General features: G+C 47.0%; 50 protein-coding genes and 3 rRNA genes (1 of these 53 only partly in view). 44 read left to right on the forward strand and 9 right to left on the reverse strand.

Annotated elements, in window-relative coordinates; genetic code table 11:
- Window positions 1–193 precede the first annotated feature (193 nt).
- The 5 genes from MHH25_RS03225 to MHH25_RS03245 all read left to right on the forward strand — a co-directional run bounded on the left by MHH25_RS03225 (window position 194) and on the right by MHH25_RS03245 (window position 7,562).
- Entirely contained in the window at window positions 194–1,414 is a 1,221-nt protein-coding gene (locus tag MHH25_RS03225; protein ID WP_340019147.1) for a TraB/GumN family protein, read from the forward strand.
- Window positions 1,415–1,952: 538 nt separating this feature from the next.
- A 16S ribosomal RNA gene (locus MHH25_RS03230) occupies window positions 1,953–3,505 on the forward strand.
- 307 nt (window positions 3,506–3,812) lie between these two features.
- A 23S ribosomal RNA gene (locus MHH25_RS03235) occupies window positions 3,813–6,738 on the forward strand.
- A gap of 78 nt (window positions 6,739–6,816) precedes the next feature.
- Window positions 6,817–6,933 (forward strand): 5S ribosomal RNA (rrf, locus tag MHH25_RS03240).
- Together the 16S, 23S and 5S rRNA genes form the textbook arrangement of a ribosomal RNA operon.
- A gap of 275 nt (window positions 6,934–7,208) precedes the next feature.
- Window positions 7,209–7,562 carry a FlxA-like family protein gene (locus tag MHH25_RS03245; RefSeq protein WP_340019148.1) on the forward strand — a complete coding sequence of 118 codons (354 nt, stop codon included), beginning with the start codon at window positions 7,209–7,211 and terminating at the stop codon, window positions 7,560–7,562.
- 155 nt (window positions 7,563–7,717) lie between these two features.
- On the opposite strand, the gene MHH25_RS03250 is transcribed toward MHH25_RS03245, so the two are convergent.
- Window positions 7,718–9,073: an MATE family efflux transporter gene (locus MHH25_RS03250; RefSeq protein ID WP_340019149.1), complete on the reverse strand. Its 1,356-nt coding sequence runs from the start codon at window positions 9,071–9,073 to the stop codon at window positions 7,718–7,720.
- A gap of 162 nt (window positions 9,074–9,235) precedes the next feature.
- Here MHH25_RS03250 and MHH25_RS03255 point away from each other — a divergent pair, with 162 nt between their 5' ends.
- From MHH25_RS03255 to MHH25_RS03305, 11 genes are all read left to right on the forward strand, one after another.
- Window positions 9,236–9,970: a class I SAM-dependent methyltransferase gene (locus MHH25_RS03255; RefSeq protein WP_340019150.1), complete on the forward strand. Its 735-nt coding sequence runs from the start codon at window positions 9,236–9,238 to the stop codon at window positions 9,968–9,970.
- A 230-nt stretch (window positions 9,971–10,200) separates the two neighbouring features.
- On the forward strand, window positions 10,201–10,779 hold the full coding sequence (locus tag MHH25_RS03260) for an RNA polymerase sigma factor (protein ID WP_340019151.1): 579 nt from the start codon (window positions 10,201–10,203) through the stop codon (window positions 10,777–10,779).
- The gene (locus MHH25_RS03265; protein ID WP_340019152.1) at window positions 10,776–12,050 is read left to right on the forward strand and encodes a hypothetical protein; all 1,275 of its coding nucleotides are present in this window, start codon (window positions 10,776–10,778) and stop codon (window positions 12,048–12,050) included. The genes MHH25_RS03260 and MHH25_RS03265 overlap by 4 nt, the downstream gene beginning before the upstream one ends.
- Window positions 12,051–12,109: 59 nt before the next feature.
- Window positions 12,110–12,568 (forward strand): DUF523 domain-containing protein, encoded by a 459-nt coding sequence (locus tag MHH25_RS03270; protein WP_036672736.1) that lies wholly within the window; start codon window positions 12,110–12,112, stop codon window positions 12,566–12,568.
- Between the two features lie 196 nt (window positions 12,569–12,764).
- Window positions 12,765–14,510, forward strand: coding sequence for a methyl-accepting chemotaxis protein (locus tag MHH25_RS03275; protein WP_340019153.1), 1,746 nt, complete (start codon window positions 12,765–12,767; stop codon window positions 14,508–14,510).
- Window positions 14,511–14,721: 211 nt separating this feature from the next.
- Complete coding sequence (locus tag MHH25_RS03280; RefSeq protein WP_036614223.1) at window positions 14,722–15,399, forward strand: NAD(P)H-dependent oxidoreductase; 678 nt, start codon at window positions 14,722–14,724, stop codon at window positions 15,397–15,399.
- A gap of 185 nt (window positions 15,400–15,584) precedes the next feature.
- Window positions 15,585–16,007: a MarR family transcriptional regulator gene (locus MHH25_RS03285; RefSeq protein WP_091018819.1), complete on the forward strand. Its 423-nt coding sequence runs from the start codon at window positions 15,585–15,587 to the stop codon at window positions 16,005–16,007.
- 166 nt (window positions 16,008–16,173) lie between these two features.
- The gene (locus MHH25_RS03290) at window positions 16,174–16,755 is read left to right on the forward strand and encodes an NAD(P)H-dependent oxidoreductase (protein WP_338707693.1); all 582 of its coding nucleotides are present in this window, start codon (window positions 16,174–16,176) and stop codon (window positions 16,753–16,755) included.
- Between the two features lie 113 nt (window positions 16,756–16,868).
- A complete protein-coding gene (locus tag MHH25_RS03295) occupies window positions 16,869–17,180 on the forward strand; it encodes a metalloregulator ArsR/SmtB family transcription factor (protein ID WP_036668255.1) in 312 nt (103 codons plus the stop codon).
- 159 nt (window positions 17,181–17,339) lie between these two features.
- Window positions 17,340–18,374, forward strand: a complete 1,035-nt coding sequence (locus tag MHH25_RS03300) for an LLM class flavin-dependent oxidoreductase (RefSeq protein ID WP_051449565.1) — start codon at window positions 17,340–17,342, stop codon at window positions 18,372–18,374.
- Between the two features lie 263 nt (window positions 18,375–18,637).
- Window positions 18,638–19,798, forward strand: a complete 1,161-nt coding sequence (locus MHH25_RS03305; RefSeq protein ID WP_338707694.1) for an AI-2E family transporter — start codon at window positions 18,638–18,640, stop codon at window positions 19,796–19,798.
- Between the two features lie 155 nt (window positions 19,799–19,953).
- On the opposite strand, the gene MHH25_RS03310 is transcribed toward MHH25_RS03305, so the two are convergent.
- On the reverse strand, window positions 19,954–20,325 hold the full coding sequence (locus MHH25_RS03310; RefSeq protein ID WP_036614212.1) for a metalloregulator ArsR/SmtB family transcription factor: 372 nt from the start codon (window positions 20,323–20,325) through the stop codon (window positions 19,954–19,956).
- A 345-nt stretch (window positions 20,326–20,670) separates the two neighbouring features.
- Between MHH25_RS03310 and MHH25_RS03315 the strand changes: the two genes are divergently transcribed.
- From MHH25_RS03315 to MHH25_RS03345, 7 genes are all read left to right on the forward strand, one after another.
- A complete protein-coding gene (locus MHH25_RS03315; RefSeq protein ID WP_340019154.1) occupies window positions 20,671–23,004 on the forward strand; it encodes a heavy metal translocating P-type ATPase in 2,334 nt (777 codons plus the stop codon).
- A 205-nt stretch (window positions 23,005–23,209) separates the two neighbouring features.
- The gene (locus MHH25_RS03320) at window positions 23,210–23,566 is read left to right on the forward strand and encodes an SdpI family protein (protein ID WP_339181680.1); all 357 of its coding nucleotides are present in this window, start codon (window positions 23,210–23,212) and stop codon (window positions 23,564–23,566) included.
- Window positions 23,567–23,755: 189 nt separating this feature from the next.
- Window positions 23,756–24,208, forward strand: coding sequence for a MerR family transcriptional regulator (locus MHH25_RS03325; RefSeq protein ID WP_101315043.1), 453 nt, complete (start codon window positions 23,756–23,758; stop codon window positions 24,206–24,208).
- Window positions 24,209–24,438: 230 nt separating this feature from the next.
- Window positions 24,439–25,659, forward strand: coding sequence for an MFS transporter (locus tag MHH25_RS03330; protein ID WP_340019155.1), 1,221 nt, complete (start codon window positions 24,439–24,441; stop codon window positions 25,657–25,659).
- A gap of 18 nt (window positions 25,660–25,677) precedes the next feature.
- Window positions 25,678–26,100: a universal stress protein gene (locus MHH25_RS03335; RefSeq protein ID WP_340019156.1), complete on the forward strand. Its 423-nt coding sequence runs from the start codon at window positions 25,678–25,680 to the stop codon at window positions 26,098–26,100.
- A gap of 162 nt (window positions 26,101–26,262) precedes the next feature.
- On the forward strand, window positions 26,263–27,687 hold the full coding sequence (locus tag MHH25_RS03340; protein WP_340019157.1) for an aldehyde dehydrogenase family protein: 1,425 nt from the start codon (window positions 26,263–26,265) through the stop codon (window positions 27,685–27,687).
- Between the two features lie 369 nt (window positions 27,688–28,056).
- Window positions 28,057–28,869 (forward strand): TipAS antibiotic-recognition domain-containing protein, encoded by an 813-nt coding sequence (locus MHH25_RS03345; protein WP_340019158.1) that lies wholly within the window; start codon window positions 28,057–28,059, stop codon window positions 28,867–28,869.
- A gap of 151 nt (window positions 28,870–29,020) precedes the next feature.
- Here the strand turns inward: MHH25_RS03345 and MHH25_RS03350 are convergent, their stop codons facing one another.
- The gene (locus MHH25_RS03350) at window positions 29,021–29,518 is read right to left on the reverse strand and encodes a GAF domain-containing protein (RefSeq protein WP_076320214.1); all 498 of its coding nucleotides are present in this window, start codon (window positions 29,516–29,518) and stop codon (window positions 29,021–29,023) included.
- A 185-nt stretch (window positions 29,519–29,703) separates the two neighbouring features.
- On the opposite strand from MHH25_RS03350, the gene MHH25_RS03355 reads away from it, so the two are divergent.
- The 3 genes from MHH25_RS03355 (at window position 29,704) to MHH25_RS03365 (ending at window position 32,549) form a co-directional block, all read left to right on the forward strand.
- Window positions 29,704–30,000, forward strand: coding sequence for a hypothetical protein (locus MHH25_RS03355; protein WP_076254765.1), 297 nt, complete (start codon window positions 29,704–29,706; stop codon window positions 29,998–30,000).
- A 199-nt stretch (window positions 30,001–30,199) separates the two neighbouring features.
- Complete coding sequence (locus MHH25_RS03360) at window positions 30,200–30,772, forward strand: GNAT family protein (RefSeq protein WP_076254763.1); 573 nt, start codon at window positions 30,200–30,202, stop codon at window positions 30,770–30,772.
- Between the two features lie 271 nt (window positions 30,773–31,043).
- Window positions 31,044–32,549, forward strand: coding sequence for an MDR family MFS transporter (locus tag MHH25_RS03365; RefSeq protein ID WP_340020440.1), 1,506 nt, complete (start codon window positions 31,044–31,046; stop codon window positions 32,547–32,549).
- A 466-nt stretch (window positions 32,550–33,015) separates the two neighbouring features.
- On the opposite strand, the gene MHH25_RS03370 is transcribed toward MHH25_RS03365, so the two are convergent.
- Complete coding sequence (locus MHH25_RS03370) at window positions 33,016–33,477, reverse strand: MarR family transcriptional regulator (protein ID WP_017690799.1); 462 nt, start codon at window positions 33,475–33,477, stop codon at window positions 33,016–33,018.
- Window positions 33,478–33,983: 506 nt separating this feature from the next.
- Between MHH25_RS03370 and MHH25_RS03375 the strand changes: the two genes are divergently transcribed.
- The 4 genes from MHH25_RS03375 (at window position 33,984) to MHH25_RS03390 (ending at window position 38,989) form a co-directional block, all read left to right on the forward strand.
- Complete coding sequence (locus MHH25_RS03375) at window positions 33,984–35,315, forward strand: MFS transporter (protein ID WP_340019159.1); 1,332 nt, start codon at window positions 33,984–33,986, stop codon at window positions 35,313–35,315.
- 207 nt (window positions 35,316–35,522) lie between these two features.
- Entirely contained in the window at window positions 35,523–36,872 is a 1,350-nt protein-coding gene (locus MHH25_RS03380) for a hypothetical protein (RefSeq protein ID WP_340019160.1), read from the forward strand.
- A 47-nt stretch (window positions 36,873–36,919) separates the two neighbouring features.
- Window positions 36,920–37,195 carry a hypothetical protein gene (locus tag MHH25_RS03385; protein ID WP_340019161.1) on the forward strand — a complete coding sequence of 92 codons (276 nt, stop codon included), beginning with the start codon at window positions 36,920–36,922 and terminating at the stop codon, window positions 37,193–37,195.
- A 108-nt stretch (window positions 37,196–37,303) separates the two neighbouring features.
- Window positions 37,304–38,989: a hypothetical protein gene (locus MHH25_RS03390; RefSeq protein ID WP_340019162.1), complete on the forward strand. Its 1,686-nt coding sequence runs from the start codon at window positions 37,304–37,306 to the stop codon at window positions 38,987–38,989.
- 80 nt (window positions 38,990–39,069) lie between these two features.
- Here the strand turns inward: MHH25_RS03390 and MHH25_RS03395 are convergent, their stop codons facing one another.
- Together MHH25_RS03395 and MHH25_RS03400 are read right to left on the reverse strand one after the other, a co-directional pair.
- Window positions 39,070–39,462 (reverse strand): type II toxin-antitoxin system death-on-curing family toxin, encoded by a 393-nt coding sequence (locus tag MHH25_RS03395; protein ID WP_076329864.1) that lies wholly within the window; start codon window positions 39,460–39,462, stop codon window positions 39,070–39,072.
- 1 nt (window position 39,463) lies between these two features.
- The gene (locus MHH25_RS03400) at window positions 39,464–39,757 is read right to left on the reverse strand and encodes an AbrB/MazE/SpoVT family DNA-binding domain-containing protein (protein ID WP_340019163.1); all 294 of its coding nucleotides are present in this window, start codon (window positions 39,755–39,757) and stop codon (window positions 39,464–39,466) included.
- A 186-nt stretch (window positions 39,758–39,943) separates the two neighbouring features.
- On the opposite strand from MHH25_RS03400, the gene MHH25_RS03405 reads away from it, so the two are divergent.
- The 3 genes from MHH25_RS03405 to MHH25_RS03415 all read left to right on the forward strand — a co-directional run bounded on the left by MHH25_RS03405 (window position 39,944) and on the right by MHH25_RS03415 (window position 42,440).
- Window positions 39,944–40,675 carry an ABC transporter ATP-binding protein gene (locus MHH25_RS03405; RefSeq protein ID WP_340019164.1) on the forward strand — a complete coding sequence of 244 codons (732 nt, stop codon included), beginning with the start codon at window positions 39,944–39,946 and terminating at the stop codon, window positions 40,673–40,675.
- Window positions 40,676–40,696: 21 nt separating this feature from the next.
- A complete protein-coding gene (locus tag MHH25_RS03410; protein WP_340019165.1) occupies window positions 40,697–41,944 on the forward strand; it encodes an ABC transporter permease in 1,248 nt (415 codons plus the stop codon).
- A 112-nt stretch (window positions 41,945–42,056) separates the two neighbouring features.
- Complete coding sequence (locus tag MHH25_RS03415; protein ID WP_127550857.1) at window positions 42,057–42,440, forward strand: hypothetical protein; 384 nt, start codon at window positions 42,057–42,059, stop codon at window positions 42,438–42,440.
- Window positions 42,441–42,583: 143 nt separating this feature from the next.
- Here MHH25_RS03415 and MHH25_RS03420 read toward each other — a convergent pair whose 3' ends face one another.
- The gene (locus tag MHH25_RS03420) at window positions 42,584–43,852 is read right to left on the reverse strand and encodes an NAD(P)/FAD-dependent oxidoreductase (protein ID WP_036668236.1); all 1,269 of its coding nucleotides are present in this window, start codon (window positions 43,850–43,852) and stop codon (window positions 42,584–42,586) included.
- Between the two features lie 195 nt (window positions 43,853–44,047).
- Here MHH25_RS03420 and MHH25_RS03425 point away from each other — a divergent pair, with 195 nt between their 5' ends.
- From MHH25_RS03425 to nadE, 3 genes are all read left to right on the forward strand, one after another.
- On the forward strand, window positions 44,048–45,742 hold the full coding sequence (locus MHH25_RS03425) for an ATP-binding protein (protein ID WP_340019166.1): 1,695 nt from the start codon (window positions 44,048–44,050) through the stop codon (window positions 45,740–45,742).
- A gap of 222 nt (window positions 45,743–45,964) precedes the next feature.
- Entirely contained in the window at window positions 45,965–46,399 is a 435-nt protein-coding gene (locus MHH25_RS03430; RefSeq protein ID WP_017690788.1) for a BrxA/BrxB family bacilliredoxin, read from the forward strand.
- A 139-nt stretch (window positions 46,400–46,538) separates the two neighbouring features.
- A complete protein-coding gene (gene nadE / locus MHH25_RS03435; RefSeq protein ID WP_340019167.1) occupies window positions 46,539–47,348 on the forward strand; it encodes an ammonia-dependent NAD(+) synthetase in 810 nt (269 codons plus the stop codon).
- Window positions 47,349–47,509: 161 nt separating this feature from the next.
- Here nadE and MHH25_RS03440 read toward each other — a convergent pair whose 3' ends face one another.
- Window positions 47,510–48,325, reverse strand: a complete 816-nt coding sequence (locus MHH25_RS03440) for an alpha/beta fold hydrolase (RefSeq protein WP_340019168.1) — start codon at window positions 48,323–48,325, stop codon at window positions 47,510–47,512.
- Window positions 48,326–48,575: 250 nt separating this feature from the next.
- Here MHH25_RS03440 and acpS point away from each other — a divergent pair, with 250 nt between their 5' ends.
- From acpS to MHH25_RS03470, 6 genes are all read left to right on the forward strand, one after another.
- The gene (gene acpS, locus MHH25_RS03445) at window positions 48,576–48,974 is read left to right on the forward strand and encodes a holo-ACP synthase (RefSeq protein ID WP_036614140.1); all 399 of its coding nucleotides are present in this window, start codon (window positions 48,576–48,578) and stop codon (window positions 48,972–48,974) included.
- Between the two features lie 29 nt (window positions 48,975–49,003).
- A complete protein-coding gene (mutY, locus tag MHH25_RS03450; RefSeq protein ID WP_338707708.1) occupies window positions 49,004–50,368 on the forward strand; it encodes an A/G-specific adenine glycosylase in 1,365 nt (454 codons plus the stop codon).
- Between the two features lie 211 nt (window positions 50,369–50,579).
- On the forward strand, window positions 50,580–51,260 hold the full coding sequence (locus tag MHH25_RS03455) for a TetR/AcrR family transcriptional regulator (RefSeq protein WP_338707709.1): 681 nt from the start codon (window positions 50,580–50,582) through the stop codon (window positions 51,258–51,260).
- A gap of 157 nt (window positions 51,261–51,417) precedes the next feature.
- Window positions 51,418–52,203 carry a tyrosine-protein phosphatase gene (locus MHH25_RS03460; protein ID WP_338707710.1) on the forward strand — a complete coding sequence of 262 codons (786 nt, stop codon included), beginning with the start codon at window positions 51,418–51,420 and terminating at the stop codon, window positions 52,201–52,203.
- 3 nt (window positions 52,204–52,206) lie between these two features.
- The gene (locus tag MHH25_RS03465) at window positions 52,207–53,568 is read left to right on the forward strand and encodes a glycoside-pentoside-hexuronide (GPH):cation symporter (protein WP_340019169.1); all 1,362 of its coding nucleotides are present in this window, start codon (window positions 52,207–52,209) and stop codon (window positions 53,566–53,568) included.
- Entirely contained in the window at window positions 53,561–55,282 is a 1,722-nt protein-coding gene (locus MHH25_RS03470; RefSeq protein ID WP_340019170.1) for a glycoside hydrolase family 3 N-terminal domain-containing protein, read from the forward strand. The genes MHH25_RS03465 and MHH25_RS03470 overlap by 8 nt, the downstream gene beginning before the upstream one ends.
- Window positions 55,283–55,418: 136 nt before the next feature.
- On the opposite strand, the gene MHH25_RS03475 is transcribed toward MHH25_RS03470, so the two are convergent.
- Window positions 55,419–56,030 carry a superoxide dismutase gene (locus MHH25_RS03475; RefSeq protein WP_036614138.1) on the reverse strand — a complete coding sequence of 204 codons (612 nt, stop codon included), beginning with the start codon at window positions 56,028–56,030 and terminating at the stop codon, window positions 55,419–55,421.
- Between the two features lie 420 nt (window positions 56,031–56,450).
- On the opposite strand from MHH25_RS03475, the gene MHH25_RS03480 reads away from it, so the two are divergent.
- Together MHH25_RS03480 and lepB are read left to right on the forward strand one after the other, a co-directional pair.
- Window positions 56,451–56,876, forward strand: coding sequence for a GNAT family N-acetyltransferase (locus MHH25_RS03480; protein ID WP_017690782.1), 426 nt, complete (start codon window positions 56,451–56,453; stop codon window positions 56,874–56,876).
- A gap of 326 nt (window positions 56,877–57,202) precedes the next feature.
- On the forward strand, window positions 57,203–57,671 hold the 5' portion of the coding sequence (gene lepB / locus MHH25_RS03485) for a signal peptidase I (protein ID WP_340019171.1). 137 nt of this gene lie beyond the right edge of the window; only the first 469 of its 606 coding nucleotides appear in the window; the start codon lies at window positions 57,203–57,205; its stop codon lies off the right edge, out of view.

The following is a 57,671-nucleotide window of genomic DNA, read 5'->3' on the forward strand; positions in this document are numbered from 1 at the left end:
GCGAATATCTAGCATTAAACCTATACGACGGTTTCGTTTTTATTGTTTCTTATCTAATGAGAGTAATGAAGGGAGAAAGTGCTGCTCCGTTTTGGAGTGGCACCAATTCCCACCTTTATCCGTAGTATCTAAGTATGTCCATTCTATTAAAAATTGGATTGGCAACTATATTCAATAAAGGAGGATACATAATATGAAGAATTGGAAACGCATGCTCTTATCTCTTACCATCTCAGTAGGTTTGCTTGCATCTGCAGTGCCAGCTATGGCTGCTCCACAAGGAACTTCCGTAAAGGTTAATGATCAAGCTGTGGAATATGCTACAGGAGCACCAATCCTGGAGAAAGGTACAACATTGGTTCCACTGCGGACTACGCTGGATGCTATGGATGTGAAGCTAACAACTGCGACAGATGATACGATCACGGCTGTAGTAGATGGCAAAACGATTACACTCAAAAGCAAGCTTACACGTATCAACGGTGTAACGTATGCGCCAATCCGCATCGTCGGTGATGCAGCGGGTTATGAAGTTCGCTGGGATGCTGCAACGCGCACCGTGCTGTTGGTATCCAAAGGTGGAGCAACCGAAACTGCTCAAACCGGTGGACGTGGATTCATGTGGGAAGTTGAAAGCAATGGCAACACGGTCTATCTGGTAGGGTCCATGCATATTGCGGATGAGAGCTTCTATCCATTGCGTCCGGAGTTTGAAGAAGCCTTTGCGGAAGCTGACTATCTCGGGGTAGAGATTGATATTAGCAAAGCCGCTGATGAAGAGCAGCAAAAGCTGGTTCTAAGTCTGGGTTCGTATCAAGATGGAACAACACTGAAAGACCACATTTCCAGTGAAACGTATACTAAGCTGGGTGATGTATTGAAGAAAAATGGTCTGGAGTCTAACGCCTTGGATGCATTTAAGCCTTGGGTAGTAGAGAGCACACTTGCAAGTTTGAAGTCCACAACGGCAGGATACGAAGCGTCAGCAGGAGTGGATCTGTATTTCATCCAGAAAGCGATCGAGCGCAAACTTCCAGTTATTGAGTTGGAGAGTTATCAATCTCAACTTGGCATGTTTAACGACTTTTCCAAAGAAACACAAGAGGAAACACTGAAAGCGACAATCGAAAACTTCGACGTGTTGGATAACAGTGTGAAAGAAATGGCTGAGATGTGGAAAACGGGTAATGACGAGCAACTGCTTGAACTGACAAACAGCTTCTCCACTAACGAGGAATATAACAAAGCAATGCTGGTTGATCGTAACATTGGTATGGCGGACAAAATCGATGGTTACTTGAAAAACGGCAAAGGTGAGGAGTATTTCATTGTTGTTGGAGCGGCACACTACTTGGGCGATCACGGCATCGTGAAACTGCTTGAGGATAAAGGATATAAAGTAGAACGGAAATAAATGTAGATTACTATAGAAGGAACCCTTTCGTCTCGAATATGAGAGTTGAAAGGGTTACCTTCTTATATATAGAAGAAAGACAGGTTTTAAATAAAGAAGATTAAGCTGCAGGATAATACAATTGAACTTAAGAGTTCATGGTAGATTGAAGGTCCTTAATATGGTTAGATCGTGGATTTGATATGTTTTGAAATTAACTCTTTACAAGTGTGTGTTCTACATGGTATATTCTATTTCCGGCCAAAAAAACACGAGATACACGGTGCGGCAAGCAATTGAAATAAGCTTCGAAAGAAAATTAAAAAAAGAGCTTGCAAAGTTGGTTCGGACATGATATTATATAAGAGTTGCTGAAGAGAACAACATTCGGTAACGAAACAAGTTTGATCTTTGAAAACTGAACAACGAGTGAGTAAACATTCTGCTTGCAGAATGAACGCAAAAGTTTGAGACAAGCCTTGGCTTGAATCGACTGGAGCACAAATGAGATTTTTAATCTCGTCAGATTCAAAATGAGCTTATCGCTCTTTTCAATACTTTATTGGAGAGTTTGATCCTGGCTCAGGACGAACGCTGGCGGCATGCCTAATACATGCAAGTCGAGCGGACTTGAAGAGAAGCTTGCTTCTCTGATGGTTAGCGGCGGACGGGTGAGTAACACGTAGGCAACCTGCCCTCAAGTTTGGGACAACTACCGGAAACGGTAGCTAATACCGAATAATTGTTTTCTTCGCCTGAAGGAAACTGGAAAGACGGAGCAATCTGTCACTTGGGGATGGGCCTGCGGCGCATTAGCTAGTTGGTGAGGTAACGGCTCACCAAGGCGACGATGCGTAGCCGACCTGAGAGGGTGATCGGCCACACTGGGACTGAGACACGGCCCAGACTCCTACGGGAGGCAGCAGTAGGGAATCTTCCGCAATGGGCGAAAGCCTGACGGAGCAATGCCGCGTGAGTGATGAAGGTTTTCGGATCGTAAAGCTCTGTTGCCAGGGAAGAACGCTTGGGAGAGTAACTGCTCTCAAGGTGACGGTACCTGAGAAGAAAGCCCCGGCTAACTACGTGCCAGCAGCCGCGGTAATACGTAGGGGGCAAGCGTTGTCCGGAATTATTGGGCGTAAAGCGCGCGCAGGCGGTCATTTAAGTCTGGTGTTTAATCCCGGGGCTCAACCCCGGATCGCACTGGAAACTGGGTGACTTGAGTGCAGAAGAGGAGAGTGGAATTCCACGTGTAGCGGTGAAATGCGTAGATATGTGGAGGAACACCAGTGGCGAAGGCGACTCTCTGGGCTGTAACTGACGCTGAGGCGCGAAAGCGTGGGGAGCAAACAGGATTAGATACCCTGGTAGTCCACGCCGTAAACGATGAGTGCTAGGTGTTAGGGGTTTCGATACCCTTGGTGCCGAAGTTAACACATTAAGCACTCCGCCTGGGGAGTACGGTCGCAAGACTGAAACTCAAAGGAATTGACGGGGACCCGCACAAGCAGTGGAGTATGTGGTTTAATTCGAAGCAACGCGAAGAACCTTACCAGGTCTTGACATCCCTCTGATCGATGCAGAGATGTATCTTTCCTTCGGGACAGAGGAGACAGGTGGTGCATGGTTGTCGTCAGCTCGTGTCGTGAGATGTTGGGTTAAGTCCCGCAACGAGCGCAACCCTTATATTTAGTTGCCAGCACTTCGGGTGGGCACTCTAGATAGACTGCCGGTGACAAACCGGAGGAAGGTGGGGATGACGTCAAATCATCATGCCCCTTATGACCTGGGCTACACACGTACTACAATGGCCGGTACAACGGGCTGCGAAATCGCGAGATGGAGCCAATCCCAACAAAGCCGGTCTCAGTTCGGATTGCAGGCTGCAACTCGCCTGCATGAAGTCGGAATTGCTAGTAATCGCGGATCAGCATGCCGCGGTGAATACGTTCCCGGGTCTTGTACACACCGCCCGTCACACCACGAGAGTTTATAACACCCGAAGTCGGTGGGGTAACCGCAAGGAGCCAGCCGCCGAAGGTGGGATAGATGATTGGGGTGAAGTCGTAACAAGGTAGCCGTATCGGAAGGTGCGGCTGGATCACCTCCTTTCTATGGAGAATCGTTTCCCGAGTGGAAACATTCAAATACGCAGCTTAGCTGCAAAACACTCACTCGTTGTTCGGTTTTGAGAGCTCAAACTCTCAAAACAGCTTGCTTTTGCATGGAGCTTGTTCTTTGAAAACTAGATATCGAAACGAAACAAACGCGAATTAGAACATTCCTTTTTAGCTGAACTTGTGTTAAAACAAGTTTCAATAAAAACGGTAGATTGCACGTACGATGGTATCGAATGGGAGCGACTTTTGGCTTTGCGCAAGCAAACCAAGGGAAGCGAGCAGTCGAAACCGGAGCACGAGGTTAAGCTACTAAGAGCACACGGAGGATGCCTAGGCGCTAGGAGCCGATGAAGGACGTGGCGAACAACGAAACTGCCTCGGGGAGCTGTAAGCAAGCTTTGATCCGGGGGTGTCCGAATGGGGAAACCCAGCTGGGGTAATTTCCAGTTACTCACAACTGAATACATAGGTTGTGTAGAGGCATACCAGGGGAACTGAAACATCTAAGTACCCTGAGGAAGAGAAAACAATAGTGATTCCGTCAGTAGCGGCGAGCGAACGCGGAGAAGCCCAAACCAGAGAGCTTGCTCTTTGGGGTTGTGGGACGTCTCACATGGAGTTACAAAGGAACCGGTTAAGCGAAGAGGTCTGGAAAGGCCCGCCAAAGAAGGTAAAAGCCCTGTAGTTGAAAGTTGGTTCCCTCCGAGACGGATCCCGAGTAGTGCGGGGCACGTGAAACCCCGTATGAATCCGGCAGGACCATCTGCCAAGGCTAAATACTTCCTAGCGACCGATAGTGAAGCAGTACCGTGAGGGAAAGGTGAAAAGCACCCCGGAAGGGGAGTGAAATAGAACCTGAAACCGTGTGCTTACAAAAAGTCAGAGCCCGTTTTAGGGGTGATGGCGTGCCTTTTGTAGAATGAACCGGCGAGTTACGTTCCCGTGCAAGGTTAAGGTGAAGAGCCGGAGCCGCAGCGAAAGCGAGTCTGAATAGGGCGACATAGTACGTGGACGTAGACCCGAAACCGGGTGATCTACCCCTGTCCAGGGTGAAGGTGCGGTAACACGCACTGGAGGCCCGAACCCACGCATGTTGAAAAATGCGGGGATGAGGTGGGGGTAGCGGAGAAATTCCAATCGAACTCGGAGATAGCTGGTTCTCCCCGAAATAGCTTTAGGGCTAGCCTCGGAAAACAGAGTCGTGGAGGTAGAGCACTGATTGGGTGCGGGGCCCGCAAGGGTTACCAAGCTCAGTCAAACTCCGAATGCCATAGACTTACTTCCGGGAGTCAGACAGTGAGTGCTAAGATCCATTGTCAAAAGGGAAACAGCCCAGACCATCAGCTAAGGTCCCCAAGTGTGTGTTAAGTGGGAAAGGATGTGGAGTTGCACAGACAACCAGGATGTTGGCTTAGAAGCAGCCACCATTGAAAGAGTGCGTAATAGCTCACTGGTCGAGTGACTCTGCGCCGAAAATGTAACGGGGCTAAACACACCACCGAAGCTATGGCTTGATGCTTTGCATCAGGGGTAGGGGAGCGTTGTATAAGGGTTGAAGGTGTACCGTAAGGAGCGCTGGACATTATACAAGTGAGAATGCCGGTATGAGTAACGAAAAGATCAGTGAGAATCTGATCCGCCGAAAGCCTAAGGGTTCCTGAGGAAGGCTCGTCCGCTCAGGGTAAGTCGGGACCTAAGGCGAGGCCGAAAGGCGTAGTCGAAGGACAACAGGTCGAAATTCCTGTACCACCGTAAGCCGTTATGAGCAATGGGGGGACGCAGTAGGGTAGTGACGCGGACTGATGGATGTCCGTCTAAGCAGTAAGGCTGATGTGTAGGCAAATCCGCACATTGTAAGGCTGAGCTGTGATGGGGAGCGAAAATTATAGTAGCGAAGGTCATGATCTCACACTGCCAAGAAAAGCCTCTAGCCAGGTGATGGTGCCCGTACCGCAAACCGACACAGGTAGGCGAGAAGAGTATTCTAAGGCGCGCGGAAGAACTCTCGTTAAGGAACTCGGCAAAATGACCCCGTAACTTCGGGAGAAGGGGTGCCCCGGTAGTGTGAATAGCACGAGGGGGCCGCAGTGAAAAGGCCCAAGCGACTGTTTAGCAAAAACACAGGTCTGTGCGAAGCCGTAAGGCGAAGTATACGGGCTGACGCCTGCCCGGTGCTGGAAGGTTAAGGGGAGTGGTTAGGAGCAATCCGAAGCTGTGAACCGAAGCCCCAGTAAACGGCGGCCGTAACTATAACGGTCCTAAGGTAGCGAAATTCCTTGTCAGGTAAATTCTGACCCGCACGAATGGCGTAACGACTTGGGCGCTGTCTCAACGAGAGATCCGGTGAAATTTTAATACCTGTGAAGATGCAGGTTACCCGCGACAAGACGGAAAGACCCCATGGAGCTTTACTGCAGCTTGATATTGAATTTGGGTACGATCTGTACAGGATAGGTGGGAGCCTTTGAAGTGTGAGCGCCAGCTTGCATGGAGGCAACGTTGGGATACCACCCTGATCGTATCTAGGTTCTAACCTGGTACCGTAATCCGGTGCGGGGACAGTGTCAGGTGGGCAGTTTGACTGGGGCGGTCGCCTCCTAAAGAGTAACGGAGGCGCCCAAAGGTTCCCTCAGAATGGTTGGAAATCATTCGAAGAGTGCAAAGGCATAAGGGAGCTTGACTGCGAGACCTACAAGTCGAGCAGGGACGAAAGTCGGGCTTAGTGATCCGGTGGTACCGCATGGAAGGGCCATCGCTCAACGGATAAAAGCTACCCTGGGGATAACAGGCTTATCTCCCCCAAGAGTCCACATCGACGGGGAGGTTTGGCACCTCGATGTCGGCTCATCGCATCCTGGGGCTGAAGTAGGTCCCAAGGGTTGGGCTGTTCGCCCATTAAAGCGGTACGCGAGCTGGGTTCAGAACGTCGTGAGACAGTTCGGTCCCTATCTGTCGTGGGCGTAGGAAATTTGAGAGGAGCTGTCCTTAGTACGAGAGGACCGGGATGGACGTACCGCTGGTGTACCAGTTGTTCCGCCAGGAGCACCGCTGGGTAGCTATGTACGGACGGGATAAACGCTGAAAGCATCTAAGCGTGAAGCCCCCCTCAAGATGAGATTTCCCAGTATGTAAGACCCCTTGAAGACGACGAGGTAGATAGGCTGGGGGTGGAAGTGCAGCAATGCATGGAGCTGACCAGTACTAATCGGTCGAGGGCTTATCCAATAGCAAGTTGTCATTCGCGTGTTTCGTTTCGAATCTAGTTTTCAGAGAACGATCTCTGAATGTAAGCTAAGCTATGCGTTTGGTGGCGATGGCGGAGGGGTTCCACACGTACCCATCCCGAACACGACCGTTAAGCCCTCTAGCGCCGATGGTACTTGGACCGCAGGGTCCTGGGAGAGTAGGACGCCGCCAAGCAATCTAAAGACACACTTGATGATATCGAGTGTGTCTTTTTGTTTTACTATTTTTCAGCGGAAAACAACTAACTTTATAGATGAGACGAAAATAAGATCCTTCACTTATATGAAGACTTTCAATATTATTGATCAGACTATTAATGCTGGTATGTATACTTCCCTCTGTTCGACTTCTGATTCTTAGCTCCTTCAGCAACCTTTCAGTTGAATTTAACGTACGTTTCAGTGGGATAGGGTATAGTGAAGCCAAGTAAAGAGGGGGGGGAAATCATAATGAATATATCTTCTACAGCCAGCTCCACTACATCATACATATCGACATCTTCGAGTTCGGACAATTCAAGTAGCTTGGATAAACAAAAGACGAAGCTTGAGGCTCAACTGGAGAAAGTGCAATCCAGCAAGGACGATGAACAGACTAAGGAGACAAAGACCAAACAGCTTCAACAGCAGATCAAACAGATTGAGACACAGATTGCACAGCAAAGCTCTCAAGGAGCCGGTACAACTGCTACGAAGGAGGCTCCACCTGCCCAACCACCATCCAATGGAATGGGAGTAGCTACCCCTAAGGAGATTGCAAACGCAACGACAGACAGCAATGGTCGATTTGATATACGTATCTAATTCCATCTAAATTTAGGAAAAAACACTGCCCTGACCGATCTATATTGATCGTGCAGGGCTTTGTATATTAGTTTTTTAGATTATTTATGAGGTCTACCTACATTTTATCTACGTTCCATTGATCTTCTATCTGTTGCTGTTATTACCTGTTAACGTTATTCAGACTGCAGCGCGTGTATTCGCTCCGTAAGGGATCGTTTTCTATAGTACAGGGCTATGGTTGCGAGAACCAGCATTTCGGACAGCGGTACGGCAAGCCACACACCCGTGACACCAAAGAATGAAGGCAGGACTGCAATCAACGCAATCATGATGATCATTTCACGCGCAGCTGTAATCCAGATGGCCATTTTGGCATTGCCTACAGATTGGAAATAGGTGCTCATGACAAAGTTAACACCCATAAACACATAGGCAAATGTAAATATACGTAATCCGTAAACGGCATTATCCGTTACACCACTACTGAAGTTTCCAAAGATTTGCACGAAATAAGGTGCACCGATCTGAACAACAACCAGTAACAATAGACCGCATGCCAGAGCTGTTTTAGTGGCTAAACGTATCGTTTGTTGTACCCGTTTTATCTGATTGGCACCGTGATAATAGCTGATCAGAGGTTGGGCAGCAGACGCCAGACCCAGGAACGCTAACAATACCACACCATGAATATAGTTCAACACGGTAAAGGATGCTACACCATCCGTGCCTGCAATGCGGTCCATGGAGATATTGTGAGAGACAGAGAAGACCGACATGCCAAGTTCAGCCAGAAAGCTGGGGAAACCAATGAGTAGAAGGGAAGCCAGCAGTTTGTTTTTCCATTTGAACCGGGTGAACGTGAGATTATTTGTTTTTTTGAAAAAGTGAGTGAACAGAACAAGTAACGCAAGAGACGCCGATACAATTGTACCGAGGGCCACACCGCGTACACCCCATTCGAGTACATATAATGTTATATAATTGATGATAATATTGGCAACAGCAAACGTAATCTGAGCGTACATGGAAGTGTTGGGATTCCCATCGTTTCGTACAAAGATAGAGAGTGCATTCTCAATGGTGAAAACAAACCCGAACAATAACATGATATTCATATAGTCCGAAGCAAACGGGAAAGTCTCGGCATTAGCACCGAGGGAGTATACCAGTTTGTCTTTGAATGTAAATGCAACATATCCAATGGCTACCGTAACTAACATAATGAGCATAATGGATTTGGTGAAAATTTGTTTGGCTGAAGTGATATCTTTTCTACCCATAGCGTTGGAGTACAACGTTGCCCCGCCCATACCAATCCACAGCGACATGGCAACAAAGAGCGTGTAGACAGGTGAGGCAATGCCGATCCCGGCCATTGCGGTAGAACCCAGTTTGTGTCCAACCATAATGCCGTCGATAATAAAATTAAAAGCAACTACCAGCATCCCCAATACAGAAGGCACGAGGTAACTTATAAAAGCTTTACCTACAGATTGCCCTTCCAATGGATGCGTCCAATTCGTATTCATAATGACCTCCGTTAGTAAACTGAATGTTCATTCTGTATTTAATAATACTGAACGTTCGTTCTGTATGATAACACGCCATGAATTCTCTTGGCAACTTTTGCGTTTAAATATTGTTTATGTGATAGAGTAGGTGGATATTTATAAGGCGGGAGGAATCTCTTGATGAAACAAAATAAATACGATGAAGCAGAGTTTTTCAATAACTACAGTAAGATGGCTCGTTCCGTTCAAGGGCTGGATGCAGCGGGGGAGTGGCATGAACTACAGACTCTTTTGCCTGAATTGAAGGACAAGCGTGTGCTGGATTTGGGATGTGGTTTTGGGTGGCACTGCCGGTATGCGCGAGAGCAACAAGCGAGTTCAGTGATCGGTGTAGATCTGTCCGAAAATATGCTTCAGCGTGCTCGTGAAATGACGGACGACCCACAGATCCAGTACAAGCAGCTGGCGATTGAAGATATTGAATTTGCACCGGGACAATTCGATGTTGTGATCAGTTCGCTGGCTTTTCATTATATTGAACGGTTAGACACGGTGTATGCTAAGATCAATGATTGTCTCGTAGAAGGGGGCACGTTTGTCCTTTCATCTGAACATCCCATTTTTACCGCTCGTGCTGCGCAGGATTGGCATTATGGACCCGAAGGTGAGATCTTACACTGGCCCGTGGATGATTACCACGATGAAGGGAAGCGTGTGGCGGACTTTCTGAATCAGGATGTGGTCAAATATCATCGCACTCTGGCAACACATCTCAATGAACTGATTAAGGCAGGGTTTGCTATTCAAAAGGTGGCTGAATCCAAACCATCACCAGAGATGATCGAACAGGTTCCAGGCATGCGAGACGAAAATCGAAGACCGATGTTTCTGATGATTGCTGCTGTGAAAGTATAACGATGAAAATGATATGATAGACCAGAGGGCAGAAAGAAACTGAGGAAGTGGAGCGTTCGCTTAAAAGCTTTCTGATAGAGATTTCTAACTAAGCAAACTTGAAGGAATCAGCGTGTTCAGCGATGTTGAACATGCTGTTTTTTTATTTTGCTACAATAATAAGAAATAATGTCCAAAACAGGGAACCAAATCACATTAGACTCAGTCATATTAAGTGAGGTGAACAACAGTTGGATGATCAATTACTGGCACAGGCTCAGACCATAGACAATTACACACTTAGTAGCATAATGGATGACTACGGAAATGACGTCTGGAATTACGCTTATTTTCTGACCAAAAGTGCCGAACAGGCAGATGAATTGTCACAGGAGGTATTTATTCGGGCGTACTCGGGGATCGCTCATTATCGTGGAGATTGCTCATTGAAAACCTGGCTGTTGACGATTACTAGAAACACGACTTTTACATATCGAAAATCCAGATTTTTTCGTAGCAGTCTGTGGGGAGAGACGTTACCCATTGAGACAGAGCGTGGGGGTTCGAGCCAAAGAGTCATGATTGCAGAGCAGTCTGCACATCCTTCGGCCGAAATGGAAGTGATGCGTAAGGAGCATATCCATGAAATCTGGGATATTGTTCTGGCGTTGCCAAAGAAGTTCCGGGAGATTCTTTTGCTGAATCTGAAATATGAGCTTACGACGAGTGAGATTGCTGAGATGTTGAAAATCAGCTTAGGCACAGTAAAATCCAGACTATCCCGAGGTAAGGATAAGGTACGGAAACAATGGGAGGAGCGAAGCAAATGACACACAAGGATGAGCAATGGGAGAAGGAAATCCGGAAGGGACCGTTTGCTTTGTCTCCTTTTACAGAGGATCACAAGCGAAAGGTGCTTCAACAGGTGGAGTGGATGAAGAAGTCGGAAGAGGGAAGCAAGGGAGATAGGCCAGAGAGCAAGTCTAATTTGTCCAGGCCGCAAGTAGGTAACGTATCACATAAGCGTCGCCTTAGAAGAGGGCCTCTTGTTGCCGGCACGGGTGCGTTGGTTATTGCTGCTGGATTGTTCCTATGGATCTGGGATGATGGACAGCTGGTGAAACCCGTGATCGAGCAGGTCTATCCGACAGCAGCGTTACAGTTATCCGATGGTTTGAACACAAATCTGCTAACCGACAAAATGAAAAGAAATGTTGCGACTACGATGCGAGATGATCTGGGTAAACAGCTGAAGATTACGAAAGTGGAAGATTTGCCTGTGTCCGGCAGAATATATGTAGAGGCTGGAAATGAAAGTGAGAAGGAGTATGCACAGATATGGCTCGATGCGACAACAGGGAATCTGCGTGAAGTACAGATGAGACGAGAGATGCAGCCAAGTGAGCTGGAACACCGTTATCTGCGTCAAGTTCCATCCCTTTTGCAAAGTATAGGCAGCACTCCAACGCTTAAACCTGCATCAGTCCAACGTTTTGTGAGTATGAAGCAAGGGGAATTGGAGCCGATATCACATACGACATTAGCGTTAGAGAATGAGACTGGCGATGGTTATGGGGAGATTGTATGGCAACAGGACAAGGCTGTCTCGATCACAGGCGACCTTAGACCTGATCAAGTATCCCAGGCAGCGCTGACGGATGCCAGAAACGCGATTGAGGCTCTGTCTGGTAAAGCCAATCTTGATCTGGTAAGAGCAAGCCGAAGCAAAGATGATGAACTCGGCAAGGATACAGTCTCCTTTTCCTTTAAAGATAACTACTTTGTCCAGATAACCGAAGGAAAAGCGGGCTTGGGTTATACGGTTGGGGATGCTAATCATTATGAGCAAGACTTTGCAGACTGGGAAGAAATAGAGGCTTATTATCAGGAACTATATAACATACAGGAGTCTCTTCTTAGAGGAGAAGTAGAACCTATAATTAAAAAAATATTTAAAATGGATCTTCAAGCGTATAAACTTCACCGTAATCCTGACCATCCAGGCATGGTCACATTTGAACTGGAGTCGAGCACGGATGTTTTTCAGGTTGAATACAGGGAAGATGGACGGATCAAGATGATTACCAGAGGCGAGTTATAGAGCTTGATCTTATATGTTACAATTTACTTCATAGATGGAATGTGTATAAGGAGATAACGATGAAATATTTGGTGAGTTCATGTCTGGCAGGGGTAGCTTGCCGTTACAATGGAACAGCGAGCCTGGATGAGAAAATTCAGGAGCTGGTGGAGCAGGAGCAGGCTAAGATGGTATGTCCGGAGCTGCTTGGCGGATTCTCCACTCCACGGGAACCGGCTGAAATTATCGGTGGCACGGGTAAAGATGTACTGGCAGGCACTGCAAAAGTGATCGAGAAAAGCGGCAAGGATGTCACAGAGCTGTATATTAAGGGAGCCTATCAGACGCTCGAATGGGCGCGAGAATTGAATGTATCGTGTGTGGTACTGAAGGAGTTTAGTCCGTCCTGTGGTACAAAGATGATCTATGATGGGAATTTTGCCAATCACAAGGTAACTGGAGAAGGTGTCACCTCAGCATTGTTGAGACAAGAAGGATATACCGTCATTTCTGAAAATGAATGGATGCAGCAACTATAGGTCGCACAGATTATCGTTTCATATTCACAGAAAAGCCGCTGGATTATATCCTGGCGGCTTTTCTGTTGTCTCCCATTACTTTTCTCATCAAATGAATAAAGTCAATTTTCCTGAAATGCTAACAAACAATATGGATACATACGATATAGATATAAGATATATAAGGCTATCTACTATTTAAAGTGGGGGAATAATCATGTCAATTCAGTCTAAGCCAAAAAATAAGAAAGGAAATAAACTCAAAAATATGAAATTAACAACAACGATGGTCATCATGACTGTAATTAGTCTAATCGGCTTGTTTACTGTTTTTCTGATTGGGATTTTCGGAATGAACGAAGCAAAAACGGGACAAGGCATCCTCTATAATGACCGCTTCCAGCATCAAACCAATGTTCTGGAACTGAAAAGTAATTTCTATAATATGCGCGCCAATTATACAAAGGTTCTTGATAATGCAGAGTATACCGACAAACAGTACGATCAGGTTCAGAAAGGTAAGAAGAGTATCACGGATGGCTTGAATGAATTTTCAGCAAGAACATTGGATACCAAAGAAAAAGAGATATTTGCAGATTTGGTAGCAAAGATGGATACATATTATCAGGATATTGAGCAAATCATGGATACCAAAAAGATGTCGGGCACCTACGATAGTGAAGAGAGAGGAAGAATTAACAAAAGCAGTACAGCGATTGTGGAGACGATCACCCTGTTGAGTGCGCATAACGAAGAAGAGTCAGCCAAGCTCTATGCGGATACACAGGAAGTAATTCAGCAGCGAGCATTGGTGCTCGGTTCGGTTCTTTTGTTTTCACTTGCAGCACTCATTCTTATTTCATTTGTAGTGATTCGCAGTATACGTCAACGAATGAAAGCGATCACCCGTTATTGTGAAGAAATAACGCAAGGCAACTTAACGGCATCCTTAGATCCGCATCTAACACAGGGAAATAATGAGATAAGTGTTATCGCACGAGCTATTCGTACAATGACCGATTCCACAACCAATGTCATTCGTGGTGTAATTCAGGAATCTCATCATATCAACCAGGTTAGCGATCTTACCAACCAGAACATGGCTGGTCTGAATGAACGGATTCGTGAAGTATCAGCTACAGTTGAAGAGCTTTCGGCTGCAATGGAAGAGGCTTCAGCCCATACGGAAAATATGAATCATTCGGCTGCGGAGATGCAACAGGGAGCTGAATATATATCGGAACAGACATCTAAACAAGCAGAGTCCGCCTATGTGACCAGCACGAAGGCTGAAAAGTTGAAGCAGGAAGCCCGCGAATCGAGCCGAGCAGCCATAGACATGTACGATCATACGAGTAAGAAGATGTCAGAAGCGCTGGAACGTGCAACTGCTGTAGATCAGATTGGTATATTATCTCAATCTATTTTGGATGTTACAGCGCAGACTAATCTGCTTGCACTCAATGCATCCATTGAAGCTGCAAGAGCTGGAGAAGCAGGCAGGGGTTTTGCGGTTGTTGCAAGCGAGATTAGAAAGTTGGCTGATGATTCCAGACAGGCTGCCGATCAAATTCAGCAGGTCACGGAAGAAGTTATGCAGTCTGTAACCAATCTGTCCTCGAATGCCAAAGAATTGCTATCCTTTATGTTCAATCAGGTTGGCAAAGATTATAAATTATTGGAGGATACAGCTGAACAGTATTATGTCGATTCCCTTGATCATGCCAATGCAGTTAAAGATCTCAATGCAACCTCACAACAAGTGACTGCAAATATCAAAATACTAGTGGGCTCCATTCACGAGATTGCATCAGCCAGTGAACAATCCGCCGCATCCAGTCAGGAAATCGCAGGACATATGGTCGCTTCTGCTGCGCAATCTGTGGAAGTAGTTAAACAATCTGATCAAGTCAAGGATAGTGCATTAAATCTGAATAAGCTGGTTCAAGATTTCAAGATTTAAAAGAAAAGAGTCATAGATAATCCACTAGGGCCATGTATGTGCCCAGTGGATTATTGCTGTCTTTCATCCAATACTTACTTTTATAAACCAAGAAACAATAATGTGCGTACTTTTAATTTATACACATAGGTCCTAAACTAATACTTGAGATGAAACCACTTTAACATTATTGTTCAACATAAAAAAAATATATAAAAGGACGTGGAGCTCCATGGAAGTTACAGCAAAGTCAAAGACAAAGGAAGACATCTTAAAGGCGTATCATTTCCGGCATGCAACAAAGATATTTGATGATACCCGCAAAATCTCGGATGAGGATTTCCAATTTATATTGGAAACAGGCAGATTATCTCCAAGTTCCATTGGTCTTGAACCGTGGAAGTTTCTGATTGTACAAAATCCAAACCTGCGTAAGCGTCTGTCCGAAGTCTCTTCCGGCGCGCAAAAGCAATTGGCTACAGCAAGCCATTTTGTTGTTATTTTGGCCCGATCAGATGCCAGTTATAATTCTCCTTATGCGGAGTACATGTTGAAGGAAACAAAGGGAATGCCAAATAACGTATTTGAGCTAACAAGTGAGGCTTATGGAAAGTTTCAAAATAACCAGAAGATTCTGGATAATCCACGATCATTATTCGACTGGGCATCTAAACAAACTTATATTGCTCTCGGCAACATGATGACGGCGGCAGCTCAGATCGAGATTGATTCTTGTCCAATCGAAGGTTTCAGCCGTGAGGGCGTCCACCGTATTATGGAAGAAGAGGGCTTGCTGGAAAATGGCGCATGGGGCGTCTCTATGATGGCAGCCTTCGGTTATCGGGCAGAGGAGCCCCAGCGTGAGAAGTCCCGACAATCCGTTGAGAAAATCACGCAATGGATTAACTGAATTCAGCATGAATCCAACATGAATTCAAAAAACGATTAGCTAAGATCTAACATTATAGATCAGGATCAAAGTAGAATCGAAACAGCCCGATATTTTCCACATGTTAGAAGGGTGGAGAGGGCTGTTTTTCTTTTCATAAAAAAAAAAAACTTGAAAATACATAGATGTCTATGTATAATGAGGTCATGCCTAAATACAACGCAATTGCACTGATTGCAAGAATCAGAGACCATGTCAATAAACGGATTGTACACGAATTGGAACAGCATGAGGTAACAGGGATTGTTCCTTCTCATGGAGATGTATTGATGTTCTTGTACCGGGAAGAGACGCTGTCAATCAAGATGTTGGCTGAACGTGTTCAACGCACGCAACCAACGGTAACGGTACTGGTCAACAAGCTGGAGAAGCTCGGATATGTTGAACGCAGCAAGAGTGCAGAAGATAGCCGGGTGACGATGATTCGCCTAACCGAACAGGGGAAGCGACTCGAACCGATCTTTCATCAGGTATCAGAGCAGATTAATGACATCATCTATAGTGGCTTGTCCGATGAACAGTCGGAGCAATTGGAGAGCTTGTTATCCATTATTGTCCGAAAGTTATAATGAATGAACTCTTCTGTCTGCAACCCTTCCAGATTTGAATGGGTGGAGGCAGAGGAGCCCCAATATTTTTTTACCCATATACATAGATATCTATGTATGCGGAAGCGTATCAATGTAACCCCATTTTCGCAACCTAACTCAAACCAAACCTGGAGGGATTCACACCATGAAACATCTTATCGTATATGCTCACCCACACACAGACAGCTTGAATAACGCAATCCTCAATACTGCTGTAGAAGCTCTCGAAGCTCAAGGCCATGAAGTGGTTGTCCGTGACTTGTACAAACTTGGATTCCAACCCGTACTGACTGAAGCTGACACAGCTTCCATGCGTGCAGGACAGACACCACAGGATATCGCAACAGAGCAACAGTTTGTTACGGATGCAGAAGTTATCACATTCATCTATCCGATCTGGTGGACAGGTCTTCCTGCCATTATGAAAGGATATGTTGACCGTGTATTCGCTTATGGTTTTGCATATGCAGCAGGTGAAGCGGGAATCGAGAAATTGCTGACAGGCAAAAAAGGACTCATCATCAACACGCATGGTACACCAAATGAAATTTACGATCAGATTGGCATGACTGCTGGACTGAAATTAACTTCAGACGTAGGTATCTTCGATTTTGTAGGTATTGAAGCCGTAGATCATCTGCTCTTCGGTAGTATTGGATACCTGGATGCACCCGCATATCAAGCCATGTTGGATCAGGTTAAACAGACGATTACAATCAATTTCTAATATGGATGTTGAATCCAGATACGGATTCCATATGATACCAGACCGACTCGATCATGAGTCGGTTTGTTTGTTCATGTGTTTGCAAAATGCATGAAAGGGGGTATAATTTACCCATGGAACCTATACTTATATTTAAAGCATTATCGAACGAGACACGTAGACAAATCCTGTTGTGGCTCAAAAACCCGGAGCAACACTTCCCACCGCTGGAACTATCTCAGCATCCGGATGGTGGCAAGAACGGAATCTGTGTTGGCACGATTCAAGTGAAGGCTGGACTGGCTCAGTCGGTTATATCCAGTTATCTGCTGACTATGCTCAAGGCAGGGTTGCTGCTCTCCGAGCGCAGAGGACAATGGACGTATTATCGGCGCAACGAAGAGACGATACGTCAGTTTGCCGAATACGTACAGAACGAGTTATAAGCCGGATGCCGGAACGGAAGCTAGGATGCATATGCACGCAGGGATTCCGTCCGGATGTAAACGGCTAGTTTATCATCACATCATCATATCCAGTTGCGATTTAATTAATCTATATATCTGGATATACAAAAATATAATCATCGAGGAGATTAAACGATAATGACTACTGAAAATACGGCTTCATCCCATAAAGAACACATCAATGACGTTAAGCTTTCCATCCTGGATCTGGCCCCCGTCGTTGTGGGTGCAACACCTGCTGATGCTTTGCGCAACAGTCTCGATCTGGCACAGCATGCTGAGCGTTGGGGGTATCACCGTTACTGGGTAGCTGAACATCACAACATGCCGGGTATTGCTTCATCCGCAACTTCGGTTGTTATTGGATATCTGGCTGGTGGAACCAAAACGATTCGTCTGGGTTCAGGAGGCATCATGTTGCCCAACCATGCACCGCTTGTCATCGCTGAGCAGTTCGGCACACTGGAATCCTTGTATCCTGGCAGAATTGACCTGGGACTGGGTCGCGCACCAGGGAGTGACCGCCGTACATCGCTTGCACTACGCAAAGATCTGAACAGTGGGGAAGATTTCCCTGAGCTGTTGGCAGAACTTAGAGCATACTTTGATGCTTCGGCGACATCTTATCATGCGCCTGTTCGCGCAGTTCCTGGAGAAGGATTAAATATTCCAATTTACCTCTTGGGGTCCAGTGATTTCAGTGCACGTCTGGCAGGTCAGCTGGGATTGCCGTTTGCTTTTGCCAGCCACTTCTCGCCCGATTACACCCGGATTGCACTGGAAACGTATCGAAACAACTTCCAACCATCTGATAGCTTGAAGGAGCCACATGTGATTGTTGGTGTTAACGCCGTTGTTGCGGATACAGACGAGGAAGCAGCATGGCTGGGTACAACGATGCAACAGCAGTTCCTGAACATTATTCGTGGCACAACGGGATTGGTACAGCCTCCGGCAGAGATGGAAGGCAAATGGACGGATCGTGAGAAAGCTGGTGTGGAGCAGACGCTGAAGGCAGCTGTTAATGGTTCACCAGAAACCGTACGTGGACAGTTGGAGTCTTTCATTCGGCAGACGCAGGCAGATGAGCTGATTATTACGTCGATGATCTATGATCATAAGGCACGTCTGCATTCCTATGAGTTAATCGCACAATTAGCGGGAAAAGCTTAATCTTCATTTTTCAGCATAAAAGCTGGCTTATTGGTAGGGTATAGCTATAAATTTACGGTTCGTCTCCCAGTGAGGCGAGCCGTTTTTGAATAGGGAGAATTTGCAAATGATTCGTGTGGGGCAGAAGACTCATTTTGGGGTAAAATGACTTTACCGGTTTAATTTGAAACGGTTAAACAGCACCATACGTATAAATCCAGAGTGTTATACATATGTTGGCTTGTACAAGGTATTTTAGATACATAAGAGAGGACGACACGCCTATGGAGCAACCTGAGCAACCCCGCGTTTGGCCGGAGCGGTTCAAGCGATTTTTTCTTAACAACAAGTTTGTTCTATTTCTGCTGATTCTGCTGTTGGTGGGACTGAACGTGATGGTTCTGACCAAAGTATCCTTTGTTCTTCATCCGCTCGCAGTACTCATCAAAACCATTGTGTTACCTATTATTCTGTCAGGCATACTCTATTATCTGCTGAATCCGATTGTGGATGTGATGGAGCGGTGGAAAATTAAGCGTGGCTGGTCCATTCTGATCCTGTATCTTGCGATTGGAGGCATTCTGACCGTCGTAGTGCTGGCGGTCATTCCGGTTGTACGGAACCAGATTATGGGGCTGATCGAAAATTTCCCAACATACAGCGAGACGGTAAAACAGCAGTTTGAGGAGCTTACGGGCAGTAAATTGTTCGGTCAGTTCCAGGAGACGGTGAATCTGAATTCGCAGGACTGGTGGGGAACAATCTCGCAAAAGGCTACTGAAATTCTAAACTCGACCTGGACCAAATTGGGCGGATTCCTCGGAGCTTTCACTGAGACTGTACTGTCTATCGTAACGGTTCCGTTCATTCTGTTCTATCTGCTGAAAGACGGCAAGAAGCTGCCAGCTAAAATTCTGTCTTTCCTGCCGATCAAGAGCCGTACGGGCGCAATGCATGTGCTGGAAGACATCAATCACCAGATCAGTTCATTCATTCGTGGACAGATTATCGTCAGCTTCTGCATCGGTATTCTGCTCTACATCGGTTATATGGTCATTGGTCTGGATTATGCACTGATTCTTGCAATTATCGCATCGTTCACAAGTGTTGTTCCGTATCTGGGACCAGCAATTGCGATTACACCTGCGTTGATTGTGGCCCTGGTTACTTCGCCGGTGATGCTGTTGAAGATGGTTGCCGTATGGACAATCGTGCAGTTAATCGAGGGTAAATTCATCTCACCACAGATCATGGGCAAAACGCTGAAGATTCATCCCATCACGATTATCTTTGTCATTCTGACTTCGGGTAATCTGTTTGGAGTCGTGGGCATTCTGCTCGCTGTTCCAGGATACGCGGTGCTGAAAGTATGTGTATCACATATCTTCAACTGGTTCAAGGACAGATCGGGCCTGTACGACCCGAACAAGAACAATCTTTTATAACCGAAGTGGCAAGCTCCAATGGATAGTTAATCAGAAGATATAGTCACTTTGTATCCATCCTGTATAAAACGGTACCCTTACCAAGAAGAACCCCCAACCATCGGCATATAGCCGAGAGGCGGGGGTTCTTCTGCATGAACAAGCTTGGCTGCTGCCTAGCTGTGTTTAATATGCTGGAGCGTTTGCAGGAAAATCTGCTCAATATGAGCATCATCCAGAGAGTAGTACACGGTCTTACCTTCCTTGCGCCGCTTGACGATCCGCATGTTGCGGAGTGAACGCAGCTGGTGTGAAATGGCCGACTGTCCCATGTCGAGCAGAACCGTCAGGTCATGAACACATAATTCCTTCTGTAACAGCGCATCAATAATACGTAGACGTGTGGGGTCGCTGAATGCCTTGAACCAATCTGCCATCTCGGAAGATGTCTCCCGATCTATGAGTGAAGTGCGAATCGTCTGCACGTCGGCTTCAGTACCTGAGCAGGCTGCATCACATTCGCTTGGTGCTTTAACCGGTTGTTCCATTTCCTATCACCGCCTATGTTAACTCAACATTTGCATAATTCGATTTAACCATTTGGTAAGTACAACAGCTAGACGAATAAAACCATTTCGATCTAATTGTTGTTGATTGGAATTCACTGGTTCGGATTTATGCAAAAGTTTAACTATAGCTCTATTATATCCAAAACCCGCCTAAAGCGAAATGATTACTATTAGCATAATCTGTATGAAAAATCAACAACGATTGTTGACACTCATGTTTAGGCGTGCATATAATAGGGGTAACCAAACATATGAATGAGTGCTCATATATTGAATACAATTGAAATATAACATCGTTTTTGTACTGCAAAGGGGAGAATTCACATGGGAACCGGACAGGAACAGGTGAAAAGGGAACTGCTACTTGATGGATTGGATTGTGCGAACTGCGCATTAAAGATCGAGAATGGCGTCAAAAAAATTAAGGGCATTAACGAATGCTCTGTCAATTTTGTTACCAAAACATTATCGCTGCACACCACTTCCGATATGGATGAACAGGTAGTGGAAGAAGCAAAGCGCAAAGTGCTTCGGCTGGAGCCGCATATTCGCATTTCGGAAAAAGGAAAACACGTGAACGGACATGTGCACACCCATACAGGGAGTGCAGGTGGTTCGCATAACCACAGTCATGACCATGCCGGACATAATCATGGACATTCACATTCACATGGCAAACACTCGCATACTCATGATCAACATCAACATGGTCATACACATGAGCACGGGAGTCATGCTGGGCATGATCACAGCCATACCCATGATGATGCCCATGCAGGCCACTCACATGAACATGGTGCAGGACAGACAAAAGTGTTGCTTGCTCGTCTTGCTGCAGGTTCTGTGCTGCTCGCAGCTGCAATCTGGTCGCCACTGGAGGGCTGGGCACAGTTTACTCTATATGCGCTCGCTTATCTGATTGCCGGGGGAGATATCGTGCTCCAGGCGTCCAAAAACATCATCCGCGGTCAGGTATTCGATGAATACTTCCTGATGTCCGTCGCTACCTTGGGTGCCTTTGCTATTGCAGAGTATCCGGAAGGGGTAGCGGTCATGCTCTTTTATCAGCTCGGGGAGCTGTTTCAGGGCATGGCGGTTAATCGGTCACGCAAGTCGATTCAAGCGCTCATGGACATTCGCCCGGACTACGCGAATATCCTGACGGGTTCGGGTGACGAGACCCGTCGTGTATCTCCAGAAGACGTACGAATTGGTGATCGTATTGTCGTGAAAGCAGGAGAGCGAGTACCGCTGGATGGTATCGTTAGAGCTGGGCGTTCCATGGTGGACACTTCTGCTCTGACAGGGGAATCCGTACCTCGTGAGCTGGAGTCCGGAAGTGATGTACTGAGTGGATTTGTGAACAAAAATGGTATGTTGACGATTGAAGTCACCAAAACGTTTGGTGAATCAACGGTATCCAAGATTTTGGACCTGGTGCAGAACGCGAGCAGTCGGAAAGCGAAAACAGAACATTTTATTAGTAAATTCGCTCGTTATTACACACCGGTTGTTGTTATCCTTGCAGCCTTGATTGCATTTGTTCCCCCATTGATACTTAGTGGTGCAACATTTGCTGACTGGATCTATCGTGCATTGGTCTTCCTAGTTATCTCATGCCCTTGTGCGCTCGTGGTCTCTATTCCACTTGGTTTCTTTGGTGGTATCGGAGCAGCTTCACGTAACGGGATTCTTGTCAAAGGCAGTAACTACCTTGAAGCGTTGAACGATGTGAAAGTTGTTGTTTTTGATAAAACGGGTACACTAACCAAAGGTGTATTCAAAGTAACAGCCATTCATCCCGAAGGTGGACGCACGGAAGAAGAACTGATGGAGCTTGCAGCCATTGCCGAAGCCAATTCCAATCATCCAATTGCTGAATCCATTCGCGCAGCTTGGGCCAAGGCCATTCCCACGCAAGGTGTGGAAGGTTATGACGAAGTTGCCGGACATGGGATTAAGGTGAGTGTGAATGGTCGGGAAGTGTTGGCAGGCAACGCCAAATTAATGAAGCAGGCGGGTATATCCTATACCACACCAGAGACAGCCGGAACGATAGTCCACGTGGCTGAAGCTGGCACGTATGTTGGTCATCTGATCATTGCCGATGAAGTGAAGGATGACGCAGCCGCGGCCATTCAGGCGCTGAAGAAACTCGGCATTCGCAAAACGGTCATGCTGACAGGTGATGCCAAAGCCGTAGGTGAAGCGGTAGGACGTGAGCTGGGTGTGGATGAGGTCTACGCTGAATTGTTGCCACAGGATAAAGTCGAGCGTCTGGAGCAACTGGAAGCTGCCAAATCTCCGAAGGAGAAAATGGTGTTTGTCGGTGACGGTATCAACGATACACCTGTGCTGGCACGCGCCGATGTGGGTGTGGCCATGGGTGGACTTGGTTCAGATGCCGCGATTGAAGCGGCAGATGTGGTCATCATGACCGATGAACCGTCGAAACTAGCGAGTGCAATCCGCATTGCGAAGCGCACACGAATGATTGTATGGCAAAATATCGCGTTTGCTCTGGGGGTTAAAGCGATCTTCCTGTTACTCGGTGTGTTTGGCATAGCTACCATGTGGGAAGCGGTATTCTCTGATGTCGGTGTCACGGTGCTGGCTGTCCTGAACGCCATGCGTGTACTTCGTGTGAAGAATATCTAAGTTTACGAAACGATCCAGGCGGCTCTTCGTATATACGTAGAGCCGTTTTTATATTTTTATGTAGATAAGTCTAACCAGACATTGACACTAGAACGGAGAGGACAGAAATAACCTGAAGAAGCGAAGCTACATCGGCAGGTTATTCTGTCATCGGAGTGCCAGTGTAAGCAGGTCTATGGAAGACAACAGTGAAGGGGAGAACGTTTTGACAGGAGCAATAGTAGGGATCATCATTGGAGTATGCTATTTCATTCTGGGGTTCATGGTGTTCAAAAAACCACCGAAAATGATTAACGGAATATATGGTTATCGGACCCCGCGTGCAATGAGTAATCCCGAGTTATGGGACGAAGCGCAAAGTTATAGCGCCAATCTGATGATGCAATTTGGTGTGATTATCACGATATTCGGCATTATCGGTTTCTGGCTTACAGATGTACGAGCTTTGGTTCTGAGTCTGGTTGCTACAGGATTTTATACGTTCAGATTGTTTACCAGAGTTGAAGGCCGGTTGAAGCAAATGCAGCGTGCACAACAGCAACAGAATGAGCAGAACGTTTAAGGTAAAATGAATGATAGTGTAGAGAGGAAGACTCGCGTGTGAAGCGGGTCTTTTTTTGTTGAAGATAGAGAATGGAAGTCGATGTTCAACTCGCTAAGACTTTATGTGTAAAATCTAACGTTGACGTTAACGTTAATATTATATATAATTATATACATAACATTATAGGCATATGGAAGAGGTGAAGGAATGAGTTTATATAAAATCGACGACGTAGCCAAGGAATGTGGTTTGACCAAGCGAACCATTCGGTATTATGAAGAGATTGGTGTCATGCCTTCACCTCAGCGGACAGATGGCGGGACGCGGTTGTACACTCGGGAGGATATCGATTATCTGAAAAAGGTGGTTCGCGCCAAAGAGGTACTTGGATTCTCCCTTCAGGAGTTACATACCTATGTGGCAACGGCAGATGCCTTGAACGAACAACGTTTTGACTACCAGCAGACGACCGAAGTAAGAGAACGGATCGAGAAGCTTACCGCGATGGAAACAACGCTGGATGGTCAGTTGCAACTGATTGAGCAGAAACTTCAGAGCATACATGCCGTACAGACTGAACTGGAAGAGCTGCGTGAACGCGTTCGGAGTGGTATTCAGAAGTTACAGGCACATGATCCGCAGGGTGATGAAGACGGCTAACCGAATTAGCATCTATTTTCAAATAAACAAAACTGTATACACATAATCGCTACATGGAGTGAGCACCATAGTACCTGTAGCGATCCTGTACAAACACCGGATGTTTCGGTGTCATTTGTGCCGTTTTGTTACCTCTAATTCTGAAAATGTATAGAATGTTTTCATTATTTTCACGGTCGTTTTCAAATATAAAGCTTAACCACATAAATTATTCACAGGAGGAATTACGTATGAAAAGAGAGCCATCATTACCGGACGAATTGCCGTCATCACGTGGGGGCCTGTTATCCCAGCCGCGAGCGGTATGGGCGGTTGCTTTTGCATGTATCATATCTTTTATGGGTCTGGGGCTGGTTGACCCGATCCTGCCCGCGATTGCAGATCAGCTGCATGCTTCGAAAAGCCAGGTGTCACTGCTATTTACCAGTTATAACGCTGTAACCGGGGTAGCGATGCTGATTACAGGTGTTGTATCCAGCCGGATTGGTGTGAAGTGGACGCTGCTCAGCGGTATATTGTTGATTATTATCTTCTCGTTCCTCGGCGGTACCTCAGACACGGTAGGTGCACTGGTTGGTTACCGTGGCGGTTGGGGACTGGGTAATGCCTTGTTCATCGCAACGGCGTTATCTGCCATTGTGGAACTGTCCACGTCGGGGACAGCCAAAGCGATTATTTTGTACGAAGCAGCGCTTGGTCTCGGGATTGCGGTTGGACCGCTGCTTGGTGGTGAGCTAGGTTCCATCTCTTGGCGTGGCCCGTTTTATGGGGTGGCTGTTCTGATGGCGATTGCCTTTATCAGCATTACATTTATGTTGCCCAAGATGGCCAAACCGAAAACACGCAGTTCTTTGTCCGATCCATTCAAAGCATTAAGTTATCCTTCATTGAAAACATTGGCGATTACCGCCTTCCTGTATAACTTTGGTTTCTTTACCTTGATGGCTTATTCACCATATGTCATGAATCTGGATGAGCACGGCCTGGGTTATGTATTCTTTGGCTGGGGACTGATGCTGGCGATTACGTCTGTATTCGTGGCACCAAGATTACAACGCCGATTCGGATCGGTTCCGTCCATGAGTGTCATGCTTACATTGTTCGCGATTGATCTGGTTGTTATGGCAGTAGGTACGGTGATGGGTTCACCAACTACCGTTATTGTGGCGGTCATTGTAGCGGGGATTTTCCTTGGAATTAACAACACATTGATTACAACGGCTGTTATGGAAGCTGCACCTGTGGAGCGTTCTGTTGCTTCTGCTGCATACAGCTTCGTTCGTTTCCTGGGTGGTGCACTTGCTCCATGGCTTGCAGGTAAATTGTCCGAGTGGTTCCTACCGGAAACGCCGTTTTATTTTGGTGCATTAATGGTTCTGGTTGGTGTCGTGGTATTGCTGGTGCGCCGTCATCATCTGCGGGATATCGATTCCGCCATTACATCTCACTAATTCACAGGAGGAATTGCAATGCTGAAACGTATATTGGTTGCTGTAGATGGTTCGGATCATGCGCATAAAGCTTTGGAGCAAGCATTGATTCTGGCTGAAGATATGAAACAACCCCCAAGTCTGTTGATCGTGCATGTTAATCCGGCTATCTCTATCAATGAACCTGCATTGGGTGTTGATCTGGAAGCTCGGATTGCCGAAGAAGGGCAACATATTATAGAACCGGTGACTAATCAGTTGTCCGGGCGTGAGGTTGCGTATGAAACGCTGCTGATTGCAGGTGATCCCGTTAATGAGATCTGCCGTGTGGCGCGTGAACGAGATTGTGGAATGATCGTGATGGGTACCGGCGGGAAAGGCATGCTCGCAGAGATGATCGTGGGCAGTGTCAGTCATGGCGTGTTAAAACATGCAGAATGCCCCGTCCTGACAGTTAAATAGGTTGTGAAATCCCTTATAATGCAATAGCTCAAGATCGCCACAGTGGCTCATCAGGTACGTTACAAGCTATGATTGCCGAATACCGTAGTGGGTTGATGGCACGGAAATAGTGTATAAATAGATTAAGTTCAATAGGTTCTAAAAGGATGGAGGATGCAGCATATGAAAAAACAACATCTGTTTATCGGTGGCAAACTGACCGAATCCGTAGATTATAAAACACTTCAAGCACCATACTCCGGGGAAACGCTCGCAGAAGTCTCGTCGGCTTCAGCCGAGGAAGCGGAGGCTGCTATTGCAGCTGCCGTTCAGGCTGGGAAGGCAATGCGCCAGATGCCTGCACATCAGCGTGCAGATATTCTGTACAAGTTGTCCTCCATGCTCGAAGAACGCAAGGAAGAAGCAGCGCGAATCATAGCGCTTGAAGCGGCGAAGCCGATTACCGCAGCGCTGGCCGAGGTTGACCGGACGGTGGAAACGTATCGTTTTGCCGCTGAGGAAGCCAAGCGACTGACCGGAGAGACGGTTCCGATGGATGCAGCCAAAGGTGGAGAAGGACGTATCGGTTATACGATGCGGCAACCTCTAGGTGTCATCGGTGCGATTACACCGTTTAATTTTCCAATGAATCTGGTAGCCCACAAGGTAGGTCCAGCGCTGGCAGCGGGCAATACGATTGTTCTCAAACCTGCGGAGCAGACGCCTCTGTCTTCCTATTACATCGCTAATCTGCTTCAGGAAGCCGGATTGCCGGATGGTGCACTGAACGTGGTGAGCGGTGATGGCAAAACGATTGGTGATGTGCTTGTGGAGCACCCCCGTGTTGCTCACATTACGTTTACAGGCAGTCCAGCGGTAGGGACGAGCATTCGTAGCAAAGCAGGACTCAAACGCGTGACACTGGAGCTAGGGTCGAATGCAGCGGTGATTGTGGATAAGGACGCAGACCTGGATAAAGTGGTTCCTCGCTGTGTGACGGGAGCTTTCACGTATCAGGGACAGGTATGTATCTCGCTACAGCGAATCTACGTACATCGTGACATCTCGGAAGAATTCATCCGGCGTTTCGCTGAAGCGGCTAAACAAGTGGTGGTCGGAGACCCGCTGAGCCCGGATACGGTGGTCTCTGCGCTGATTACCTCCAAGGATGTACAGCGTACACTCGACTGGATTGAAGAAGCCAAACAGGCCGGGGCTGAAGTGGCAGCAGGCGGTCAAGCTGAAGGAGGCATTCTGCGTCCAACGGTACTGATTAACGTTCCGCGTGATGCGAAGGTATCCTGTCAGGAAGTGTTTGCACCCATCGTTGTGATCAATACGGTAGATTCCGTTGAAGAGGGTATTGAACATGTTAACGATTCGATATACGGGCTTCAGGCAGGCGTATTTACAAACGATATCCATACCGCCCTCCATGCTGTCGATCAGATTGAAGCAGGCGGAGTTATGATTAATGATATTCCGACGTTCCGAGTGGATCACATGCCCTATGGTGGGGTGAAACAGAGTGGTATCGGACGTGAAGGTGTAAAATATGCTGTAGAGGAAATGACGGAATTGAAATTTGTTATGTTTAACAAAGGGTGATTATCTTCCATTATTTTACTCAATATACCGTATGCCAATGAAAACATAACCACACACTCCTGTGCCAGAATAATGGCACAGGTTTTTTTATATGAAGATCATGGAAAAAGTTTTCAAAAATACATGCGGATTCTTCGCCGACTGCGGGTTCACATCTGATGAGACGGGTATAACATAGTTAACATACCGCAACATAACTGACCAAACGCCGCTCATATCACTGAAGCATGATGTACCCATCCAGAGCACGAGCGGAATGAAGCGGTACAGCATTGCCGAAAGTCTTATATTCTCTCATTATTCAAATAAAATGCAGTATGAATTAAGCCTGAACTCTGGAGTTGCAGGACAGGCAGGAGGTGTATTCAAATGGCATATTCCATGGTTGACGTATCGGGAATGTCAGGCGTAAGTCTGAACGAGCTGAGCCAGTATGCGGAGACAGGTCTTCTGAATCCGGCATTTGGGGATGTAGATGAGGACATCTATTATGAAAAGCAGGAATTGTTGAGACTCCAGCAAATCCTTTTCTGTAAGGAAGTAGGTATGAAGGAGAATGAGATTGGACCGTTGCTCCGGGATAATCCTCAGGATGTCATACGCATCATGAAGCAGCATCGCATTGATATTCTGGAGAAGGCATTGCGTCTGCATGGATTGATTCAGACACTGGACAAAACGATCTCTCATTTGCAAGGTGAACAGGAAATTGATGAACATGATCTTTATATCGGTTTTGTAAATAAGGGGCGTCACCAGTTGCTGAATGAATCGGGTTCTGAAGCTGTAGTCACTAATGATATGAACCATGTGCAGACAGACGGTGCTCAGAGGTCCGACATCCAATCTTCCAATTCATCCACATTACCTGAAAATCAGGAGTTGAAGTCAAAAGAAGATTATCTGGATTCCCAAGCGAAAATTGATCAAGTTCATCTGGACTTGCAACAGGCCATTGAGGACGGATTGGAGCCCGGTAGTGCAAAAGTACAACAGATTATTGGCAGGCATCTTGAATGGATCAAAGGTTATTATACACCCACCGCTGAGATCTATCGGGATTTGGCCAATCTGTATGTAGAGCATAAAAATTTCCGTCAGATGTATGATGGTTACCACCCAAGGCTGGCTGAATTCCTGCGTGATGGGATGATGGTTAAAGCGGAACATGATTTATCCTAGATGCATAAAGTAACATGGGCGAGCAAGAACATGGGTGTGAATCATAATGGATAACAAAGAGCGCAGACCTCTGAGAGGACTGCGCTCTTTGTTATTACGGGTTCTTCATCATCGTGTGTGATGAGACTCCGATCACCTTATTCATCATTTCCTAAAGGGGTATGGTTGCCTCCAACTGCTCTGTGAGCAGGCTTACGGCTTTCTCCAGGAAGACGCGGTCTTCGTCGTCAAAACGGTTTTTGATCGGGCTGTCGATATCCAGCACCCCGTAAAGTTCGCCGTTTTTGATAATCGGTACGACGATCTCGCTGTTCGATGCTGCATCGCAGGCAATGTGGCCTGGGAAGGCATGAACATCATCAACGACCATGGTACGTTTTTCGGCAGCAGATGTGCCGCATACACCACGTCCCAATGGAATTCGGATACAGGCAGGCAGTCCTTGGAATGGCCCAAGGACCAGTTCTTTTCCATCATACAGATAGAAGCCGACCCAATTGGTGTCGGTCATAAATACATTGAGCAGCGCAGCAGCGTTGGCCAGATTGGCAATCGCACTAGGTTCATCGCGGATCAGAGCACTTAACTGTCCCAGGACGGCGGTGTGCTGCTCACTTCGTGTTCCTTCATAGGAAACAGCTTGAAACATGGTAAATCACCCTCCCGAGCAAAATGGTACTTATTTTCAAGATAGTGCAGAGGATGCGGTTAGTCAAGCGGAGGATTTCGGAAAGGGAAGGGAATACCTGAAGAATCCTCCTGTTTCTCAGCTTCTTACGTGGGGTAATTACTTAGCAACCACGGAGGGCTATAACCCGGGAAGGAGCTTGGCTTATGCATGCAGAGGTACAGAATCTTTTTGTACGGATTCATCTACTACATTTCGCGCAAAATCAGGATTTGAACGTTAGCGAGGCACTGCCCCTATTGGAAGAACGGGGATATCGCGTTGGAGAGCGGGAGATCAAGCAGGAGCTTGAACACCTGACACAGGAGAACTTCCTGACCGCCCACGGGGACCAATGGAGCCTGACCGGGACTGGCATCGAAGAATTCAAGGAAATCACGGCTGTGTTTGGCCGGGTTAGCGATGAATTACTGGGAAAGGGCAAGAAAACGTCCAAAGCTTAAAATTCATTAGGACAAGCCATGATTCCGTAATTCACTCAAACTTGAATTGTTCCATACGTACAACAAGACCGGGAGCGAAATTGGCCCGGTTTTTTGACGTGTGTGCATGACTGAACAGTTGCCATTCGGCGCAGGTTATGATTAGATGACTAGTGAATATTATGGTCTGCGGAGATAGATCGGATCGGAGTGTCTTTATATGTATAAATGCAAAGGAAGAATTCCCGAAATGGAGACTGCGCGGCTTCGTCTGCGTAAAATGCGTCGGCGGGATGCGGCCCAGATGTTCGCATGCTGGTCAGATCGCGAGGTGACCCGTTACATGAATCTTGCACCCATGATTGGGACAAGCGAAGCGGCGGACATGATTGGACTGCTCAACCAAATGGCAGGGGAAGAGGATGCGATCCGGTGGGGGATCGAACTCAAAGAAACAGGCAAGCTCATCGGCAGCTGTGGATTCAATACATGGCAGCTTGAAGGCGCATTCCGGGGTGAGATCGGTTATGAGCTGGGACGTGATTATTGGCGCCATGGTTATATGACGGAGGCTTTCTCGGCGTTGCTGCCCTTTGGGTATGAGACCATGGGTCTTAATCGAATTGAAGCGCTGGTTGATCCGCGTAATCTGGCGTCTGGCGAGTTCCTGACGAACCGCGGCTTCACGCGTGAAGGATTGCTGCGACAGGTGCAACATACGTCCACCGGATATAAGGATATGGTGATGTATTCCATGTTGTATGATGAGTTCCTTCGTAAGAAAGGTAAATAAAAGAGACAATATATGATTTTTTTTAAATACACGTAAACGAAGAAACAGAACAAAGCTGGAGAAGCGAAGCGTTCGCCTTTAAAGCTTTCTGAAAGAAAGCTACATCGGAAGCATACGCTATCACCGGATTTCTCCTTTAGAGAGGAGAAGAAAAAATCTGGGGATAACAGCGATCGGAAGCTTGTGCTGGTTCGTAGTAGAGGTGTAAATTAACCGTACCAATTATATAGAGAATGAAGAGAGAAGGGTTTGTGTGAATGCAACTGGAGGTTTGAAGCGCAGTTTCATCTTGACGGGGCTGTTGCTCGCGACATTTCTGTCAGCGATTGAAGGCACCGTAATTGGTCCGGCAGGGCCGACCATTGTCAGTGAGCTGGGGAGTGTACAGCTGCTGAGCTGGATTTTCACCGCATACCTGTTGACGATGGCTGTGAGTACGCCCATTTTCGGTAAAATCAGTGACTTGTATGGACGAAAGCCTGTATTTCTGATTGGCTGTGCGTTATTTTTACTGGGTTCACTCTTGTGCTGTCTGTCGCAGAACATGGAGCAATTGATTATTTTCCGTGCTATTCAAGGGATTGGTGCGGGTGCGGTAGTTCCTGTTACATTTACGATTATTGGGGACATCTACGCGATTGAAGAACGTGGCAAAATCCAGGGATGGATTAGCTCCGTGTGGGGCATTTCCTCTCTGGCGGGACCGCTGCTTGGCGGTTATTTTGTAGATAATCTCGGCTGGCAGTGGATCTTTGGTTTTAATGTGCCGTTTGGTCTGCTCGCGATGTGGTTTGTATTTCGTTATCTGAAGGAAGATATCTCTCCACGTACGGCCAAGATTGATTATGTCGGTGCACTGACCTTCACTGTGGGCATTACCGCATTGTTATTTGTCCTGTCGGCGGGTGGGCAGTATTATGCCTGGAGTTCTCCGTTGATTGTTGTGCTGAGTGTGGTCGCCGCTCTGTTTATCATTTTATTTTTCGTGGTGGAAAAAAGAGCTCAGGCTCCAATGGTTCCACTACATCTGTTCCGAATTCGGGACATCCGTGTGGCGAATATCGCTGGACTGCTGACCAGTACTTTGATGATCGGCCTGACCAGTTATTTGCCGCTCTGGGTGCAGGGGGTTCGGGGAGGTAATGCGACGGAATCCGGGCTGTTGCTCGCACCGATGTCGGTGGGTTGGCTCATTGGTAGTGTGATGGCAGGCCGTCTGTTAATGAAAATTGGATCACGTATGACCGCATTGATTGGGTTAACCGGTATTGCGATTGGATCGGGTGGACTCTTTCTGGTTGGCGGGACATCCCCGCAGGCTGTGCTCTTTATATTGACCTTTATTTATGGTCTCGGCTTCGGATTTGCGTTTACGATCTTCACCATTATTGCGCAGTCGTCTGTAGGGTATAAGGAACGTGGTTCCTCTACGGCACTGCATACGTTCATGCGTACGTTGGGACAGACGATTGGTGCAGCGGCTTTTGGCACGTGGTTGAACTATCGGATCTCTACGTTATCTAGTGAACAGAATCTGGCGGAGGCGGGAATTTCGGAAAATGATCTGAACGAGCTTCTCGCACCACATACGGATGCAGCACTATCGGATGATAAATGGGCGCTGCTGCGTAACGTTCTGGAAGGAAGCTTGCATTCCCTGTTTGTCATTATGTTTGTCATTGCACTGGTCTCGTGGGTAACGACGCTGGCTTTACGCAAACGTTTAATTGTACCCGAAGATGCAGATGCTCCAACGCAGCCACTAGGCTCAAAGTAAAAAGAAGATATATATACAAAAAACATATGAAAAACCGGATTCGCCGATGTCAGGCAAATCCGGTTATTTTTGTTGATGGCACATGTGCATTGGACTAGAGTACATCTTCAAACTCAGGCAAGTGATATGTTGGGGGTGTCTGGGGCAAAAGCATTTTGAAGTACAGGCTGGCTGATCCTGGTGAATCGTCCAGACGAATTTCTAAGGAACTGAGGACGTCTTATTTGACCTTCTGCTCCTCTTTCTCAATTGTAAGGAACATGAGACAACTTATTTCACGAAATCACCTGAAAAACACGTTGTAAACGGCTGTTTATTCTAAGATATCGTGTGTCAGATTCCTTAAAATGCTGCGAGCGCTTCAAACCCCTGAATAAAACGTCACAGGTTCGTTAGCGTTAGCGCTCCATATCTGCTCCAGTACATTCTGTTACGCTCCGGCTTTCGGCAGGTTTGAAGATACGCTCTAGCTGCTTGCTGATAAACGGTCTGCAGAATGTGCAAGCCTTCCCAAGAGTTCGGACAGCAATTCCTTGTCTTCCTCACTTAGTCCACTTACCGCCCGATCAATCTTCAACGCATAGCCTGGATAGATGTCATCCATGGTGCGCTGTCCTTCTTCGGTCAGTTCCACAAAGATGATACGTCTGTCTTGCGGACAATGTTTGCGGTGTAACAATCCTTTCTGCTCCAGCTTGTCGATCACATAGGTCACATTACCACTTTGCAGCAGAAGTTGTGCGCCAACCTGTTGAATCGGCTGAGCTCCTTTCATATATAACACTTCGAGCACCCCGTATGCGGTGGGGTTGAAGCCATGCACTTTGCTTCCGGATACAGCGTGTTCATTCACGCTCTTGAATGTCTGGGCCAAGGTGCGGTACAGATGAAGTGAACGTTCGGTTCCGATTTCTTGTAATTCCAGCATGCTGATCCCGCCTTTTCAGATTAGTTTATAAGTTGAAATGATAAAGTTACAACCTACCACTACGAGGACAGAACAACCTTCCAATCACTGTTATCCCCAGATTTTTTGAAATATTCTTCAAAGGTAAAATCCGGTGATAGCGTATGCTTCCGATGGAGCTTTCTTTCAGAAAGCTTTTAGGTGAAAGCTTCGCTTTTTCAGGTTATTTCTGTCCTCTCCGTTATGCTGTTCATGTAAAAGGTAATTTCAACTTATATGAGTTGGTTAGTTATGTTTGACGATTCAGGTTGTCGCCATGGTTTAATTGTAAACTTCTATTTCTACGAAAAACATGCGATATGTCACAAGATTTGCATTTTTAGCATTTAAAATTTGATCATTCATCATGCTGAAAAATCATCCTTCAGATGTCGCTTTTTCTCCGCCTCTGGCAGGAGGTCGAGTCAAGGGTTGCTCTATATAATGAGTTCATACTATAAATTGGAAGATAATGGAGGAGAAGAAGGATGGCAAGTGATTTAACGTTTGAAGGACAACGACCGCTGAAGAATAACCGATCTTTTGTAACATTGATGGTGGCACAGGGCATTTCCAATCTGGGTGATTGGCTGCATCTACTCGCAATTCTGACCCTCGTGGGTATCCGCTGGAATGCAACGCCATGGGAGATTACATTTGTCACACTTTCCGCAGCACTACCCATTCTGTTGACAGGGCCATTCGCAGGCACACTTGCAGATCGCCTGAACCGAAAATGGCTGATGATTGTAGCTGATGGTGCACGGATTATCATCGTGGGTGCGTTAATTTTTGCTGACCAGATCTGGCACGTCTACATACTGCTTGTCCTCAAATCCCTGTTTGATGTAATCTTCTCTCCGGCCAAAAACGGAAAGCTGAAGGAAATTGTACCTCGCGAACAGCTTGCCCAAGCTGTATCCATCAGCTCGGTGATCGAACAGATGTCCAAAATTATTGGTCCAGCGCTTGGCGGACTTTTGGTAGCCGCCTTTGGAATTACCTGGTGTTTTGTTCTCGATTCAGCGTCTTTTCTGATCTCCGGCATCATTTTATTGTGGATTCCTGGAACTCGGGTGATCCAAACCGCAATTCATAACGTAACAGAAGTAGAGGAAGAGCCAGCTGGGGATGTTCGCAACCGCTCAAAAGGATCTTTTTGGAAAGAAACACTGGAGGGTATCCGCATGCTTGCATCTCTCCCTCATGTAGGAACGTCTCTGATTTTGCTTGCTTCAGCCATACTTTTTCTGCAATTTGCCGATTCACAGACTGTGGTGTTATTCAGACAACTTCCCGGAATTTCAACTGATCTGCTGGGATGGTGCGTGGCAGCAAGTGGCGCAGGTACATTAATTGCAGCGATGAGTGTACGGAAGTGGAAGCATGCAGGGCATGTTTTGAAAATGGGTCTGGGTACCACACTCATGGGTCTGGTTATCGGCGGAGCCGGAGTTATTGTTGGGATTTGGCCGCACGCCGGGCTAGGTGCCAATCTGTTGTTAGTATCCCTCTTTGCCCTGGCAGGTGTCGGAATTGGGTTTGCAATTGTCCCCTTTCAGATCCTGTTGCAGGAACAGACACCTGAGGCGATGACAGGCAGGGTATTTGGAACGGTAGGCAGCGTGATGACAGCCAGTAATATTATGGGCCCGGTGGTAGGCGGATTTATGGTCACCTCATTTGGTGTAGTGCCGGCTTTTGTCTGTTCAGGCATTTTGCTGACCCTGCTTGGGTTGATTTATTTGATGAAACGTAGCGGGGAAAAAGCCGATCTGAATGGCTCCATTGCAGCCAAGACCATGATTGCAGGTGACTGAAAACAGGCCGGATCTGCTCAGGTTAGAACAGTTAAAATGAAGATTTGAATTTACTTCAAATTTTAAGTTTATGATCGGAAAGCGTTTGAGTAAACGCCTTCACGTTTAATGAGGAACAGGCAGAAATCCCTGTATTCTAATTATTCCTAGGGGAAAACTCATATGAATTGTCCCACCAACGCATTAGCTGAAAGGGGGTGAAGCAACTTGAATGTAAAGTTACCAAAATCGATTGTGCGTCTTGGAAGCATACCACTGGCAATACTTGCCGGGACTTTGATGCTGGGGTTTGGATCGTCACATGTATACGCAGACGAGGCTCAGGTATCTTCTGAAAAACCTTCCAGCGGATTGTCGCTCAGTTTGTTTTCACGTGATTCGGATGGCGGGTTGAACCTGACTCCGTCGGTATCGGTATCCACACCACTACTGGATGTTGAAGTTCCATCGATCAAAGCGAATGAATCGACAGGTAAGCTGAGTGTATCTGAGCTGAAAGTAGATACACCGCTTGGATCGGCCGGAACATCAGAGATTGGGATTGATGCGAAGAAGGGAACCGTCGAACTGCCGTCTGTACAGGCGGATACACCGGTGATCAAAGCCGATGTATCAAGCAGTCAGGTGAACCTGAACGATGGTACAGCTTCCTTGCCTGGCGTTACCGCAGAGGTACCGGAGGTTATCAAAGCAGAGACGTCTGCTGTGAAAACAGACCTTCGGCAGGGTAAGGTTGAATTGCCTTCCGTGAAGGTGGATGTACCTGAAGTTACTTCCGTCAATATCTCCTCATCCCGTGTGGATCTGAGTAAGGGAAATGTCCAGCTGCCATCTGTGAAAGCAGAAGTTCCAGTTGTAGACGTATCCGCTGAGCTCAATCCTGATCAGGAAAAGGTGGAGATTCCAAGTGTGAAGCCGGAACCGCCTGTAATCACTCCGGAAAAGCCGACGCTCGTCAAAACACCGAATGTTGAAACTTCCAATACGAGTGCACTCGCAGATCCTGTTTCACCACAGAACAACGAGGAAGGACAGGACGCAGTACAGGTTACGGGCAAAGTGGTGGAGGTCACCACGGAACCAGAAGTACGTCCAGAACAACCTGCTGTCCCGCAGGCATTATCTGTGGAAGGAACCGATCTGACGCAGGATTCGGATGTTAATGCAGGTTTGCCAGGTAACGAGTTATTCCTCGTAGATGAGACATCTGCTGACCCAGCTGTCACTGAACAAGTGCAGAGTAACCAGGAAGCCGATCTGAAACCAGATGATGATGATGCAACATCTCCATTGCAACCTCGCACAGAACGACCAACCAGTTGGTCTGTTGCAGTAACTTCTCCCGGAGCAGCTAATGCTTCCGCAGGGACAAGCTCCGGTTCGTCCGGTGTAACTGGAGGTGGAGCAACCGCTCCAGCCGCTGCACTTCCGGGAGCAACAACGGGTCTGGTTACGCCAGATTACGATTTTGCTTTCCGAATGGAACGGCTCGATGGGTTCAGTCAATGGTCACAGGCACCACCTGGGCGGCCGCCGCAATATACCTCTTTCTCATAGGCAACAATGGCGTTAATTCAACCAAAATTGAGAAGGAGTGTATAATCATGAAAAAAGTGAATCGTTGGGTAAAATTGTCGGTATTGTCGGGTACGTTGGTAGCTGGATTGCTGGGAGCTTCGCAGGCAACTTACGCAGATAGCTATAGCAATAACAGCAGTGGCAATCTGGATCTAAATGCAGGTTTGCGCCTGGAACTGGGATCTCTTCTGTCAGGACACCGTGACACAGGTTACGGAAACCATGGTAGCTACGGAGGTTCATCCAGTGCAACTGGAGCATTGAATTTGGATCTTGGCCTTAATGCCGGCTTATCCTCATAGAGCATAAACCGATACAATGATCGTTCTTCCAATCACACTGCTGAGCGTAACAGTTCTGGCACGCTGGGCCTTGGCCTGAATGCCAATGTGTCGGGAGAAGGTACAACGATGAGCGACTATTCACGAGGCGGCGATGATCGGAACGTAAACAGCAGCTATGCGAGTGAAAGTCGTGGAGCGCTGGATCTCGGTCTGAACGTGAATGCCGAAGGTGAGAGTGCAACATGGACTCAATCTGAACGCAATAACAGCATGAAAGACGGCGAGCGTAATATGAACAGCAGCTATGCGAGCGAAAGCCGTGGAGCACTGGATCTGGGTCTGAACGCAAAAGCAGAAGGAGAGAGTGCAACATGGACTCAATCCGAACGCACTAACAGCGTGAAAGACGGCGAGCGTAACACGAACAGTAGCTATGCAAGCGAAAGTCGTGGAGCGCTGGGTCTCGGTCTGAACGTGAATGCCGAAGGAGAGAGTGCAACGATGGCTCAATCCGAACGCAACAGTTACGTGAATGACCGTGAGCGTAACGTAAACAGTAGCACTGCGAACGAAAGCCGTGGAGCACTGGATCTAGGTCTTAACGCAAAAGCAGAAGGAGAGAGTGCAACGATGGCTCAATCTGAACGCACTAACAGCGTGAAAGACGGCGAGCGTAATGTGAACAGTAGCTATGCGAGCGAAAGCCGTGGAGCGCTGGATCTGGGTCTGAACGCAAAAGCTGAAGGAGAGAGTGCAACAATGGCTCAATCCGAACGCAACAGCAGCGTGAAAGACAGCGAGCGTAACACTAACAGCAGCTATGCGAGCGAAAGTCGTGGAGCGCTGGGTCTCGGTCTGAACGTGAATGCCGAAGGAGAGAGTGCAACGATGGCTCAATCCGAACGCAACAGTTACGTGAATGACCGTGAGCGTAACGTAAACAGTAGCACTGCGAACGAAAGCCGTGGAGCACTGGATCTAGGTCTTAACGCAAAAGCAGAAGGAGAGAGTGCAACGATGGCTCAATCTGAACGCACTAACAGCGTGAAAGACGGCGAGCGTAATGTGAACAGTAGCTATGCGAGCGAAAGCCGTGGAGCGCTGGATCTGGGTCTGAACGCAAAAGCTGAAGGAGAGAGTGCAACAATGGCTCAATCCGAACGCAACAGCAGCGTGAAAGACAGCGAGCGTAACACTAACAGCAGCTATGCGAGCGAAAGTCGTGGAGCGCTGGGTCTCGGTCTGAACGTGAATGCCGAAGGAGAGAGTGCAACGATGGCTCAATCCGAACGCAACAGTTACGTGAATGACCGTGAGCGTAACGTAAACAGTAGCACTGCGAACGAAAGCCGTGGAGCACTGGATCTAGGTCTTAACGCAAAAGCAGAAGGAGAGAGTGCAACGATGGCTCAATCTGAACGCACTAACAGCGTGAAAGACGGCGAGCGTAACACGAACAGTAGCTATGCGAGCGAAAGCCGTGGAGCACTGGATCTAGATCTTAACGCAAAAGCAGGAGGAGAGAGTGCAACGATGGCTCAATCTGAACGCACTAACAGCGTGAAAGACGGCGAGCGTAACACGAACAGTAGCTATGCGAGTGAAAGCCGTGGAGCACTAGATCTGGGTCTGAACGCGAAAGCAGAAGGAGAGGGTGCAACGATGACTCAAACTGAAAGCAACCACAGCGTGAAAGACAGTGAGCGTAACGTAAACAGCAACTACGCGAGCGAAAGCCGTGGAGCCTTGGATCTCGGTCTGAACGTGGATGCAGAGAGTGAAACTACTTCCGTGGTGGAAACAAATCGGTAATATGAGATTTTCACTTTAATATGAAGAAGCAGGGACTCCGGAACCCCTGCTTCTTTTTTTGCATTGTTACGACATATGAGTTAGCGTTCTTCTGAATGTTCTTCTAATAAGCGCACTATCTTTTCAAATGTATACTTGCCTTCGGCAATGTTGACCATAAATTCTACGGCATATTTACGTTCCATCTGCAAATGGTAGCCATTCACTCGCAGAAAGGACTTGGTTACAAGATAAGCTGTACGTTTATTTCCGTTATAGAAACAGTGGTTTTTAACCAATGACTCTAATAAGGCAGTAGCTTTATCAAATATGGAAGGGTAGGCATCCTCTCCAAACAAACTTTGGAGAGGTCTATTTATCGCAGAATCCAACAGAGCAGAATCCTTAATCCCAGCTTGTGCTGTATCATTCATCTTCTTCATCATAAAATGGTGAGCGGCTACTACTTCTTCAATGGAAAGGAATATGGTCATCTTAACGATCCCTTAAATCATTAAGGATATCCTCATCTTCTTCGAAAACGTCGAAGAAGGCTTCCAGTACTTCGGGTCTTACATTTTCGGGTATTTTCATTTGTTTAACCTTTTTTAGTACAATTTCTCCCTGACTGTTTTCAATAAATTCAATCTCATCGCCCTGAGAAACATGGAGCTTATCAATTAAAACCTTAGGCAAGCTAATGCCCAAGCTGTTTCCCATTTTGCCTATTTTGCGAGAAAGAATTTTTTTTTTGGAATGCTCCTCTTTCATCTGAGCCCCACCATTCATGATATATTCCTCCTATAGTATGATCCAACTTATGAAAGTAATACATTTGTATGTATTAATATTAGTATGTAATAACATTATAACATGGTTTGTGCTTCAAAATGATCAAACATACAACCCGCAACTCGATTACAATAAAACATAAAGAATGAAATAAACGCCTGATCAGAACAGGGAGTGAATGATATGGGAACGGAATATAACAGTACGGAAGTACAGGAGTCCATATTGGACGTACATATTACAGAGGCAGGATACGAGCCGGGACAATCGACCATACGCAATATTCGAATGAATGTGGGGCGAGGAGAGCTGGTAGGTATTATCGGACCCAATGGTGCGGGCAAAAGTACCACAATCAAAACGCTTCTTGGTCTGCTGGAACATGCGAACTATGAAGTGACGATTGGGGGAGATGGTCGTTATGCCTATATCCCGGAGCAACCGGTTTTTTATGAATATATGACTTTATGGGAACATCTTGATCTGGCGGCAGCGGCGTATGAAATGGAGGAAGAAGCTTTTGTTGCCCGAGCGGAGGAACTGTTGGTTCGTTTCGGTATGGACCATGTTCGGAATGATCTTCCAGCCAGTTTCTCAAAGGGCATGCGGCAGAAAATGATGCTGATGATCGGATTTCTGTCTTCACCGGATATCTATATTGTGGACGAGCCGTTCATCGGACTGGACCCTCGTGCAACCAAGGATTTTCTAAAATTACTTGATGATGAACGTCGCCGCGGCGCGGGTGTGCTTATGTCTACGCATGTACTGGATACCGCTGAACGAATCTGCGACCGGTTTATTCTGATTGCTTCGGGCAGATCGGCTGCCGAGGGAACATTGGATGAGATCCGTGAAGCGGCAGGATTGCCGGAAGCCTCTTTGTTTGACTGTTTCGATGTACTGACGTCTTAGATAGAGAGAGGGTGAGAGAGAATGGAAACTTCCCACCGTTATACCCCACTTCGTTTATACAGACGAAGACGCAAAGAGCATTTCAAGGAACAGATGAAAAATCTCAGACTCGTCGTGGATTGGACAGTGTGGGTATACCTGCTTGTTCCGGGTCTGCTCTATCTGATTGGATGGTACACGAGTCTGTGGACCAAATCACTGCCTGCATGGGCGACAGGATTACCGCTCCCCGTACTGACTGGGCTGATTGACGTCGTTATGCTTACCGGGGGTGTGTTGATATTTGTGGAGGAAGCGGATGTATTGTTTTTGAAATCAAGGCCGTTGTGGATGCGCACGTTAATGAGGCAAGGGCTCTACCGGTCCTGTCTGCAACATCTGGGCAAAATGATCCTGATTACAGCGCTGACCGCACCCCTGTGGTCCCGTGTATATGAGATGTCGAATCTCCAGATTGCACTTATGGCTGTCTGGTTTGGTGCAGTAGCTTCATTCCAAGTCATAACACTACATATGACAAAGGTTCGATATACAGGATGGCGACGCTGGATTCAGATGATCCCTCTCGTCATTGGCATGGGTTACATGACCATTCATGCGACATCATGGATGCATGGACAGACGTGGAAAATCAGTTTTGGAATCGTAATTATCATGCTTCTTCTAATTACAGTTGGACAGATGAGGCTATTGATGAAGGGAACGTTTGAAGGGGATGTGCGGGAGGATCTGCGGAGCAGGCTGCAGCTTCCAGCTCTAATGTTAAGCCGGGCGGTGAGCAAGCCGAAAGCCCCACGAACACGGTCCATCATCTTCCGTAAACCGCGTAAACTGTTACGTAATCGTTCCATCGCGAATCGGACAGCGGAGATTGCATTCAAGGCATTTTTCCGAAACTCGGCCACGATGAAATTGTATCTGCAGCTTGGCGGACTATCCATCGCAGCAGTTGCATTACCACCTTTTCCGGTCAATGTCATTGTGTGTGCGTTATTAATCATCATGTTGACGGTGATGTTTTATCGTTCCTGGGATGTTTTTGCCACGTCCGACTATGTTCAGCTTATAACGTATGACACGGAGGCGCTGCATCTTGCAGGTTCAATGATGGTTCGGATGTTGTTCATCCCGATTGGTATTCTTATGGGATTCACGCTGGGGTTGGCCTGGCTCGGCTGGATCGTGGGTATTCTGACAGCTGCAGGTGCGGTGGCCTTCGGACTCTGTGTCTTATCTATTGCCGGATGGGTCCGGCTGACCCGGGGCTAAAGGAATTCCTTTCTAATTCGGAGCATATCGTGCGCTATAACTGACCATGCTATAGAAGAAGAATCTCATCTATGGATGATGAGAGATTAGCTGTAGCAAGGAGGAAGAGACGATGATGGATAATAGCGAACTACAGGTGCACTTCTCAGACGATTCAGCGTTGAATGCCGCCAGGGCAACCTTGGAGGAGTTGGGATATAAGCCGTATCAGTCCGGGCCGCTGGAACTGTACATCCCTACAGATCGCCAAGATCCTCAGTCTGCCGTAGAGATTGTACAATCTCATGGAGGAAGTGCCGTATTTGCCTCGCAAACGGAAGAGCTGGATCAGTTTCAGAATATATCGATTCCGGCTCATCTCGTGAATGAAGACTGGAATGAGGGTTATGCGAGCCAAAACCAGGGAAGCCAGACGGAGCAAGGCAGACATAACTATAGCGATGACCCAACATACGATGATTCGGCTGATGGATTCTCAGGCAGTGTGAAAGCATAGGAGCATCACAAGCTAAGAGCAGTTCGAGCCAATTTTTCTAAAATGGAACAATGCCCAAAAACCCCGATCGTCCACAATAGTGGATATCGGGGTTTTTGGCATCTGAGCTAATTCATTATCGGGTTAAAAGGTGTAATACACTATTATGATGTAACGTGTTTATATTCAGCCGCATGCATGCCAGCCGTATATCCCGTGGAGAATGCAGCGGTGATATTATACCCTCCGGTGTAGCCGTGAATATCCAAAACTTCACCGCAAAAGAATAGTCCAGGCAGCAGCTTGGATTCCATTGTTTTTGGGTATATCTCCTTTAAGTGGATTCCTCCCCCAGTAACAAAGGCTTCTTTGAGCGATCTTGTTCCGTCTGCACGGAAGGTAAAAGCTTTCATTAGCCCACACAAGTTGCTTAACATACCTTTGGGGAAATGGTGGAACGTGAGGTCATCGCTGATCTCTGCCCGTTTCATCATTAAGGGAATCATACGTTCAGGAACCCATGTTTTTAAAATATTTTTGACAGCTTTGCGGGACTCTTGTTCCAATACTTGTTGCACCTGTGCTTCTAATGCACCTAAGGACAGTTCCGGGAACAGATCAATGCTCATAATGACCTGTGGGTTTCCAGACTTCATCTGAACCTTGCGGATAAATTGGCTGCAGCGCAGTGCAACCGGTCCTGACACGCCAAAATGCGTGAAGATCATATCCCCGCGATGAGAGATGACTGTTTTTCCTTTGGCATCTACTACGGATAGAGCGATATCCCTTAAAGACAAACCTTGCAGTTCTTTAGACTGAATCCAACTCTCTCCAGACACAATGGGCACTTCGGTCGGATATAACTCCGTTATCGTGTGACCCGCAGCCTCAGCCCAAGGATAACCATCTCCGGTAGATCCCGTTTGGGGTACGGACTTGCCGCCGGTAGCGATGATGACAGAGCGCCCAAGAATGGTTTTACCGGATATCAATTTAACACCTTGTATCTGCTGACCATTCTGAATAATTTCCTTGACCGGTTCTTTGGTGCGAATCTCAACGCCGAGGGAGACAATTTTGCCAACCAGCGCATCCACAACTGTTTTCGCTTTATCGGTTACAGGGAACATTCTGCCGTTGTCTTCTTCTTTCAGGGCAATTCCGAGATTCTCGAAGAAACGCATGATTCCCTGGTTGTCCAAATTTTGAAACGAACTATATAAAAAGCGTCCATTACCCGGAATATGTCGGATGAGTTCATCCGTTTCCTTGGCATTGGTTACATTGCATCGACCTCCGCCAGAGATGCCGAGTTTACGACCCAGTTGATCTCCTTTATCCAGCAGAAGCACGGAGGCTCCATGCTCGGCAGCAGCAACGCAAGCCATCAGGCCCGCAGATCCACCACCAATTACAATGACATCATACATATGTTATTACCCTCTTTTTTCATTGATTTTGTCTGTTTTACGAAAAATGTGTCTACTCCTGGCTTTTTCTGAAATATAATGGAGTTATGAGCAGTTCTATTGTGCAGTCTTAAGGGATATATTGTAATATACTGTCGCCTATGTTTTAATCAGAAATACATGAGGGAATGTGCAGGCAGAGGAGGAGATGGCATTGTGGTTGCGTTAAAGGACATGCTTTTACAAGTACTGCTGGCAGGGTCGGCGGTATTTCTGATTCCCTTATTCCGTCTGGTACTCTCCAAGCGGGCTATTGCTAGAATGGAACATGCCGGAACTGTTCATACCAGTTTTGCTGTGACAAGTGCCCTGAGCATGTTATTGTGTCTGCTGTTTGCTCTCTATGCAAGCCCGGTGGCCGTACCCATATCATTAAGCATCGTACCTGTGATACTTGTTATTTTGTATTGTAAGTCCGCTATAGGCCTAACGCTGTCCATTCTACATATTCTCTTCTATTTTCTTTTTGCGCATCCCTATGATCTGTACGGATTTCTCCTTCATACGGGCATTCTTCTCTATCCTATTGTATGGTTGTCTGCCAAACGATTCAAGCATAATACACCTTCACGCAAAATGGCGATCCTCATCATCCTGATTACAATGGAACTGATTGTAACGAGTCTGTTATGGATCGCATCCCTCCAGAATGAATCCACATACTCTGCGACCTACATGATACTTACAGCACTTGGATATACCGCTGGAGCCATTGTTGCGGGCAGTCTGAGTCTGCTATGGCTGGAACGGATGAAGCACTATCGCGGGCTGGAACAGCATCTCTCGGAAGTCCACCAGCGATACATAGCCGAAACGGAGAAACTTCATCAGATTCTGAACGCAGTGCCTCTCTCCATTGCCACCGTAGATAAACAAGGCACAGTGATGTTTGTCAATGAGATGATGGAGCAAACGGCAAGGGAGCAGCTACCTTGTACCTCCACGCCTGACCTCATTGGACAGCCTGCCAGTCAATTTGTTGAACAAGGTCAGGCGGACAAGATGGATAAAAGCATTCGCAGAGCCGTCGTTCATGGTGAGATTAGTGGGTTGACCGTTCGTTACGGTGCATACGTATTTCAATCCCGAACCGTACCGATTTATGCCTTTTCAACAGAGTCTGCGAGAGAAGTTACAGGAGCCATGCTGATCATCCAGGATATCACGGAGCTTGAGATGTTGCGAAGTGAACTGGATAATGTGGATCGTCTTAGTCTGGTGGGGCAGATGGCTGCAAGCATTACGCATGAGGTGCGTAATCCAATGGCGGTTGTGCGGGGTTTTCTTCAACTCATGCAGGAAAAGAGTCCTGATTCCCTCGATCACTATTACCGGATCGTTCTGGAAGAGCTGGACCGGGCCAACAGTATCATTAATGATTTCTTGTCTTTGGCTCAGAATCGTATTGCCGAGAAAGAAGAATCCCAGCTGCACGATATCATACATGAACTCAGTCCGTTGTTATGGGCGGATGCGAACCTACGTGGTCAGAGTATTGAACTCATGTTGGCCCATAATGTGCCAAAGCTGCATCTCAATTCTAAGGAAATCAAACAGGTGGTGTTGAACCTGGCCCGTAACGGGATGGAAGCCATGAATGAGAAGGGCGTGCTTACGCTGGAGACGCGGATAGTCGATGACAAAGTGGAACTGTGTGTACGTGACACAGGGCCTGGTCTACCCAGAGTGAAGAAGGAAAAGCTGTTTGAACCTTTCTATACCACAAAAGCCAAGGGAACCGGACTTGGATTGTCCATGTGCCTAAGTATTGTGGAACGACATAATGGAACCATTACTGTGGAATCGGAGGAAGGACAGGGCACGACCTTCAAAGTGGCATTTGAACGTTAGTCATTCAGCATATTTTGCCAGACATTGAGACATAATATTATGGAAGAAGCCTTTCCGCAGGCGGTTTCTGAATCTTGCTTTCATTGCTTATGGATGTATAATAGGAATAGCACATCATTACATCCATAATGTTCGATATGAATGTAACGTTGTTTTGGAGAGTTTATTGGCCTTTAATTTTATCGAGATCATAGAACAACCATTTATAAGGAGTGAAACCGAATGTCGATGTCATTTGATCAATACATGAAAGATATGGTTCAACCGATGCGGGATGATTTAACTCGTCTAGGAATTCAGGAGTTGCGTACTCCTGAAGAAGTGGAAGCAAGTCTTCCTGATGCAAAAGGAACAGCGCTGGTTGTCATTAACTCTGTATGCGGATGTGCCGCAGGTCAATGTCGCCCAGGTGTGTCCCAAGCACTGCAGCACGATATTACACCGGACCACCTGTACACTGTATTTGCTGGTCAGGACAAAGAAGCAACTGCAAAAGCACGTGAATTCTTTGCTCCGTATCCTCCATCTTCACCGTCCATCGCTCTGATGAAAGACGGAGAACTCGTTCACTTTATCGAGCGTCATCAAGTGGAAGACCGTTCTGCAGAGGATATTGCGGCTGATCTCAAAAGTGCATTTGACCGTTACTGCCGTTAATTCGCTCCAATAGAACGCCCCGCCCTTCGGATCACCGATGCCGGGGCGTTTCATTTTGGATAGATAAGGTTATTGAACCATTCGGACCTTTCAAGCTGGACATCAAATTTCATTCATTTAGAAACGGGGTGTGTGAACGATGAGTTTGCAACAACAGATCATCGCTGAATTGAAGGTTAAACCAAGCATTAATGAAGAAGAGGAAGTACGCAAGCGTGTTGATTTTCTGAAGACGTATGTGAAAAATGCGGGTGCCAAGGGTTTGCTGATTGCGATCAGCGGCGGTATTGACAGTGCAGTGGCTACGGCGCTTTGCAAAAAAGCGACGGACGAGCTTACGCAAGAGAACAACCATGAGTACAAAACGCTTGGTGTGTTCCAACCTTATGGTGAACAATCCGATATCGACCACAGCTACGCTGTAGCCAAAGCATACGATCTGAAGCATGTCGTGGAAACCAATATCGAAGATGCAGTTAACGAGATTGCGCTGGAAGTGGAGCAAGGTTTCAAATCCTTGGGTAGCCCACGTCATATGACTCACCAAGGCAAAGGTAATGTCAAAGCGAGAACTCGTATGGTTATGCAATATGCGCTTTCGTTTGAAGAGAACCTGCTCGTTGTAGGTACGGATCACGCTTCTGAAGCCATTACAGGCTTCTATACCAAATGGGGCGACGGTGCTGTGGATATCACACCACTGAGCACCCTGAACAAACGTCAGGTACGCCAGTTGGCAGCATATCTGAACGTGCCACAGGCTGTTTTGGACAAAGCACCATCGGCAGGGTTGTGGGAAGGTCAGACGGACGAAGATGAGCTGGGAATTTCGTATGAAGCGAACAGCGACTATCTCGAAGGCAAACAGATCGATCCTGCTGCACAAGAGCGCCTTGAAGCGTTCTATACGCGCACACATCACAAACGCAATGCCATTCCTGGTATCTAATACGGGTGGATGAGCATGATCGTTATAAGCTGTTAACACCAACATTGAAATAACGTCCCTCTTAGGGAATGCAAAAAGAGTCACTGCTCACGCAGTGACTCTTTTTGTTATGTGGAACGAGAAACAGTAAAAATCCAGGTAACTACTATATTAAAGATGAGTTAGCTATTCCAGTCTTTGATCTGTTGCAGGGTTTGGGTGATGGCTTGTTCCAGTTGCGGAGTGGTTTCTTTAAATGGATGTACCGTATTAAAGGTGTGGTTCCCTTCTGGAATCTGGTGCCATGGGATATCAGGGCGGGCTTGAACCAGTGCGGCAGAACCGTCACGCAGACGCTGTGGATCTTCTGTTCCCTGAATGAGTGCGACTCGCAAAGGTGAAGAAGCCAAGCGATCAATGATAGCGTAACGTTTGTGATGCTTGTCCAGGTCTTCCAGAATAGCCACGTCCAGTGGCATCTGCTGGCCTGTTCGTCCGTTAACGACATGGCTGCGGCCATGTGTACGCATTTCTTCTTTTTGTTCCGCTGTGAAGAGATCAAGATTGGTTACGCCATTCCAGGAGATGACACCTGCCACCTGCTCGGGATGATCCAGTGCATAGACGAGACTTACGCCCGCACCACGGCTATGACCAACCAGGTATACAGGAAGTCCAGTGAGTTCAGGTTGTGTAGCCACATGTTCCAATACCAGGGCCAGATCGGCAAGCTCCCTGCTGTAGGTATTCACTGCGAACTTTTCAAGTTCAGAGAATTGCTCCAGATATTCGCCGATACCGTTGTGAGAGAAATTAAAGGTCAGCACATGATGCGTCTGGCTTAGCTGTGCAGCTGCATAGGGGAACATGCCCCAGTCTTTGAAGCCTTTGTATCCGTGAGCCAGAATGATGACACCTTGAGCGGGTTGTTGTGCAGGGAAAAAGTCTCCGCGAATGATCGCATCTACGTCAGTGGGCAATTCAAAAGTTATGGGCATTATTCAGACCTCCTAAGAATTTCAGACGATTCCTGATTCATATTTTAGCATATATGGTAATGCGGATAGGTACTCGCTTCTGATCGTCCCTCCTGCTACAATAGAATACGTGTTCGGAGAGTTACGGATCATGTGATTGAATGGAGATCTTTTACAATGAAGGTTCAAAAAGAGCGGTTTTCAGTACCGAGAAGATGGGACTTTTTGAATAACCTCTTACAGTATAAAAGATTAAGCGGGTGAAGCGTTGATGATATATGGCATAGGCAATGATGTGCTGGAGATTGGACGTATGCGGAAGCTGCTGTCCGGTCGCCATGCGGAAGCTTTCATAAAACGAATTTTAACGCCAGCAGAGCGGGAGATCGCGGTTCGTCGAGGGAAGCGGATGACGGAGTTTGTATCCGGTCGATTTGCAGCGAAAGAAGCGGTGTCTAAGGCATTTGGCTGCGGTATTGGTGGTGTCATGGGCTTCACTGACATTGAGGTGCTGCCTGATGGGACAGGACGTCCCGTGGCCTCGCTGTCCAGTCAAGCCTGGGAACGTCTGCAGCTGCCATATGATAAGCAATATGACATTCATTTGAGTATTACACATCAGACGGAATTGGCAGCGGCCTTTGCGATCGTGGAACAGATGGAAAAGTAGTTAGCTTGGCAATAGGAGAGGACGGAAATATGGGTTTACAGGAACAGAAACAACATTTCAGCGTGAATTTGCTGGACTGGTATATGGTCAACCGACGGGATTTGCCGTGGCGTCGCCACAACAATCCGTATTTTACATGGGTATCGGAGATTATGCTTCAGCAGACTCGGGTAGATACGGTAATTCCGTATTTCAATCGTTTTATCGGAAATTTCCCGACCGTGCAAGCGTTAGCGGAGGCACCCGAAGAGGATGTGTTGAAAAATTGGGAGGGACTCGGTTATTACTCCCGTGCACGTAATCTTCAGGCAGCTGCGAGACAAGTCATGGAGCTGCACGGAGGCGAGATGCCGCAGGACAAGCCGGCTGTCTTTGCATTAAAAGGGGTGGGCCCGTATACTGCCGGGGCCATTCTCAGCATTGCCTTCAATCAGCCGCAACCTGCGGTAGATGGCAATGTCATGCGGGTACTGTCCCGATACTTCCTCATCGATGAGGACATTATGAAGGGCAGCACCCGGGTGTTGATGGAAGAGCTCGCAGGAGAGCTCATTCCGGAAGGGCGGGCGCGTGATTTCAATCAGGCGCTGATGGAGCTTGGCGCGCTGGTGTGTACACCCAAAGCGCCGCACTGCCTGACTTGCCCGGTCATGGAGCAATGTTCCGGCCGCATCGCCGGAAGAGAGCTTACACTGCCGGTCAAGACCAAGGCGAAGCCGCCGCGCCCTGAGCAGCGGCTGGTCGCGATTGTGGAGGGCCGCGGTGCTCATCGCGGCCAAGTGCTTGTGCGCCAGCGCCCAGACACGGGCCTGCTGGCCCGCATGTGGGAGCTGCCGCATGTGCTCGCGGCGCCCGCCGCAGCCAGCAAGAAGGCGGCGCCGCTGGCGGATGAGCCGGCCATGGCATTGCTGGCCGGCAGTCTGTGGGCGGAAGGCTTCGCTGCCCGCCCGGAAGGGCTGGCTACCCATGCGGAGCATGTGTTCAGCCACATTGTCTGGAGCCTGCAGGTGTACAAGTGTACCGAGCAGGACCAGAGCAGTGAGCTTCCGCTGATCGCAGCGGAAGCCAGAGCCGCCTACGATGCACAGGCGGCAACAAGGGAGGGCACAGCCTCATTATCAGCTGTGTCACCTGAGTCAGACACAATGCATCCATCGGAGCCAGGCACGCCTAATGCGCAGAACATCTCAACATCGCTTAACGATGGAGAGATGTTGGCACCATCTGATGTTAGTGACCTAGCGCTGAGCACGCCGACACTGACAGGTAAAGGCGATGGCTTGACCTACCGCTGGATCGGTCCGGAAGATATGGACAAGCTGGCATTCCCGAATATCTTCCTGAAGCTAATCAGTCAATACTTTGCAGGTAACTACGACAACATAAATCCCTGAATGGGAAGGGGCTAACGAGCAGGATGGAGAATCTGAGTTTATTCTGTTCCTTATATTCCTTTTTGTAAGTATGAGACGTGTGCTGGAGTCTTGGTCGCCATTTATGATCAACCCAGTCACGTCTTTTCTCTAATATGCTGGTCACAGACAGTGTACAATTATCGAGGCGAGGGTGGAAGCCAAACAGATGGCAGACTCGGGATGAATTAGAATGGAGAGAGAGGGCTGTGAATTCATGAACGATAGCTGGAGAAAACAGTTGGATGAACATCGCGGCAAACGAAAGGAAGAGATCATAGCGGCTGCGGAAGCGGTCTATATGGAGATGGAATTTTCAAAAGTCACCATCCAGGACATTGTGGAGCGGTGTGGCATTAGCCGGGTAACATTGTATAAGTACTTTAAATCCATTGATGAGATTATTTTTGAGATCCAGATTCGCATTCTGGAGCAATTTAAGGTTGCGATGAATGATCACGTTCCATCAACGGTAAATGGATTAATGAAATTTCAGGCAATGTTTGACTACATACTGCTGCATTTTGAAGAACACAAGCAGCGCAATCAATTTATCGCCGTTTTTGATACACGCTATAAGGATAATTATTCGACGCCAGAGCTTGAGCAAAGATACCGTAGCTATCTTCATCAGGACAAGGCCCCATTTAGCAAATGGCTGGAGGAGGGCCAGCTTGACGGCTCCATTCGCCCAGAAATTGATGTAGATGTGGCTACGGCAATGATCAGTAATGTTGTGAATGCGACCCTCCAGCGCATGGCTTTGCGGGGCGAGTTGCTGCACCTTGATCAGAAGGTTGATCCAGAACGGGTGCTTCATGAGATGGCTGCGATGATTATTGCTTATTTACAATCGAATTCACGTTTTCAATGATCGGTGGCATCCTTAATGGATGCCATTTTTCTTTTACAAATAATCAATAATACGATAATACGCAGTTAACATTAGCTCTTTAGTATTAAGGGTATTAACTGCCTGTTAATATATAATTACTATTAGTTAACCACTTGAAGGGAGCCTATTAAAACATATGAATCAGGATCTAATGCATCGTATTAATTTGAGAGAATTAGGCGGTTACCCTGTGAATCAGGGTAAAAAAGTGGTAAAGACCAACCATTTGTATCGTTCGGGCGAAATTTCTGATTTGAGCCTGGAGGATATACGATATCTGCAAAATTTGGGGCTGTCTTTTATCTGTGATTTGCGTTCAAAGGAAGAACAGGAGCAGCATCCTAACCCGCCGATCGAAGGTGTGGAGATGTTCAGCAATCCGGCATTGGGCGGGGCTGTTGCCGTACAGAGCCTGGATCAGCTTCTGCCTGCTCTAATGAATCACCGCTTGACAGAGGACCCTCTCTTGGGAGTTTATAAGCAATTCGTAACGGATGAACAATCGAAACAAGCATATCGTTTGCTTATTCGCACAATCCTTCAGTCCGGGGGGCGTCCGGTACTTTGGCATTGTACGGCAGGCAAAGATCGCACTGGCTTCGCTTCGGCTATCATTCTCCTACTCCTTGATGCTCCTCTCGAGACGATTATGGAAGATTATATGAAGTCGTCTCAATATCGGCAAGAAGCTAACCGAAAATGGATAGATCAAATCAAGGAAGTAGTACAGAACCCCGAGCATGTATCCCTCATTCAAAGCTTCATGGGAATTAAGCCTGAATATTTAAGGGCTGCCATTGATGAAATAGTTCGGGTATACGGTTCTACGGACAATTATTTGCTGGAAGGTCTAGGGGTCAGCGATTTAGAGCGTGAACAACTGCAAGCCTGGTATCTAATCGAACAAGAGGCAGGCGAATAAGCGATGAAGGTATCCATGAAGACGGCCATTTCTTTCGGGATGGGAAGCCTTGGCCAAAATATGCTCTATACACTCACGGTCAGCTACTTGTTAATGTTTTATACGGATTATTTGGGCATTGCGGCTGCTTCCGCCGGTGTATTGTTATTAGTTGTAAGGGTAATTGATGCATTTGCTGACCCGTTGTTTGGCATTTTTATGGATAATACTCATACACGATGGGGGAAGTTCAGACCCTATCTGCTGTTTACTCCGGTAGTTTTGACGGTGCTGACGCTGTTTTTGTTCATGCAACCTAATCTGAGCGACCACGGCAAGCTGATCTATGCCTTTGTTACTTATGCCGTATGGAGCATAGCGTATACCTTTCTCGATGTGCCCTATTGGTCCATGACCGCCGTAATTACCGACGATCCTCGGCAACGAACCAAGGTTGTTGTCGTTCCACGCATTATGGCGATTATTGGTGCAATAGTTTCCAGTGCTTTAACGATTCCGCTGGTGAAGGCAACGGGATCATGGACTGTTCCTGCCCTTCTTTTTAGTGGGGTATGTATGCTGTGCATGTGGTTGACCTTTTTCACGGTTAAGGAAAAAATTCATACTCCTAGGAAAGAAACTTTCAAAATTGCTGCTGCATGGACCTTATTGCGCAGCAATGTACCCCTGCTTATGCTGTTACTATCCCTCTTTATTGTTGATATGACCATGAACCTACGCAGTGCCTTTTCGATCTACTATTTCAAATACGTTCTTCATAAGGAGAACTTAATCGCCCTTTATACAGCGGTTAGCATTGTGCCTATCTTGGCAGGTGCCTTCCTCTCTATCGTAGTGATGAAGAAAATAGGTAAGCGTAATACGGCAGTTGTCGGAAACATCGGATTTGGTCTGTCATATATTTTGCTGTTTTTGTTTGGGCATGGAGTGACGATGCTATTCGTATGGTCCATCCTTGGAACATTGATGATTGGTATGTCACTAATTGCCATGTCATCCATGCTTGCTGACACGGTGGAGTATGGCGAGTGGAGGACAGGAGACCGGGCAGAGGCTACCATTTTCTCGACAAATACATTTAGATCCAAGTTTGCCGATGCAATGGGCGGGTCCCTTGGAGCATTTGCTTTGGCTATGACAGGTTATGTTCCAAATCAGGCACAGTCTCCCGGTACGGTGACCTCAATCGGCTTGTTTTTCAGTGTAATTCCCGGTGTTCTTATGATTCTTGCCGCTTTGCCTTTCCTGAAATACAAGCTGACGGAGCCTTTCTATGACCAGATATTGATTGATATTAAATTGCGCCGGACAGCGGCAGACAAATCCCGGTTTGATGAGGGAGAAGGAGGCGTCATTGGTGCTTAATTATAACCTTTTACGAGGCAATCCTTTTTACTTGGACGAAGGGGATATTCAATGGGTGGAGGGTACACTTGGAGAGATGACCCTTGAGGCGAAGGTAGGACAGTTATTTTGCATGCACGGAATATCTGGGCACAGAGACATGCTGGATCGTTTCCTGGAGGATATACAGCCGGGGGGATTCATGTTTCGTCCAGAAGACAAGGAGTCCATTGCGGATGTCCATCGTTATCTTCAGGAACGGTCAACGATTCCGCTGCTGCTTGCAGCCAATCTGGAAAACGGAGGGGGCGGAATTGCCATAGACGGCACTGTATTTGCTAATAACATGCAGGTAGCAGCGACGGGTGAACCGGAGATGGCGCGGCGTCTCGGCATGATTGCGGCCCGCGAAGGCAAGGCTGTAGGCTGTAATTGGTCCTTTGCTCCTGTGGTTGATATTGACTTGAACTTCCGCAACCCGGTCACGAACACCCGCACCTTCGGTTCAAACGCCGATACGGTACTTGTCATGTCTCAGGCGTATACTGAATCGTTGCAGGCTCATGGGCTTGCAGCTTCGGTGAAGCACTTTCCAGGGGATGGGGTTGATGGTCGGGACCAACATCTGCTGACATCGGTAAACACCCTTACCATAGAGGAATGGGATACAACCTTTGGGCAGGTATACAAGGGTTTGATTGAAGAGGGGGCCAAGACGGTTATGGCTGGTCATATTCGTCTTCCCGCCTATTCAAAAAAGCTGAATCCCAAGCTGCGCGATGAAGAGATTATGCCAGCAACCCTATCCAGGGAACTATTGGTAGGTTTGCTCCGGGAACAGCTTGGCTTCCAAGGCCTAATTGTATCCGATTCAACAATGATGGCCGGATTTACGATGGCATTACCGAGAGAACAGGCGGTTCCGCAATGTATTGCAGCGGGCTGTGACATGTTTTTGTTTACACGAGATGTCAGGGAAGATATAGGTTATATGTACCAGGGCATTCAATCGGGACAGTTAACGTTGGAGAGATTGGATGAGGCGGTGACACGAATTCTAGCTTTGAAAGCCTCGCTTGGTCTTCATAAGCAGCCCCGTGAAGCGCTCGTCCCGCATAAGGGTGCATTATCCGTTATTGGATGCGCAGAGCATCGGGAGTGGGCGAAGGAGGCGGCAGACAAAGCGGTTACACTGGTGAAGGATATAGACGCTATACTGCCACTCCACCCTATCTCTACGAAGCGTGTGTTACTCGTCCCAGTTGAATCGAACAGTTCCCTATTGAAAAATGAGGGCTTCTATTCTTCAACAATCGCGGATACAATGACGAAGCATCTTAGAGAGCAGGGATTTGAGGTGACATTATTCGAACCGGGACGGCAGCAACATGCGGCGTTCATGGAAAGTGTGGAGGCAGTTCGTCAACGCACCGATCTTGTAATCTACGCCTTGAATATGCCAAGCTCTAGCCTCAAACCTTCGATTCGGCTAGAGTGGTCTGAACCCTTCATTGAGAATCTGCCATGGTTTATCCAAGAACTGCCAACGGTGTTTGTATCCTTTGCGAACCCGTATCATTTATATGATGTTCCACGAGCAAAGGTATTTATTAATGCATACTCAGCCAGCGAGGATACGGTACGAGCCGTTGTAAGTAAGCTGATAGGGGAAACCCCTTTTGAAGGCATCAGTCCGGTGGACCCGTATTGCGGAAGCTGGGACGCCCGCCTTTAATTCTGCTGAAGAGGATATCACCCAAAAAAGCCCCCTTAAACATTGGTTATTCATCCAGGCAGGAGAATAATGAATGTTGAGGGGGCGATTTATTTCAGATCCTTAATGGTTTGTTCAAAATTGCGGTGAAAACGTCTTATTTTGCAGAAGCGTAACGTTTGTTCACTTCATCCCAGTTGATTACATTCCAGAAAGCGGCGATGTAGTCAGGACGTTTGTTTTGGTAGTTCAGGTAGTAAGCGTGCTCCCATACATCCAGACCCAGAACCGGAGTCAGACCTTCGAAGAGAGGGCTGTCTTGGTTAGGTGTGCTAGTGATGGACAACTTGCCATCTTTACCAACTACGAGCCAAGCCCAGCCGGAACCGAAGCGAGTTGTAGCTGCTTTAGCGAAATCTTCTTTGAATTTATCAAAGCCACCCAGTTCGCTATCGATAGCTGCTGCGATATCGCCTGTAGGAGCGCCGCCGCCGTTAGGTCCGATGATTTCCCAGAACAGGCTGTGGTTAGCATGTCCACCACCATTGTTGCGAACCGCTGTGCGGATGCCTTCAGGTACGCTGTCAAGGTTAGCAATCAGATCTTCCAAGCTTTTTTCTTGCAGTTCAGGAGCGCTTTCCAGAGCTGCGTTCAAGTTAGTTACATAAGTATTGTGATGGCGATCGTGGTGGATTTCCATCGTTTTTGCATCGATATGTGGTTCCAGTGCGTCGTTAGCGTAAGGAAGTGCTGGTAATTGAAAAGTCATAATGAAATACCTCCTGAGATTTTAGGTTTTTTTGAAAACAGGTACATATGTAATAATACCCTTGCCACTAATATTAAACCGCATTCGAGCTAATTAAGCAACATTTTTGTTTATTAAGTCCCCCGAGGCGTTGATCTAATGATGGGCCAGAGATAACAAACATATTTTACCCTTTATGCAACTATTTATGTGTTTTCAGGCGTTTAAATAGATTAAAAGTTTAATATTCGTATGTAAACGGTTACAATTAAGCGCTTTCAAAAGAAAATGCGTGTTTTATGGAGAAAAGTATGGTTTAATTGACGAAGAAGCGGTATTTTCTCGTTTTTTGTCATTATATGAACATTGGGTTTTTGGTAAAAAGGGATTCCCTTTTTGTAAAAAACCTCATCTAAGCTAACGAAAAGGGAGATTTAAGACATGCACGTTCGTTCCTTTCAGTTGAGTGATGCAAGCCAGATGACGGAGCTTCTCCAGGTTGCACTATCGGAAGAGTGTTATGAGAACACGATGGGCCCGTTTGCCCGTCAATTGTCATGGGATTCTGACCTGATCATGGTTGCGGAAGAAGAGGGAGACCTCGTAGGCGCTTTGATCGGTACGATTGATCACAACCAGGGTTGTATCTACCGTATTGCGGTACATCCAGACTATCGTCGCCGTGGAGTCGGCAAAACACTTGTCGAGGCTATGGAACAGCGGTTCCAGCAGCGTAAAGTCAGCCAAGTATGGGTGGCGGGTGATGAGCACAACAAAGTAGCCATGCCTCTATATGAAGCAATGGGTTACGGTGCCAATCAGATTATGAGCGCTTTCCAGACTCTTAGTATTTTGTCCAAAGCTTAGTTTGCATGTTTAAAAAGAAATAAAAAAAAGATTTTCATTTCATATTAGGCATATCTCTTTAACGTGTAAGAACGTGAGGGATGTGCCTTTCTATTTATATGAGTGTTCTTCACGTCATATTCCTCTGGTTTCCTCATTTTCTGAACATGCTTCGGAGTCCCTGAATTCTATTTAAATCACCCTGACTATCCCGGCTGTATTCACGATAACCAAGGTATTGGTGCTCATAACCAATTGTTTCACTCTCCCAAATGAAGTAGACTGAAAGGGAGTATGGTTACCATGTTACAAGTTTAATTCAACTATTTAATAAATGAGGTGTCCCTTTGAATTCCAATAATCATTCAATGGAACATGTGACTTCCGAGCAACGTAATGAACCGTCAAAGCCTGAACAACCGGGGAAATTCTGGGTTGTCGAGCTGTGGGACTGGGTCAAAACGATTGTTGTTGCTTTTGTAATTATGATGCTGCTGAACCTGTTTGTGTTTAATCTGTCAATGGTCAAGGGACAGTCCATGCAGCCGACACTGGTTGAGCGAGATCGCCTTTTCGTCAACAAAATCGTATACCATCTGGGTAATCCTTCCCGATCAGATGTGATTGTACTTCGTGATCCAAGCGAAGGTGTGGAGAAGAAGGATTTTCTGGTGAAACGGATCGTTGGACTTCCGGGAGATACAATTGAAGTTAGGGATCACCATCTATATGTGAACGGCGAGCAACAAGCGGAAACGTACACCGATATTGAGGTGCAGGACCCAGATTTTGGCCCAATCATCTTGGAGCCGGATC

The sequence above is a fragment of the Paenibacillus sp. FSL H3-0457 genome (genome assembly GCF_037981725.1).
In the GTDB taxonomy this organism is placed as follows: domain Bacteria; phylum Bacillota; class Bacilli; order Paenibacillales; family Paenibacillaceae; genus Paenibacillus; species Paenibacillus amylolyticus.

Coding starts and splice junctions, on each gene's coding strand:
- MHH25_RS03325 (WP_101315043.1), top strand. CDS start 23,756: ATGAGTTTATATAAAATCGACGACGTAGCCAAGGAATGTGGTTTGACC.
- MHH25_RS03395 (WP_076329864.1), bottom strand. CDS start 39,462: ATGACCATATTCCTTTCCATTGAAGAAGTAGTAGCCGCTCACCATTTT.
- MHH25_RS03465 (WP_340019169.1), top strand. CDS start 52,207: ATGAAGGTATCCATGAAGACGGCCATTTCTTTCGGGATGGGAAGCCTT.
- MHH25_RS03480 (WP_017690782.1), top strand. CDS start 56,451: ATGCACGTTCGTTCCTTTCAGTTGAGTGATGCAAGCCAGATGACGGAG.
- MHH25_RS03305 (WP_338707694.1), top strand. CDS start 18,638: ATGGAGCAACCTGAGCAACCCCGCGTTTGGCCGGAGCGGTTCAAGCGA.
- MHH25_RS03270 (WP_036672736.1), top strand. CDS start 12,110: ATGAAATATTTGGTGAGTTCATGTCTGGCAGGGGTAGCTTGCCGTTAC.
- MHH25_RS03405 (WP_340019164.1), top strand. CDS start 39,944: ATGGGAACGGAATATAACAGTACGGAAGTACAGGAGTCCATATTGGAC.
- mutY (WP_338707708.1), top strand. CDS start 49,004: ATGGGTTTACAGGAACAGAAACAACATTTCAGCGTGAATTTGCTGGAC.
- MHH25_RS03345 (WP_340019158.1), top strand. CDS start 28,057: ATGGCATATTCCATGGTTGACGTATCGGGAATGTCAGGCGTAAGTCTG.
- MHH25_RS03360 (WP_076254763.1), top strand. CDS start 30,200: ATGTATAAATGCAAAGGAAGAATTCCCGAAATGGAGACTGCGCGGCTT.
- MHH25_RS03275 (WP_340019153.1), top strand. CDS start 12,765: ATGTCAATTCAGTCTAAGCCAAAAAATAAGAAAGGAAATAAACTCAAA.
- MHH25_RS03310 (WP_036614212.1), bottom strand. CDS start 20,325: ATGGAACAACCGGTTAAAGCACCAAGCGAATGTGATGCAGCCTGCTCA.
- MHH25_RS03440 (WP_340019168.1), bottom strand. CDS start 48,325: ATGCCCATAACTTTTGAATTGCCCACTGACGTAGATGCGATCATTCGC.
- MHH25_RS03460 (WP_338707710.1), top strand. CDS start 51,418: ATGAATCAGGATCTAATGCATCGTATTAATTTGAGAGAATTAGGCGGT.
- MHH25_RS03475 (WP_036614138.1), bottom strand. CDS start 56,030: ATGACTTTTCAATTACCAGCACTTCCTTACGCTAACGACGCACTGGAA.
- MHH25_RS03335 (WP_340019156.1), top strand. CDS start 25,678: ATGCTGAAACGTATATTGGTTGCTGTAGATGGTTCGGATCATGCGCAT.
- MHH25_RS03280 (WP_036614223.1), top strand. CDS start 14,722: ATGGAAGTTACAGCAAAGTCAAAGACAAAGGAAGACATCTTAAAGGCG.
- MHH25_RS03430 (WP_017690788.1), top strand. CDS start 45,965: ATGTCGATGTCATTTGATCAATACATGAAAGATATGGTTCAACCGATG.
- MHH25_RS03415 (WP_127550857.1), top strand. CDS start 42,057: ATGATGGATAATAGCGAACTACAGGTGCACTTCTCAGACGATTCAGCG.
- MHH25_RS03245 (WP_340019148.1), top strand. CDS start 7,209: ATGAATATATCTTCTACAGCCAGCTCCACTACATCATACATATCGACA.
- MHH25_RS03295 (WP_036668255.1), top strand. CDS start 16,869: ATGGAACCTATACTTATATTTAAAGCATTATCGAACGAGACACGTAGA.
- MHH25_RS03250 (WP_340019149.1), bottom strand. CDS start 9,073: ATGAATACGAATTGGACGCATCCATTGGAAGGGCAATCTGTAGGTAAA.
- MHH25_RS03455 (WP_338707709.1), top strand. CDS start 50,580: ATGGAGAGAGAGGGCTGTGAATTCATGAACGATAGCTGGAGAAAACAG.
- MHH25_RS03390 (WP_340019162.1), top strand. CDS start 37,304: ATGAGCGACTATTCACGAGGCGGCGATGATCGGAACGTAAACAGCAGC.
- MHH25_RS03255 (WP_340019150.1), top strand. CDS start 9,236: ATGAAACAAAATAAATACGATGAAGCAGAGTTTTTCAATAACTACAGT.
- MHH25_RS03370 (WP_017690799.1), bottom strand. CDS start 33,477: ATGCTGGAATTACAAGAAATCGGAACCGAACGTTCACTTCATCTGTAC.
- MHH25_RS03385 (WP_340019161.1), top strand. CDS start 36,920: ATGAAAAAAGTGAATCGTTGGGTAAAATTGTCGGTATTGTCGGGTACG.
- MHH25_RS03300 (WP_051449565.1), top strand. CDS start 17,340: ATGACTACTGAAAATACGGCTTCATCCCATAAAGAACACATCAATGAC.
- MHH25_RS03400 (WP_340019163.1), bottom strand. CDS start 39,757: ATGAATGGTGGGGCTCAGATGAAAGAGGAGCATTCCAAAAAAAAAATT.
- acpS (WP_036614140.1), top strand. CDS start 48,576: ATGATATATGGCATAGGCAATGATGTGCTGGAGATTGGACGTATGCGG.
- MHH25_RS03315 (WP_340019154.1), top strand. CDS start 20,671: ATGGGAACCGGACAGGAACAGGTGAAAAGGGAACTGCTACTTGATGGA.
- MHH25_RS03350 (WP_076320214.1), bottom strand. CDS start 29,518: ATGTTTCAAGCTGTTTCCTATGAAGGAACACGAAGTGAGCAGCACACC.
- MHH25_RS03285 (WP_091018819.1), top strand. CDS start 15,585: ATGCCTAAATACAACGCAATTGCACTGATTGCAAGAATCAGAGACCAT.
- MHH25_RS03375 (WP_340019159.1), top strand. CDS start 33,984: ATGGCAAGTGATTTAACGTTTGAAGGACAACGACCGCTGAAGAATAAC.
- MHH25_RS03290 (WP_338707693.1), top strand. CDS start 16,174: ATGAAACATCTTATCGTATATGCTCACCCACACACAGACAGCTTGAAT.
- MHH25_RS03330 (WP_340019155.1), top strand. CDS start 24,439: ATGAAAAGAGAGCCATCATTACCGGACGAATTGCCGTCATCACGTGGG.
- MHH25_RS03340 (WP_340019157.1), top strand. CDS start 26,263: ATGAAAAAACAACATCTGTTTATCGGTGGCAAACTGACCGAATCCGTA.
- MHH25_RS03355 (WP_076254765.1), top strand. CDS start 29,704: ATGCATGCAGAGGTACAGAATCTTTTTGTACGGATTCATCTACTACAT.
- MHH25_RS03420 (WP_036668236.1), bottom strand. CDS start 43,852: ATGTATGATGTCATTGTAATTGGTGGTGGATCTGCGGGCCTGATGGCT.
- nadE (WP_340019167.1), top strand. CDS start 46,539: ATGAGTTTGCAACAACAGATCATCGCTGAATTGAAGGTTAAACCAAGC.
- MHH25_RS03265 (WP_340019152.1), top strand. CDS start 10,776: ATGACACACAAGGATGAGCAATGGGAGAAGGAAATCCGGAAGGGACCG.
- MHH25_RS03410 (WP_340019165.1), top strand. CDS start 40,697: ATGGAAACTTCCCACCGTTATACCCCACTTCGTTTATACAGACGAAGA.
- MHH25_RS03225 (WP_340019147.1), top strand. CDS start 194: ATGAAGAATTGGAAACGCATGCTCTTATCTCTTACCATCTCAGTAGGT.